Origin of the sequence: Enterococcus sp. C53, from assembly GCF_040887425.1 — a bacterium.
GTDB lineage: Bacteria > Bacillota > Bacilli > Lactobacillales > Enterococcaceae > Enterococcus_B > Enterococcus_B hirae.
Genome location: NZ_JBFOFT010000007.1, coordinates 115,344 through 163,266, shown reverse-complemented (window position 1 = coordinate 163,266; position 47,923 = coordinate 115,344). Strand labels below are relative to the sequence as shown.

Sequence of the window (47,923 nt, the reverse complement as noted above, 5' to 3'; positions counted from 1 at the left end):
ATTTAGACACGATAGAATTTCTATCGTGTTTTTTTGTCTTTATATATTTTGGGCACAGTATAGGACTAGTTAATTTATCAGTGCGATTGAACAATAGGTTTTTCTTACTGGATGCGATTAGTCTGGTATTTCAAAAGATAACTTTTAACAAAAGGAATAGTTTAGGCGGGAACTGAGCAGATGGTTCGCTTCATAGAAAGAAACGTGCTAGCATCGTAAGGTAATGAGAGTTGGAGGTGGAAGGTAATATGTATTTAAAAATCTCTGAAAAAGCGCAGGAAAGATTAGAAAAGTATATCCAAGAAGGTGCCACCATCATTCTTGACCTAGATGATGGTGTGGGTAAGTATTCTAAGATGGGTGTGTGTTCGTTAGATACGAGCTTCCGTCTATTGTTATTAGCTAGCAAACAAGAGAAAACAGACTATCCAATGAAGATTGACAGTGATATGGGAGCCATTTATATCAAAGACTATTCAAAAATGTACATGGATGAAACGATGACGTTAACTTTAGACCCCCGTTTAAATAGTTTTAAACTTGAATCCCCTAGTGGAACTTTGGATAACCAAGTCCCTCTAGTTGATTTACGCCCTTAAAGACATGCAGTTGTGACAGCAGTGTTTAGCACTGAGAAATAAGCTGGAGAATCCAAAAATAGTTCTTCTTATTTTTTGGATTCTCCAGCTTATTTTCGATACTACTTGGAACATCGTAGATCAGAGGATGCGAAAAGAGCGTTTTGATCTGAGCGCTCACTAAGTAGAAACTGCGATGAGTAATTGCAGGGCCAATAAGGATGGGGATCTTGAAACAGCTTCTCATATTATGAAAAATTCAGGCTTATTGCAAGGAGTGGTTGATTGAACACTGTTTACTCGTTATTAGAGTAAACGTAAGATTTATATCTAAGGCTCTAGTCCTTTACGTTTATTTACAACTATCTATTCATTACAGCTTAGTTTTATTAGCTATAAAATCATATAGTATTTAAAAAAATGAAGATAAAAAAACAACGTAACCTTATTGTTAAAACAACAGGTTACGTTATCTAAGTAAGCCACTTGCCGGGCTTGAACCGGCGACCTCTTCCTTACCATGGAAACGCTCTACCAACTGAGCTAAAGCGGCATGATTTCTTAATACAAGTAATAGAATAACGAAAATAATCAATTTTGTCAATATCTAAAACAAAAAAAATTTGGTTTCATAGGATGATCATTCTAAATTGTATAAATAACAAATTTTGTGCAGTGATTTTTGTGAAAAAACAAAAAAATATGTAAAAAAAGTATTGCGTTATTTAAGATAAATTGATATTATATACATGTACTTGATTCCGGCATAGCTCAGTTGGTAGTAGCGCATGACTGTTAATCATGATGTCGTAGGTTCGAGTCCTACTGCCGGAGTACTTCAACCACAGCCTCTAAGCTGTGGTTTTTTTGTTATTCTCAAAAACTTTTGAGAATAACAAAAAAGGGTTGTCGTGAGGGGGATTCAGTCGATTTGTTGTAACGATTAAAAGTGAGTCGTTGTATTTCAAACCACTTAAGGGTAGAATTAAAGATATATTTTTGATTGGAAGGATGATTGGATGAAAGCTATTACACCTGAAATAACGAAAAAATTTGCAAAAGGTTTTGAAGAAAACAACAAGCAACAAGCTCTACAAAGAGCGGTAGTAAAAAATGGGATCACCGCTTCTGCTGAAAATGTGGCTGCCCATGTGTCTAATACACCGGTTTTTTCAATTGATTTATCAACGGGAAAGGTTTCAAATCAGAAACAATCTGGTCGTTGCTGGATGTTTGCAGCATTAAATACTTTCCGACATAAATTGCTCAATCAATTCCATTTGAAAGAATTTGAATTATCACAAAACTATACGTTTTTCTGGGACAAATATGAAAAAGCTAATTATTTTTATGAAAATATTATCGCAACAGGGAATGATGCCTTAGATAGCCGAAAAGTAGCCTTTTTATTAACAACCCCACAACAAGATGGCGGACAATGGGATATGATCGTTTCCCTCTTCCAGAAATATGGTGTAGTTCCTAAATCTGTTATGCCAGAAAGTGCAAATAGTTCAAATTCACGAGATTTAAATAATTACTTGAATAAATTGTTGCGTAAAGATGCGACGGTCTTACGTGAAATGATTGCCGGTGGTGAAACTGCTGAAGCGATTCAAGCAAAAAAAGAGGAAATGCTAGAAGGAATCTATCAATTTTTAGCCATCTCCTTAGGAACACCACCAAAAGAATTTGATTTTGAATACCGTGACGAAGAAAACAATTATCATATTGACCAACAGCTTACACCTCAACTCTTTTATGATAAATATATTGGTGTAAAACTAGATGATTACGTTAGCATCATCAATGCACCGACAAAAGACAAACCTTTTGATCGTTCTTACACTGTAGAAATGTTAGGGAATGTGGTTGGCGGGAAAGAAGTTCGTTATTTGAACGTAGATATGTCAACGTTTAAACAGTTGGCTATTGCCCAACTGGAACAAGGAGAGTCTGTTTGGTTTGGTTGTGATGTCGGACAATCTTCAACTAGAGATAGTGGGGTCATGGCACTGGATGTTTACGATATGGATGACTTATTCGATGTAGATTTTACGATGACTAAAGCACAACGTTTAGATTATGGTGAAAGCTTAATGACCCACGCGATGGTATTGACGGGAGTCGATCTTGTTGATGGGAAATCAACGAAATGGAAAGTCGAAAATAGCTGGGGAGAAAAAGTTGGCAATAAAGGATTTTTTGTAATGAGTGACGATTGGATGAACGAATACACGTATCAAATCGTTGTTCGCAAAGATTTGTTGTCGAAAGAGCAACTCCAAGCCTTCAATGAAGAACCAATCGTTTTAGCTCCTTGGGATCCAATGGGCGCATTGGCTTAAAAAAACTGATTCTACTCAAAGTATGAAGAAAATAGACGAATTGGTGTTTCAGATTACTGAAAAAGAAAGTAAATGAGGGATTGAAAGAAAGAGAGGTTAGTCTTCGAAATTAGTAGGATTGCTAATTTTGAAAGAAGCCTCTCTTTTTTTGTCTATAAATATGAGCAATGGACTTTTACTGTTGAACAAAGAGTTACTAGACTCATTTTCTTTGTTTTAGATTCTCTGTGATATAATGATAGCTAACAAATAGGTTGGAAAAGCATGTAAGGAGGAGTAGAGATGAATATTCAGTCGGTGTTAGCAGAAATCCAATTAGAAGGCAAAGTGATACCTATCACTGGTGGGGACGTTAATCAAACGTATCGAATTGAAGAGCAAAATAAATCATATTTCTTAAAGCTTCATCCTAATATTGGAAAGTCTTTTTTTGAAGCGGAAGTGGATGGGTTAAAAGAACTAGCTCCCTACGTTCGAGTACCTGAAACTTACATGCTGGGTGAACAAAAAGATGGTGCCTATCTTTTGATGGAATGGATCGAACCTGGCAAAGGAGATCAAAAAGATCTAGCCGTTTCTTTGGCGAAATTGCACAAGGTAACCGCTCCTCAATTTGGGTATCGAAAGGATAACTATTTAGGGACCGTTCCGCAATTCAATCATGTGGAAGAAGATTGGTGGCTTTTCTTCTTTAAAAATCGTCTAGAAAGTCAAATTGCTTTGGCACAAAAAAACAACCATTGGAATCAAAACCGCCAAGAAACATTTATTTCTTTTAAGCAATACGTGTTAGAAAACTTTAGTGATAAAAAGATTGTCCCTAGCCTCTTGCATGGCGACTTGTGGAGTGGTAATGTGTTCTTTGATCAGCAAGGAGAACCAGTCTTCGTTGATCCAGCCGTTTCTTACGGTGATCGTGAGCAGGACATAGCTATGAGCCAGCTGTTTGGTGGGTTTCGTCCAGAGTTTTTACAAAGTTATCAAATGGTCTATCCTTTGGAAAAAAATTGGGAAAAGCGATTGCCGATTTACCAGTTATATTATTTGTTAGCCCATCTAAATATGTTTGGGGAAAGTTATGGTTCACAAGTGGATCAATTATTAGCGAAAAGATAAGAGGAGGGTGTTTTTTTGGCAAAGAGATATACAAAAAAACATGAAGTTTCATATTATGAATGTGACATTAATCAGACCATGACATTTCCATCAATGTTAGGAATCGTGATCAAGACATCGGAAGATCAAAGTGATGCGCTTGATTGTGGTAGTAAATTTGTCAATAGTTTTGGACTGACTTGGGTCATTACCAATTATTCAATGACAATCACTCGTTTGCCAAAAGTAGGAGAGACGATTTCTATAACAACACAAGCCATGGAGTACAATAAATTCTTTTGTTATCGTAATTTTTGGATTCATGATGAAGAAGGCACAGAACTGGTGAAAATAGAATCAGTTTTTGTATTAATGGATTTTGTGAATCGGAAAATGAGTAGTGTCAATGAGGAAATTATTGCGCCGTTTGAAAGCGAAAAAATCAAAAAAATCAAACGGCAAGAAAAAATAGAAAAGATCGAATCGGGCATGATGTTACCTTATCGCGTGCGTTTCTATGATATCGATAGTAACCAACATGTGAACAATGCCATGTATTTCAACTGGATTATTGATGTCTTAGGCTATGATTTCTTGACGACACATGTACCAGAAAAAGTTTTGATCCGTTTTGACAAAGAAGTGGAATATGGCAATGAAATTGAAAGTCATTATGAACAAGTAGAGATGGAACATGGTATGAAAAGAAGACATGAAATCAGAATGCAAGAACAACTCTATTGTGAAGCAAATATCACTTGGAAAAATAAATAAACAGCTAATAGCAAACGATGTTCCAATCGGAAAGAAGTTGTCGCAGAAGTGTCTAGCTCTGGGAAATAAGCAGGAACAACAAGCGGAAAAAGCTCAAAACAAAACTGTTTTGAGCTTTTTTGATTGATTGCCGAAGTGCTGAATAATAAAGAATTCTTTAGGTGTTCATACTTTTGGACATTCTAACATGGAAATAAGACTTTTGGATATCCAGTAATAGGTAAGGATCGATAACCTTCCATGATTGAAAAAAGAATGCGCAAAATTGGTTCAATTGCTAAACGAACTCTGGATTTTTTTAGAACGGAATTTTAATGTCAGGAATTTTCGTATGTGATTTAGCTATAACTTATTGAGTAATAAACGAAATCAATGATTGATCTTTTAACCCGTGATTCAAGGCAATCAGTAGTTTGATGCGAGCTTTTTGGCTATTGATGCTATTACAAAAAATAATCCCCATGTTTGCTAATTCTTTTCCGCCACCCTCGTAGTCATAAACAGGTTCTGCTATCCCATTAAAACACCGGGAAACTAAGACCACTGGGATTTTTTGTACTAATAATTTTTTCAAAGCTGTTACAGCTTGTGGTGGTAAATTGCCAGCTCCTAAAGCTTCGATCACTAGGCCATCTACTTTGGTATGGGCGATAGCTTCTAATAGATCACCTTGCATCCCCGCATAAGCCTTAACGATTGGGATCGTACCATTGACTGAAGTGATATCTAAGCGTGTAGTTTCTAGTAATTCTTGCATAAATAAGATCCGATGTTTTGTTACTAGACCAATTGGACCTAATGTGGGTGTACGAAAAGTGGCAACATTTGTCGTGTGGGTTTTGGTCACGTAACGTGCGGAGTGGATCTCATCGTTCATTACGACCAATACACCTTTTCCATTTGCTTCCTTACAACTAGCGACTCGAATAGCACTCTCGAAATTGTACAGCCCATCGCTCCCTAATTCGTTGCTGGATCGCATAGCGCCAGTTAGTACGATCGGCAGTTTATCTCCAATCGTCGTGTCTAAGAAAAAGGCGGTTTCTTCTAACGTATCTGTTCCATGAGTGATTACAACACCGTCAAACCCCAAATGATAGGCTTCATTAATCCGATTTTTTAAAATTAACATATGTTTAGGCATGATATGAGGTGAAGGAAGATTAAAGATATCTTCTATTACTAAATCAACATCTTCTGGAATTTCAATTTCAGCATCTAGCAAAGGATTCACAACATCAGGACTCACTCCACCAGTTAAAAGATTTTCTCTCATGGCAATCGTTCCGCCAGTGTGTAAAATTAGAATTTTTTTCATTTTTTTTCGGACTTCCTTACATATATTTTTGCATAGGCTTTAACGCTTATTGTATACTATATGAAAGAGTTTTGCTATCCGTGGCATTGAGCAATGAGTAGTAAATCTCACTATACATAGTTGATTTTTGGATGGAAAAGCAAAGGTGGCTTGAAATGATACGAATCGGATTAACCTCATTTAAAGAACATGATAAATTGACTGGAAAAAAGAATAACACACTTTATGAGTATGCTAGATATTTGCCATTAGTGGAGCTTGATACAGCTTACTATGGAATCCCAAGACGAACTTCGGTAGAAAAATGGGTGCAAGAGGTTCCAAATGATTTTCGTTTTGTTGTTAAGGCGTATCAAGGGATTAGTGGTCAAAGAGACTGGGAAAAATATTATCAAACAGAAGAAGAAATGATTGCTAAATTTCTGGAAGTAATGAAACCAATGAGTGATGCGAACAAGCTTTTTTGTTTTTTAGTCCAATTTCCAGCTTCCTTTAAATGCACCAAGGAAAGTGTACAATACCTACGTAAGCTTCGAAAATGGTTTGCTGGCTATCCGGTAGCAATCGAACTTCGGGACTTTTCGTGGTACAGCGAGGAATTCGTTGAGCGCACGAGAAGCTTCATGACTCGAGCAGAATTTTCTTTGGCAGTAATTGATGAACCACAGTTGTTAAACACAACAGTTCCTTTTGACCCATTCATCACGAATCCAGACTTTGCTCTTTTCAGGTTTCACGGAAGAAATGCTCAAGGTTGGCAGGCCAATGATAAAGATTGGCGTAAAAAAAGAACTCTTTATCGCTATTCTGAGCAGGAACTGAGAGAACTAGCAACTGCTATTGAATCTGTTAGCTCAAAAACGAAAGAAATCGGAATTATCTTTAACAACAATTCTGGTGGAGATGCTGCAGAAAATGCGTTAGCTTTACAAAAAATATTAAAAATAAAACCGGAAGGCTTAAACCCACAACAAATGGATTTATTTTAGAGAGGGAGCGTTGAATGATCAAAGCAATTTTTTTTGATATTGATGGCACATTAGTCAACGACCGTTCAAAAGCACTTGCTTCGACTAAACGTGCGATTAGCTATGCTAGAAAAAATGGGATATTGTGTGGTGTAGCAACTGGGCGGAGTCCAGTTAAAATCAAAGAAGTGATTGATGAATTGGAATTAGATATGTATGTTGTCTATAATGGACAATTGGTATTTACTGCCGAACGAACGATTGTAGATCAACCATTTGATCAAGTCGTTTTAAGTAAGATCGTGGAATATGCTGATAAGAACCATCGCCAGATCATTTTTGGTGGAAGAGATCAACTAGCTGGTTCGACCACGATGCTATTAGGACAGTCGATTTTAATCAAACGTTTAGTTAGTTTATTACCAAAAAAATTTCCCGTTCGATTGATGAAAAAAGGACTGCAAATGTTTAGCCCACATCGACAGAAAAAGCGATATGAGGCACTGGAGATTCTTGATGAGCCAATTTACCAATGTATTTTATTGAGTCAGGAATCAGAACAAGAAAAATTAGAAGAGCGGTTTCCGGAGTGCAGCTTTCAACGGTCCAATGCGTATACCGTTGATATCATTCCAAAAGGTGGCTCAAAGCTTTCAGGAATTGCAGCCTTTGCCAAAGACATGGGGATCGAAATGACCGAGATCATGGCATTTGGTGATCATTATAACGACATTGAGATGCTGGAAGGTGTCGGAATCGGGGTTGCTATGGGGAATGCTCAAAAAGAAGTTAAGCAAGCTGCTGATTATGTGACGGATACCAATGAAAAAGACGGAATTTATCAAGGACTGAAGCATTATGGTTTGATTTACTAAAACAGTTGATAGACTAGACTTCAGTAAAAATGTTAAGAGAAGTAAGAAAAGAAGGTAGAAAAAGATGTCTGAGAAAACACCCTTTCAACAAGTAGAAGAGTTTCATAAAATTTTTGATCCTCGTTCACCTGATGTACCGACTGCATTTTCGAAACAAGCAGCCATTTATCGTGCAGAATTTAAAATCGAAGAATTAGTCGAATTGATTGCGGCCAATTGTCAGGGAGATCAGGAACAATTACACGAAGGAGTAACAGCTCTTCACGAAGCATTAGAGAAAGCAGAACAAAAAATGTTGACTAAAAAAGAATGGGGACAAGCACCTTTGATCGAGCAAGTCGATGCTTTAACCGATCTTTTATATTTTACTTATGGTTCTTTTTCATTATTGGGTGTTGATCCTACGAAGATATTTGAGATCGTTCACCAAGCAAACATGGGGAAATTATTCCCAGATGGTAAACCACATTATCATCCGGTCACGAGTAAGGTATTAAAACCTGATAACTGGGAAGAGCAGTGTGCCCCTGAACCTAAGATCGCCAAAGAAATTCAACGGCAAATCGCTCAAGCGACTCGAAAGAAACAGTCTTGAATAGACGAAACAAACCAAAATAAACCGGCGTTTCATACTGGTTATGCTATTTTCTAGGTAGGAATAAAAGATTTTCGATGAAGTTAGTGAATGCTTAAAAATTGTGTGTTATAATTTACAATAGATGTCTTTTGCACGGAAGACGTATTTATTGTTTTATGCACACAAATTATTTAACTAAGCATAAAAAATAGATGCATATTGAAAACGGAGGTACCTTAAATGGGAAATAATGTTATCATCGGAATCGTCATAGCAATCATTATAGTCGCCCTAGTCGTCTTTTTGGTTAGTTACTATATGAAGAAAAAAAACCAAGATCGATTGGACGCCTTGGAAAAGCGCAAGGAAGAATTATTCGACTTGCCTGTGATTGAAGAAGTCGATGATGTTAAAAAAATGCATCTGGTGGGGCAAAGCCAAAATACCTTTCGTGAATGGAGTCAAAAATGGAATGACATATCCACTTCCTCGTTTGCTGAGTTAGAAAGTCAAATTTTTGAAGTAGAAAATCTTAATGAGAGTTTCCGATTTTTAAAAGGTAAAAAAGCTGTGATCGAAGCAGAAAAAACCATGGACCAAATGGAAAAGAAAGTTTCTGAGATTCGTGATGGACTAAAAGAGTTACGTGAAACAGAAGAACGTAATTCACTAGCGGTTCAGCAAGCTTTGGATGTCTATGAAGAACTGAAAGAAACAATCAGAGAAGATGAGCAAGAATACGGTCCTGCGTTTCCTGAATTACAAAAGCAAGTCAAGATGATCGAAAATGAATTCACGCAATTTGTTGCATTGAATACTTCAGGTGATCCTGTTGAAGCTCGAGAAGTTTTGGATAAAGCAGAAAAACATACGTATGAAGTTGAAGCTTTGATGAAAAAAGTTCCGCCGCTATTTGAAGATTTGAACACTACTTTCCCAGAACAACTGGAAGAAATCCAGCAAACTTATGAAAAATTGATGCAGGAACAATATGTTTTCCCAGAAGAAGATCTTGTTGGTGAGATTGAAAAAGTAAGCCATCGTATTGAAAGTTCATTAGCAAATCTTGAAAAAACAGAAGTTGAAACGGTTGAATTCGAGAATCGTGAAACTGCTAGTATGATTGATTCGCTCTACGACATTCTAGAGCGGGAAATGGAAGCCCAAAATTATGTCACAACCAATCAAGCAACCATTGAACAATACATCAAACATGCCACAAAAAACAATCGTCAATTATTGATTGAGTTAGATCATACTGCTCAAAGTTATGCGTTGAATCATAATGAAATTGGTCGAGTACGCGGATTCCAAACAGAAGTGGAAGAAATCGAACGTCAAAACGAACAGATGAAACCACAAATCCAGCAACACTTGCTACCATATTCTGAAGTACGGACTTTCTATAAAAAAGTATTCAAAGTTTTAGAAGATATCGAAAACCAACAAGTTGAAATCGATGACTCACTACACGAGTTAAGAAAAGGTGAAAAAGAAGCGCAAGAAAAAATCGATACTTTCGAATTTAAATTGCGTAATTTAAAACGTTTTGTGGAACAACAACGTTTGCCTGGTCTACCAAATGATTATTTAGAATTTTTCTTTGTGGCAACTGATCGGATTGAAGAGCTAAGTATCGTGCTAAATAAAATCAGAGTCAATATGGAAGAAGTCAATCGCTTAGTTACGTTATGTGAAGAAGATTTAGACTTACTTGATAAGAAAACGCATGATTTAGTGGATGCTGCAGCACTGACAGAACAAATGCTACAGTATGCAAATCGTTATCGCCACACACATGAAGAAATCAGAGAAGCAATTGATAAAAGTTATTACTTATTCAATAAGGAACATCATTATCAAGAAGCTTTGGACGAGATCGGTACAGCACTCGAACGTGTTGAACCTGGTGCTTTCAAGAGAATTGAAGATTTTTATTTTAAGAATCCTGATTTAGTTTAATAAAACTAACTAAAAAGGCAACACTGGTTAATCCACCAAGTGTTGTCTTTTTTCGTGTTCAATTACACGAAACTTTCTGAAAAAACAACCTCCTCTTGAAAGCAATTGGGACAACCGTTATAATAGTAAAGAATTTCAAAAAAGAGGGGTTTCTTATGATATATTTTGATAATAGTGCGACAACCCCAATCTTTCCGCAAAGTTTAGATGCCTATATAAAGACAAGTCAGCGGATTATTGGGAATCCGTCAAGTTTGCATGATTTAGGCAATCAAGCAAACCGTTTGTTACAACAAGCTAGAAAACAAATTGCTGAGCTGATCACTGTTACTCCAGATGAAATTTATTTTACTTCTGGTGGGACAGAAGGCGATAATTGGGTACTTAAAGGGACGATGATTGAAAAACGTGAATATGGAAACCACATGATCATCTCTGGGATAGAACATCCTGCTGTAAGTGAAACAGCTGAACAACTTAAATCTCTAGGGGTAGAAGTTAGTATAGCGCCAGTAAATAATCAAGGATTTGTCATTGTTGATGAATTGAAGAAACTAATTCGTAAAGACACGGTGTTGGTTTCAATCATGGCAGTCAATAACGAAATTGGATCAATCCAACCAATTTTAGAAATCAGTGAGTTGCTAAAAGAATACCCTAAAATCCATTTTCATGTGGATGCTGTGCAAGCAATCGGAAAAGTTTCTTTATCTGAATGGCTGACCGAAAGAGTTGATTTTGCGACGTTTTCAGCTCATAAATTTCATGGACCACGGGGTATAGGTTTTATTTATTGGAAGAAGGGACGACGTTTAGCACCGCTTCTTAATGGCGGTGGCCAAGAAAAAAATCAGCGAAGTGGAACAGAAAATGTTCCTGCGATTGTCGCAATGGCGAAAGCCTTACGAATTGTACTGGATCGAAAACTTCAAAAGCCAGATCACACCAAACATTTAAAAGAGGCATTGATCAACGCTTTGAAAGCCTATGAAAAAGTGACTATTTTTTCAGAGGGAGAAGATTATGCACCACATATCTTATGTTTTTCACTCAAAGGGATTCGAGGAGAAGTCCTTGTTCATGCGTTAGAAGAAAAACAAATATTTATTTCTACAACTAGTGCTTGTTCTTCTCGTAAACACCTTGCAAGTAGCACGTTGCATGCCATGCATGTGCCTGATGATTTAGCTACGTCAGCTGTTCGCATTAGTTTAGATGAAAGTAATTCTATGGCAGAAGTAGAACAATTTATGATCATTTTTAAACAATTATATAAGAAATTTTCAACCATCAATTAATCAATAAGGAGTGTTTTTGTGAAATATAGTGAAATCATGGTCCGCTATGGTGAACTGTCAACAAAAGGAAAAAACCGTAAAAGTTTTATTATGCAACTTGCTCAAAATGTTCGTCAAGCATTGAGTGATTTTCCCGAAATCAAGATCCATGCTGATCGTGACCGGATGCACCTACTATTAAATGGTGCTGATAGTGCGTTAGTTATACCTAAATTGGCTAAAATTTTCGGTATCCAAAATTTCTCACCAAGTATTCGAATCGAAAAAGATGTTCAAAAGTTAAAAGATGCAGTTCAAGCTATCATGAAAGAAGTCTATACAGGAAAAGAAACCTTTAAAATTATTGCGAAACGTAGTGACCACGACTTTGAATTAACAAGTAATGAATTAAATCAAACGTTAGGAAATGCGGTGGTAGATATCTTCCCTGATATAGAAGCACAAATGCGTAAACCAGATATTCCACTACGGGTAGAAATCCGTCGAGATGCTGCTTATCTATCCTATGAAACGATTAAAGGAGCAGGCGGGTTGCCAGTGGGAACAAGCGGTAAAGGCATGTTGATGTTGTCTGGTGGAATCGATTCACCTGTGGCTGGTTATTTTGCCATGAAGCGTGGTGTCGAAATTGAAGCGGTCCACTTTGCTAGTCCACCTTACACGAGTGAGCAAGCATTACAAAAAGCAAAAGATTTAACAGCAAAATTGACTCCTTATGTCGGTAAAATCGAGTTTATCGAGGTACCGTTTACTGAGATCCAAGAAGAAATCAAGAAAAACATTCCACAAGGGTACTGGATGACGATTACTCGACGGATGATGCTGCGATTAACGGATGAGATCCGCCGATTACGCCATGGTTTGATTATCCTTAATGGGGAGTCTTTAGGACAAGTAGCTTCGCAGACCTTACAAAGCATGGTTGCTATCAATGAAGTAACGAATACGCCTATCATTCGTCCAGTTGCTACGATGGATAAATTAGAAATCATTGAAGTAGCTGAACAAATCGATACCTTTGAGCTTTCAGTCCAACCATTTGAAGATTGCTGTACGATTTTTGCCCCACCTCAACCAAAGACTCGACCACGCCTTGATAAAGTTCATCAATACGAAGAACGTTTACCAATCGAAGAAATGATCGAACGAGCTCTTTCTGGTTTAAAAATGGAAACGATCCATACAGCTACCGAAGCTGAACAAGTAGAAGAATTTGCTGATTTGTTATAAGAGTCTTGAAATTATCGTGGAGCTTTGACAAGAATAAGAAAGTAGATTGAACCGTTTTTTTATGTTTAATAAAACATACTTTAAAAACATTACTTTTTATTTGTTCTTACACTTATTTGAGGTTGAGACAAAAGTGTTCAGCATCAAGAAATAAGAAGGAATTTCCGAAAATTGATTCTCAAATTTTTGGTCAATTTCGGCTTATTTCCGAAGATGCTACTTTTGTCTCACCGTTTATTCGTTTTTAGAGATACTAGTAGAGACTGAGACAATTTTTGTCCCAGTCTTGTTGCTCTAAGAGAGGATAAATGATAAACTGACTATGTGAAGAAATTAACAAAGGAGTTTGAAGATGGGAGAAAAAATAGCGGTTTTACCAAAAGCAACAGCTAAAAGACTACCTTTATATTTACGTTATTTAAAAATGCTCAATGATTCAGGTGTGAAGCGGATTAAATCAAATGAATTTAGTCAAATCACCCAAGTACCTTCTGCGTCGATCCGTAGAGATTTTTCATATTTAGGTGAATTGGGGCGCAGTGGCTATGGTTATGAAGTGCCTTATCTGATCGAAGTATTTGATCGGATCTTAAAGACGGAAGAGGAAAAACGAATTGCCTTAGTTGGGTATGGGAATCTAGGGAAAGCTTTAAAGCACAATAATTTTAGAAGAAATGAAAATTTGAATATCGTCTGTGTATTTGACAATGACCCTAAAATCGTCAACCAAGAAATCGATGGTCAATTTATTTATCCAATCGAATAGTTTGGCGAAATCGTCAAAAAAGAAAAAGTAACAGTTGCGATTTCAACGGTTCCAAGTAAACACTCCCAGTCAGCAATCGATGAAATTGTGAAAGGTGGCGTATCAGCGATCTTAAACTTTGCTCCTGACCGAGTGATCGTACCCAAGCATGTGAATATTCAATACATTGATTTGACGACAGAATTGCAAACGCTTATATTTTTTAACGAGAAATATTCAGAAGTTTTTTTATGACAATCCATAGTTTTAGCGCTTAGAGCCAATGTTTCTAAGCGTTTTTTTATAACGCATGTTTATATCTATTTTTGTTTGTTTACAATCATAATACTGATATAATAGCTTTCAGTTCATTGTATCATCGTGTGCAGGGATTATAAAATAACTGGTTTTTTGAAAGGAGAAACCTTTTTTTAGGAGTGAATGACAGTAATAAAGATGAATGCAATGGATAGAATCACTGTTGTAAGAAAAAAGTTAATCTGAAGGAGGCGGTTATGAAACAAGTTGGAGTAAAAAATACTAATGAAGTTTAAGATTTGATTGAATGTACATAAAAGGAACAATCCTTAATTCTTATGATTCAGGCTAGATATGAATGTCTAGCAAAACAGACAAGCCACGGATGCTATAACAAAAAAATGTAAAGGATGGTAAAAATGAATCAAGAGAAGGTAAAAAATACAATTCTTATGGAAATGGAACGGTTTTCGGACAAAACAAGTGAAGGATACCACCAAATGAAAGCAGTGTTGAATAAATTCCCTTACAAAATAACTGCAGACTATCAGCAATTACTGGATACATTAAGAGGGGGGACGGCAATTAACAGATTTGAAACTCTTGATGAGCTGATAATGATGCTGAAACAAGAGAGAGTAATAACGAGAGAGATCGTGGAATCTTGTCTCTATTTTCAACAAAATTCTGATAATGTAATAAATCAGATTCATCTTTTTGATCTTCTAATGGTTCCAACTAGAAATCTGACAGAACAGCTCAACTTATTAACATCTTTAACTAATAGTTTATCTGTGGATGGTGATAAATTTTTTCATGAGAATGTTTTGTTTAGTATTAATAAAATAAAATTATCGACAGATGAAATCGAGAAAAAAATTAAAGAGATATGTATAGAATTACAATATGGCATGGACTCAGCTAAAGTCAAAGAGGATATTTTAGCTCGTACATTTGAACTATTAAACGAGGGCAGTGTAAAATACCAACAATTAGTCAATATGGAGCTAGATTATGAAGAAGGATGTAGAGAAATCGTAATTGATGGATTTTTTGGAATGATGCCTGACCCTGATGATAAGTATAAATGGTTTTTTGACTTTTTGAGAGATGATAAAATAATTTCTAAACTTCTCCAAAGAAAGAATTTATCAGAAGCTGAAAAAAAAACATATATTTCTATAGCTACAAATCATAGTGATTCGCCGTTTATTGGTAATAGCATTCCATATTTTAAAAAAATAAATATAAAAGAAAGTACCATAATCACAAAAAAAAGAATCCTTGATCAAGAGCTCGTTTATTTGATTGCTAAAGAAGTAACCCCAGAGTTGGCTGTAAAGTATGATGAAATATTAAGAGGAGAAGAACAAGGAACAGTTGAGGTGATGACACAAATTTATGTTGAGTCTCAGTCCACATTAGTAAAAGAGTCTGTTAGGCAACATGTCAATACTTCCTTCAAAGAAACGGACCGTTTAGAATTTTATAAAAAAAGTATCATCGAAAAACTAAAAAAAGAAAATCGATTAGATTTAGGGGATCAATTAGAAGATTTATTGAATAGTGGGGCAAAAATAGACCGATTTGATAGATTCTATAGATTATTGAATTCCCCAGAGTCAAAAAAACAGTTATCCTATTTAGGGAGACTTGTTTTTGGTGAAAATCAATGGCACAAATTTGAAACAGTTCAGGCATTTAAAGAAGAATTAAAGGAGACAGAAGCAAAAAAAAATAGTTCCTTATCGGAAATGATGAAAAAAGATCTGAGTGAAATCGAAAATCAGCGATACATGAATGGACTTCTATCAATTGATAATAAACTGGCGAACAATGACTATCTCAAGCAATTAAAACCCGAGCAGATCGCAACGATTATGCTTCAGTTAAAAGTTAATTACCCAAACTGGACGGAAAAAAACTTTGAACAAGTCAATAATCAATTAAGCACTTATTTAAATGAAGAGGATAAGATTCAAACAAAATTTTGAATGAAAAAGAAGTGATCTTAAGAATATCCGCAATAAGCATGGAAATGGGAGAAAAAGCACAAACTATAATACTTGCCCCTACTGATAAAATAAAAGCTCTTGATATAGTGGGCGAAGTAAGAAAAGATTTAAAAAAACAAAAAGTAGATTACCTTTTTCCTATAATACTGGAAACGATTAATCATACACTAAGTGAAGAAGGAATTGATTGTTCGAATCGTTCGGATAGGGAAAAAGTATTAAATCTATTACAAGATTATCAGACAAAAAAAGAAATACTTCCAAAAATCGAAGAAGCACTCCAGCAAAAAAAGGAGGGAGAGACTTTATCAACAGTCATTTATTCTGTAATGAGTAGAGAATGGGGAAATTCAAGTGATGTAACTGATTTAAAAAAAAGGTTTGGGGATGACGGAGAAGGACTATTAAAGGAAACCAAGGACCTTTCACAAGCTGAGTCTCTTCTTCAATCAATTAAAGAAGCACTTCGTTCACAAAATATTAATTTTACTGAATCGGATGTCATCAATTGGACGGAAAAATGTTTATCAATGGATGAAAAAAAGCGGCAAAGTGAATCCCAAGTTGTAATAAATAAGATTAAAAATAGTTTATTGAAGATAAAAAATAAAAAAAATACAAAACAAGTCAGAGTCAATAAAGTAATTGAGACGTTTCAAAAAGATTTAAATAATAAAAAAGAAGAAATTAAAAAACAAATGAAATATAGTGTGATTGAGGTGTACGAATTTAGAGATGATCGACTTAGTATAGAGGAGCAATTTTCAAATATCCTTAATCAAAAAGAAAAGATACAACATTTTATATATACATATCCCAAATTAAAAAGTGTCATTGACGAGTGTAGCAAACAAATTCCTTTAGTTTCTGTTGATCTTAAGAAGGTAACGATTAATGAAGTTGAGGGTAACAATAATAAATATTTTAAGAATCTTAATCAGGTGCTGACTCCATTCGAAAGGGAGTGGTGGCAACAGGAAAGCGATAAGATTAAGCAGTTTATAAATACTTACGTAAGTCCGAATAACCTATTAGTGTCTGATGTGAATCGACAGATTGAAGAATTACTAATCAAGGATGAGCATTGTTGTTCCCAGGTTGTTTTGTCTTTCTTGGTATATTCATCTGGTGTATTTAAAAATATAAATCCTAAATACACGGCAGGGTATCTTAATAAAGACTCAGAACACCAACAGAATCGAGGGAAAATTAAAAGACTAGTTGAGAGTTTCGAGAAATTACACTCACATAGACAGGAAATGAAGCAACTTAAAGAACTGAATATAGATGTTGAACCAACTCCAATGCCTCAGGGAACAAGTAATCAGTCTCTAATAAGTAATTCAGTAAAGGAACCAGAGAGAAAAAAGGAGCAACCTAAAGAAAAGTCTGCAGGTATTGAACCAACATTAACACCTCTCGGAATCAGTAATCACCCTCTAACAGATAAACAAACCAAAACGCCCCTTGTAATAAAAAATCAAACATTCGAGGAGCAAATGAATCAGTCTACAAATGTGGCTGATAGTCTAAATCAGGAGAAGTCCGCTGGTATTCAATCAATACCAATTCCCAAGGAAATCAGGGATCAATCTCTAACAAATAAATCACCTCAAACGCCCAATAGTCACCCTGTAATAAAAATTCAAACACTAGAGGAGCGAATGAATCAGTCTACAAATAAGGCTAATAATCTAAATGAGATGAAGGAAGCAGGAAAAAATCAGTCTTCTGTAAGAGAGTTAAAAAATTAATTTGAACAGTCACGTTCTGAATAAGCAAACATTGTCACTACTGCTTATTGTTTAGTCAATTATTTATAATAGGCGAATCATAAGCCTGAAGAGGTACTATTTAGGGAAATACGATTCTTACCGTCTTTTATTGACTTTAAAATTGAACCATTGTAAAATGAGGCATGACGTTGATCAAGAGGAGTAACTAGTTACAGCCTTTTAGAGAGAGAACGAGATGGTGAGACGTTCTTAGGAGAGACTAGTGAAGGTAGCTTGGGAGTTTTTATCTTGAACCCTTTATCGTGTACAGCAAACCGATAAAACCTAGAGATAAACGAGTCGTGATCGTTAACTCACATGAGAGGTAGTAGGAAACTGCTACAAATTAGGTGGTACCGCGTAAATCAATACGTCCTAAAATACGAAAGTATTTTAGGACTTTTTTTATTTTTAAGGAGGACATCAGTATGACGGAAGAAAAAAATCTATCAACAAAATACAATCCGCAAGAAGTTGAAGCTGGCCGTTATGAAAAATGGTTGGAACAAGATTTGTTCAAACCAAGTGGCGATCAGAAAGCAAAACCCTATTCAATCGTAATCCCCCCACCAAATGTTACAGGAAAACTTCACTTAGGACATGCCTGGGATACGACTTTACAAGACATGCTGATTCGTCAAAAACGGATGCAAGGCTTTGATACCTTGTGGTTACCTGGGATGGACCATGCAGGGATCGCTACACAGGCAAAAGTAGAAGAAAAGCTTCGTCAACAAGGGATTTCGCGTTATGACTTAGGACGTGAAAAATTTGTGGATCAAGTATGGGAATGGAAAGAAGAGTATGCAAGCCATATCCGTGAACAATGGGCAAAAATGGGCTTATCTCTCGATTATAGTCGTGAACGTTTTACACTAGATGATGGCTTGTCAGAAGCTGTTCGTAAAGTATTCGTGACACTTTATGAAAAAGGCTTGATTTACCGTGGTGAATACATTATTAACTGGGACCCACAAGCACGCACTGCTTTATCGGATATCGAAGTGATCCACAAAGAGATTGAAGGTGCTTTCTACCACATGAGCTATGAACTGGCTGATGGTTCGGGTGTAGTGGAAATTGCAACGACTCGTCCAGAAACTATGCTAGGTGACACAGCGATTGCTGTACACCCAGAAGACGAGCGTTATCAAGCGTTGATCGGCAAAAAAGTAATTTTACCATTAGTAAATAAAGAAATTCCGATTATTGCAGATACGTATGTTGATATGGAATTTGGAACAGGCGTAGTGAAAATTACACCTGCGCATGATCCAAATGACTTTGAGGTAGGTAACCGTCATGATCTGCCACGTGTAAATGTGATGAACGAAAATGGAACGATGAATGACTTAGCTGGAAAATATGCAGGTATGGATCGTTTCGAAGCACGTAAAGCGATTGTCTCTGATTTGAAGGAAATCGGACGATTGATCAAAATTGAAAAAATGATCCATAATGTTGGGCATTCAGAACGTACGGGAGTAGTCATTGAACCACGCTTGTCCACACAATGGTTTGTTAAAATGGCTCCATTAGCTGAGAAAGCAATGAAAAATCAAGAGACTGATGATGCAGTTGAATTTTTCCCACCACGTTTTAATCAAACATTTTTACGTTGGATGGAAAATGTTCACGATTGGGTTATCTCTCGTCAATTGTGGTGGGGACACCAAATCCCGGCTTGGTACCATAAAGAAACGGGTGAAATGTATGTAGGGATGGAAGCTCCAGAAAATAGTGAAGAGTGGGTACAAGATCCAGATGTATTAGATACTTGGTTTAGTTCAGCATTATGGCCTTTTTCAACGATGGGATGGCCAGATGAAAATAGTGCTGATTATCAACGCTATTTCCCAACAAGCACATTAGTAACTGGCTACGACATTATCTTCTTCTGGGTTAGTCGAATGATTTTCCAAAGCTTAGAATTTACAGATCGTCGTCCGTTTGAAAATGTTTTGATTCATGGGTTGATTCGGGACGAACAAGGACGTAAGATGAGTAAATCTCTTGGAAACGGCATTGATCCAATGGAAGTGATTGAAAAATATGGCGCTGATGCCTTACGTTGGTTCTTATCAAACGGTTCAGCACCTGGTCAAGATGTCCGTTTCAGCTATGAAAAAATGGATGCAGCTTGGAATTTCATTAATAAAATTTGGAATGCTTCACGTTTTGTTATTATGAACAGTGAAGGCATGACAGTTGAAGATATTACGCTAACTGGCGAGAAAACTGTGGCAGACCGCTGGATCTTGACACGTCTAAATGAAACGATCGCTAAGGTTACTGAACTCTTTGATCATTTTGAATTTGGGGAAGCTGGGCGTCAGTTGTATAACTTTATTTGGGATGATTTTTGTGACTGGTATATCGAGATGAGTAAAGAAGTCTTGTATGGTGATGATGCTGTCTCAAAACAAACAACACAAAGTATTTTGGTGCATACGTTAGATCAAATTTTACGTCTATTGCATCCAATTATGCCATTTGTTACTGAAGAAATTTGGCAACACATCCCACATCAAGGTACTTCTTTAGTAGTTGCTGATTATCCGGTGGTTCATCCGGAATTTAATGATGAAACAGCTTCAAAAGGGATGGAAGTACTCAAAGAACTAATTCGTTCCGTACGTAATATTCGTTCTGAAGTGAATACACCATTATCCAAACCAATTACATTAATGATTAAGATCAATGATCCGAAAATCGGTCAATTCTTAACAGAAAATACCAGCTACATCGAGCGTTTCTGTAATCCAGAAGAGCTAACGATCTCAAGTGAAATCGTTGCGCCTGATCTAGCAATGTCAGCTGTATTGACAGGGGCAGAAATTTTCTTACCATTAGCAGGTTTGATCAATATCGAAGAAGAAATCAAACGGTTAGAAAAAGAACTAGCGAAATGGACAGATGAAGTGAAACGAGTACAAGGAAAATTAGGCAATGAACGCTTTGTTGCCAACGCGCCAGAAGAAGTGGTTGAAGCAGAGCGGGCAAAAGAAAAAGATTATTTGGACAAACAAGCAGCAGTTACAGAAAGAATCCGCAGCTTAAGAACCATCCAGTAATCTGACATTCGAACAATCGTACAAATGCAAAAGAGAGCGGAAAGTAGTTGAAAAACATTTCCGCTCTCTTTTTAAGTAAAAAGCAAGACGTCAGCAAAAATAAGTAGAATCAGAATTGGCTATTCAGTATTTCTTCTTCTTTTACATACACTACGTCTTTTCCTGTGTTTCCGGTTGCTTTTTGCTATAATAAATATGGAATGGGGGAAACGTTGATGAAAATAGAAGAAGCAATCGCCTGGATCCATAGCCGCTTGCCATTTGGCTCTCGTCCGGGACTAGATCGAGTGGAGGCATTATTAGAGATAGTCGGGCATCCTGAAAAACAGGTGAAAACGATCCATATCGCAGGAACCAACGGAAAAGGTTCGACGGTTACGTATCTGAGATGTCTACTAGAAGAAGCAGGTCTGACAGTGGGGACATTTACTTCGCCGTATATTGAATCTTTTAATGAACGAATCTCGATCAATGGACAAGAAATTCCAGATCAAGACTTAATCAAGCTTGTACAAAAATACCGACCACTTGTTGAACATTTGGATCGATTTGAAGCAGTTGCCGGAATCACTGAGTTTGAAACGCTGACAGCAATGGCATTTGATTATTTTTTGTGTCAAAAAGTCGACGTTGCTATTATTGAAGTTGGGTTAGGCGGTTTACTAGACTCAACGAATGTTGCCGTACCATTACTTACAGGAATCACCACGATTGGCTTGGATCATACGGATATTTTAGGAGAAACAATTGAAGAAATTGCTGCCCAAAAAGCAGGAATAATCAAGCAAGGGGTGCCTGTCGTTACGGGAAATATCGAAGAAAGAGCTTTAGAAGTAATCAAAAAACAGGCTAGACTAAGAAATGCCCCCCTTCATATTTTTGGCGAAAACTATCAAGTTACTTATCAACATCCAGCTGAGCAATGGGGAGAAGTATTTTCATTTCATAATGAGCATGGAAAAATGACCTCGCTTACGATTGGCATGATTGGACAACATCAGACAGAAAATGCTGGTATGGCAATTGAACTATACCAAGTTTACTGCAAGATGACAGGAATACCATTTAGTGAAAAAGAAATTCGCAAAGGGCTGAAAAAAGCGCACTGGCCTGGACGAATGGAAAAATTAAGTGAAGAACCTTTTGTTATTTTAGATGGCGCTCATAATACACATGCAGTCAGCCGTTTGGTTCAAAATTTGAAGAAAGAGTTCAAAGATTATCGGATCAATATTTTATTTTCTGCACTAAGTACAAAAGATGTAGAAGCAATGCTAACCCAATTAAAAGCAGTTCCTAATGCGCATTTGTATTTGACGACGTTTGAACACCCGAAAGCATTGGATTTAAGTACCGTGGCTGATCTTGTAGATGAAACAGTTTCAATTGTTTCATTATGGCAATTTGGTTTAGCTGAAATATTAGAAAAAATGACCAATGAAGATGTCTTAGTGGTTACAGGTTCCCTTTACTTTATTTCTGAAGTACGAACACTATTGTTACAGTTAGGAGGAAAAAATGAATTATAAAGCTGTCATTTTTGACATGGATGGGTTACTCTTTGACACAGAAATCGTCTACTATGAAGCCTCGCAAATGGTTGCTGATCAAATGGGCTTTCCTTACGACAAAGAATTGTATTTAAAATATCTAGGTGTATCAGATGAAGAGGTTTGGGCAAATTATCATCAGATCTTTGCAAGTTTTGGGAAAAACAATGTTCAAAAATTCATTAATGATGCTTATGAAGAAACGATCAGACGGTTTTCCTTAGGTGCAGTGCAATTAAAACCAGGAGTAATCGAATTACTGGACTTTTTAGAAGAACACCGAATACCTAAAGTTGTCGCTTCTAGTAACCAACGTCATATTATTGAGCTATTATTGGAAAAGAACCAACTGACAAACTATTTTGAAACGATTGTTTCAGCAGAAAATGTCAAACGTGCTAAACCTGATCCAGAAATCTTTTTGCTTGCCCATGAATATCTAGGAACGAAAAAACAAGAAACATTGGTTCTGGAAGATTCTAAAAACGGGATACTTGCAGCAGCAAGTGCGGAGATCCCAGTGATCATGATCCCAGATTTGTTGGCTCCTTCAGAAGACTTGCAACAAAAAACGTTAGCAGTTTTATCTTCTCTACACGAAGTACCAGGATATCTAAAAAAATAAAAATAGCTCCCCCCTTTTTTCGTATCTTATTAGTGAGAAGAAGAAAGGGGGGATTTTATGGAAAAAAATTTGCTGGATGCTGTGCCAGCAACCTCACTTCCAAGGGAGCGAATGTTGCTTTACGGAGAGAAAGCACTCTCTGATCAAGAATTACTTGCTATTTTATTACGCACGGGACAGCATCCCTATAATGTCTTGGAACTAGCAGGTAATTTGTTGAAAACATTTGGTGGACTTGCACTGTTAAGACAGGCAACGCTGTCTGAGCTGGAAAAAATACGAGGAATTGGTCAGGTTAAGGCTCTTGAAATCAAAGCACTGATCGAGCTAGGAAAAAGAATCCAAACACAGCATGTAGCGGTACAACCCACGATCCATGCCAGCTATGAATTAGCGCATCAATTAATCATAGAATTAAAGGATCACAAACAAGAACATTTGATTTGTATTTATTTGGATACTAAGAATCAAGTATTGTTGAAAAAAACGCTATTTATTGGTTCCCTGGATCAAACGATCGCACATCCAAGAGAAGTGTTCCATTATGCTGTTCGATATTCTGCAGCGAGAATTATTTTAGTTCATAATCATCCATCGGGGAATGTTCTTCCATCTAAACAAGACTTGCTTTTTACTAAAAGAGTTCAAAAATATGGGGAGATGATGGGAATCGATGTCTTAGATCATTTGATCATTGAATGCAAACAGTATTTTAGTCTGAGAGAGGAGGGATTGATGGAAGAGGAATAAATTGAATAAGTGGAAGTAGCTTTCTTGCAAAAAAAAAGAACCAAGTGTACAATTATATTGTAATTTTGTTTGGGAATAGAAGTTGAAACATCTGTTGCACCTCTATCGTACGCGAGCAATGTTACAATCAATTAAGTGCTTAGGCACGAGGAGGGTATTATTAATGGAAAACGGAACAGTTAAATGGTTCAACGCTGAAAAAGGATTTGGTTTTATTTCACGTGAAGACGGAAGCGATGTTTTTGTTCACTTTTCAGCTATCCAAGGTGACGGATTCAAAACTTTAGAAGAAGGTCAAGCAGTGACTTTTGATGTTGAAGAATCAGATCGTGGCCCACAAGCTGCTAATGTTGAAAAAGCTTAAGTAGAGCGAGTAAACTAAATAAGTGTTGTTCACCTATTTAAACATGTTAAGAGCGTAAGTGATTACGCTCTTTTTTGTTACAAAAAAACTTATAATGGACAACTGCGCCGAACTTTACCCATCTATGTAGGTAGTCGGCGCATGCAGCCATCATAAGTTTTTCATTTATTTTTCTTCATCAGGTGTCATCACCATTGGAAGGATCATTGGATGTCTTTCTGTTCGTTCAAATAAGAAAGGTTGTAAAGCGCCTGTCATGGCTTCTTTCAGTTTATGTTCAGAGCAATCAGGAGCATTTAACACTTCACGCAATGCATGAAAAAGGATGCGTTGCGCCTCATTGATCATCTCACCTGATTCACGCATATAAACAAAGCCACGTGATAAAATATCAGGTCCCGCTAAAATTTCTTTCTTTTTGATGTCGACAGTAGCAACTGCCAGAACTAGTCCTTCTTCAGATAACAAATGACGGTCTCTCAAAACAACATTTCCAATGTCACCGATCCCGCTACCGTCGATATAGACGTCACCGGCAATAAAATGTCCGGCTGGACGAGCGGTTTCGCTAGTCAAAGCCAACACATCTCCATTTTCCATAATAAAGCAATTTTCAGCAGGTACACCGGTATCTTGAGCAAGGGAAGCATGGATCTTCAACATTCTGAATTCTCCGTGGACTGGAACAAAGTATTTAGGCTTCATCAAACGAAGCATCAGCTTTTGTTCTTCTTGACCACCGTGTCCAGAAGTATGGATATTGTTGATTTTCCCATGAATGACTTCTGCACCAGCTTCAGATAATAAATTGATCAAATGGTTGACGCTGGTAGTATTCCCAGGAATTGGTGAGCTTGAGAAAATGACGGTATCATCTGGTTGGATCTGGATTTGGCGATGGGTACCATTAGCAATACGACTTAAAGCAGCCATCGGTTCACCTTGAGAACCAGTACATAAGATCATCGTTTCATTCGCAGGTAATCGATTGATTTCATGTGCATCAACGAAGGTTCCTTCTGGGACTTTGATATAGCCTAAACGTTGGCCGTTAACGATCGCATTTTCCATACTGCGTCCAAAAACAGCAATTTTTCTGCCGGTAGCAACCGCTGCATCTGCTGCTTGTTGTAGACGGAAGATGTTTGAAGCGAAGCTGGCAAAAATGATCCGACCTTCGATTTTCTCAAAAATCTTTAGGATCGAAAGACCAATCGTTTTTTCTGATTTTGTAAATGTTGGGATCTCAGCATTTGTACTGTCTGATAGCAAGCAGAGTACGCCTTCTTCACCGATCCGTGCCATTTTGTGCAGGTTAGCAGGTTCACCGACTGGGGTGAAATCAAATTTAAAGTCACCTGTTGCAACGATATTACCAGAAGGTGTTTTTACAACGACACCCAACGCATCAGGGATACTATGGGTTGTTCTAAAAAAACTGACCGATGTTTTTCTGAAACGAATCACGGTATCTTCATTGATTTCATGCAATTGTGCATCTCTAAGCAATCCGTGTTCATCCAACTTATTGGTAATCAGTGCAAGCGCTAATGGCCCAGCATAAATAGGGATATTCGCTTGTTTCAACAAATAAGGAATGCCACCGATATGGTCTTCGTGTCCATGCGTGATCACCAGTGCTTTCACTTTGTGTATATTTTGAACGATATAGTTGTAGTCAGGAATTACGTAGTCAATCCCAAGTAGATCATCTTCTGGAAACTTGATTCCAGCATCAATGATAATAATCTCATCTTGGAATTGTACCCCATACGTGTTTTTCCCGATTTCACCTAATCCACCAATAGCAAAGACGCCTGTCTCATTATTTTTGATGGAAAGTTTCATTTTAAAACTCCACTAATGTGAATTTAGCATTTTCTTTTTCGTATTCTAGATGACTGCCTTCTAGAAGTTGAACGAATTCAATGTTGTATGGGGTATTTTCTTCCACTTGTTGACGTGCGTCAACATCACTATTTGCTTCAATGTAAAGTGATTTTGTTTCTTCCCGTTTAGGATTACGGATTTTTGATTCTTGATAATATACTTTGTAAATCATGTTTATGTCTCCTTTATCTGCATGTCGCAGTAATTTAGCTAGTTGATTTTTTTTAGACAACACAAAACGAGGGGTCAAGCCACCTGTTTTTTGATATGCTTTGATTAAAATGAGCGATTCTAATCAAAGAGACAAGCCTCGTTTTGCTTCTCTGTTCGGAAATTTTTTCAACCGTACCTTCTGTATGAATTCATACAATAGTTAATTGCTATTTTAGCATAAAAAAGTGGATAAGTATAGAAATCAACAAGGTGGAAAGGAAAAATGTTTTTTATCATTTAAATGTAATAAAAAAAATTTTTGATGAGAGAGGTGTTCTATATACTATAGGAGTGTGCTATTATTTTTATTAATAGCTAAATTTATTCTAATTAAAAGGAGATGAGAGTTTGAATTTGATGTGGCACTATACCATGCGCTATAAGAAATATTTGTTATTAAATTTCATCTGCGTATTTGGTTTTATTTTAATTGAGTTAGGCTTACCAACGATTTTAGCTCGTATGATTGATGTGGGGATTCGTAACAACGATTTTGGTTATGTGAAACAACAAGGGATCTTGATGGTTGTAATCACTGTGGTTGGGATCATTATGAATATTCTATTAGGCTATTTTGGTTCACGGATCACGACGAACATCGTTGCGGATATTCGTGACGATCTATTCAAGAAAATCCAGAGTTATTCTCACCAAGAATATGAAACATTAGGGGTTGCTTCGTTGATCACGCGTACGACGAACGACGCTTATCAAATTATGCTGTTCTTACAAAATATCTTACGGATCGGATTTATGACACCGATGATGTTTGTTGTCAGTCTTTATATGGTTATGCGGACCAGTGTTTCATTGAGTTATTATGTGATCGGAGCGCTACCGTTTTTACTACTTTCAGTGGTTGCGATTGCGAAATTTTCTGAACCGTTATCAAAAAAACAACAGAAAAATTTGGATAAGATTAATAGTATTTTACGTGAAAATCTTTCAGGATTACGTGTTATCCGGGCATTCGTTAATGAAAAATTTGAAGAAAAACGATTTGCGAAAGTTAATGATAACTATACAAAAAGCTCGAAAAGCTTGTTTCGTTTAATGGCTGTTGCACAGCCTGGATTCTACTTCCTGTTTAACATTGTAATGGTCTTGATTATTTGGAGCGGAGCGGTTCAAATCGATGCTGGTTCTCTTCAAGTGGGGGATCTGATTGCATTTATTGAATATATTTTCCATGCATTGTTCTCCTTCATGCTGTTTGCAAGTGTCTTTATGATGTATCCACGGGCAGCTGTTTCAGCAGGGCGTATCCAAGAAGCATTAGATGCCTCACCGTCGATCAAAGAAGATCCAAATGGTGTATCTGAAACAAAAACCAAAGGATATATTGAGTTTAAGAATGTGACATTTGCTTACCCTGGACATTCACAAGAACCCGTGATCCGTAATGTGAGTTTTACTGCTTCGCCAGGAGAGACAGTCGCATTCATCGGTAGTACAGGTAGCGGGAAGTCAACGTTGATTCAATTGATTCCTCGATTTTACGATGTAAGTGATGGGGAAATCCTTATTGATGGCGTAGATGTCAGGGACTATCGCTTGAGTAAATTAAGAGATAAAATTGGCTTTATTCCTCAAAAAGCATTGTTATTTACTGGAACGATCGCAGATAATTTAAGATATGGAAAAGAAGATGCTACGCAAGAGGAGATGGAGCGAGCAGCTGAAATCGCACAAGCAACGGACTTCATTTCGAAGAAAACGGATGGGTATGATGAACTTCTTTCCGAAGGTGGAGCTAATTTCTCTGGAGGACAAAAGCAGCGTTTAGCGATTGCCAGAGCTATTATTCGACGTCCGGAAATCTATATTTTTGATGACAGCTTCTCGGCACTTGATTATCAAACGGATGCAAAACTTCGAGCTCGCTTGAAAAAAGAAACGACCGAATCAACGGTGTTAATCGTGGCGCAGCGAGTGGGTACGATCATGCATGCTGATAAAATCATCGTCTTGAATGAGGGAGAAGTCGTAGGTATCGGGACACATCGTGAATTATTAGAAAACTGTCCAATCTATTATGATATCGCAGCTTCGCAATTATCGAAGGAGGAATTAGCATGAAACAAACATTATCTTCCTTAAAACGATTAGCTCGATACATCAAACCTTATCAGTTAGCATTTTTCTTTGTGCTGTTGTTTACTGTTTTGACGGTGATTTTCAACGTTGCTTTACCCTACGTTGTCGGATTGCCAACTACTGAGATCAGTCACAATATTGCAAACAACGAAGCGATTAATTTTTCTTATATTTTCAATTGTTTGATTTGGATCACGATCGTGGGCGTTGGTTATTGTGTTTCGCAATTACTTTCAGGTGTTTTGATGACGAATGTCGTGCAAAGTGCAATGCAAGATTTGCGAAGAGATATTGAAGAAAAAATCAATCGATTGCCTGTTTCTTATTTTGATAAAAATCAACAAGGAAATATCTTATCTCGGGTGACGAATGACGTAGACGCAGTCAGTGGAGCGTTACAGCAAGCGTTTATCGGTGTGGTGAATGCTATTTTAGGGATCACACTGGCAGCAGCGATGATGTTTTATATCCAGCCATTGATGGCGTTGATCTCGATGATCATGATTCCTGCATCTATCTGGATTTCAAAACGTGTGATCAATGCTTCGCAAAAATATTTCCAAGAAATGCAAAATTCGTTAGGGGATTTAAATGGTTATGTCCAAGAAAATATGACTGGTTTTAGTGTGTTAAAAGTTTATGGACGTGAGCAAAAAACGTTTGAAGGATTCAAACAAGTCAATCATCGATTGAAACATTATGGATTTAGAGCAGCCTTTATATCTGGATTGATGATGCCCTTAGTTCAGTTGACCGCATATGCTACTTATATCGGTATGGCTGTATTGGGAAGTTTTTACGTCATTACGGGTGTCATCGTTGTGGGGCAATTACAAGCATTTATCCAATATATTTGGCAAATCAGCCAGCCAATGGGGAATATCACACAGTTATCTTCTGTATTGCAAAGTGCATCTGCGGCTACCAGACGTGTCTTTGAGATTTTAGATGAACCAGAAGAAAAAGAAAATAAAGTGGATGTCACTTTACCAGAAACAGTAGCAGGAAATGTTTCATTTGAACATGTTGATTTTGCTTATGACCCTAAAAAACCGTTGATTCAAGATTTGAACTTTGAAGTAAAAGCTGGTCAAACAGTTGCGGTAGTCGGACCAACCGGTGCAGGGAAAACCACTCTGATTAATTTATTGATGCGTTTTTATGATGTGAGTCATGGGGCAATAAAAATCGATGGTATTGATACTAAAACGATGAGACGTAGTGATGTCCGCTCATTATTTGGGATGGTTCTTCAAGATGCTTGGCTCTATGAAGGGACAATCGCTGATAATATTCGTTTTGGTAAATTAGATGCGACGGATTATGAAGTCGTTGACGCAGCAAAAACAGCTAACGTTGATCATTTTATTCGGACAATGCCTGATGGGTACGAAATGGAAATCAACGCTGAAGGTGACAATGTTTCGTTAGGACAAAAGCAATTATTGACTATTGCCAGAGCCGTGGTTTCTGATCCTAAAATCTTGATACTTGATGAAGCTACTAGTTCTGTCGATACTCGTTTAGAAGCATTGATCCAAAAAGCAATGGATCGTGTAATGGAAGGACGAACAAGTTTTGTTATTGCTCATCGCCTTTCAACGATTCGTGATGCGGATTTGATCTTAGTGATGGATCAAGGACAAATTATCGAAAAAGGAACGCATGAAGGGCTGTTAGCTCAAGGCGGATTCTATGAAAAACTGTACAATAGCCAATTTGCTGAAGATGTTGCTGATGCTTGATACCGATTAAAACACGAGGTTGTGAAAGAAGCGAACAGCTCCGATGACAATAAGAAAGAATTTTTTGAAACAGCTTCTCATGTTTTGAAAAATTCAGGCTTATTTCAAGGAGTTGCTTCTTGAACACCGTTTAAACCAAGAGGTCGTGAAAGAAGCGATCAGCTCCGAGCAAATAAGAAAGAATTTTAGAATAGAGAGACTGAGGAAAAACTTTCCTCAGTTTCTTTTAGTATCTCTAAAAATCGAATAAACAGTGAGACAAAAGTAGCATCAAGAAATAAGAAGCACCAAGTAGGTAACAATCAACAGCAAAAAACGAGTGTTTATGCTTCTTGTCAATTTTCGGAAATCCCTTCTTATTTCTTGATGCGAAACATTTTTGTCTCACCTCTTTTTTTATTTGTTGGACTACTATACAAAATAAAAATAATAAGATCTGAGCGTTACGATAATTTTGTAGTAGAAAAAAGATCAAGGGAGGCGAAATAGCATTCAAAAATGCTTCTACTACTGGATGCTTGCTAGTAAATGAATTTTACGCGTAATTGTTTACTAAAAGAATGAAAAGAGATGGTGAAATGCAGATAGAACGGAAAAGGATAGTGTATAAAAAATAACTATATGAATGGGAGTGTTATTTATTATGAACAAAAAGACCTTTTATAAAAAAGTATGTGCAGGAACTATTGGATTAATTGGGGTAAGTGTTGTTGGATTGTCAGTAAATGCAGAAACTAGTAATGTTTTAGTCAATAAAAATATTGCTATCTCCCAAAATGTGGATCAAAATAATTTTGATTTGAAAGACATCGTCGCATTTAATGGAAATGCCGTCCAACTTGATTCCCATACAGCTCGTCTTACTCAATCGAAACAATTTCAAAAAGGAACAATATCTGGAATCGTCTCCCTTGATATGAACTATGATTTCTTGTTGGATATGGATGTCAATTTAGGTGATAATGTAAATGGTGCTGATGGGGTAGGTGTGGCTTTCTACCAAGGAGCAATTGGCGACATTGGAGCTAATGGTGGAGGTCTAGGTATCAGAGGCCTGAAAAAGGGAATTGGATTTGAATTGGATATCTATTCTAAAGCGCCAGATAGAGATGATGCGGATACTTCTTTCAACCATGCTCAAATGGTTGGTGCTCATGGAGGCTTTGTTTCAACAGATGCCAACAGCGGATTTTTAACCGCTTTAGCTCCTATGCAACAAATTAAATTCACGCCAAATACTTTTAAAAAATTAACGTTAAAATGGAATAGCAAGCAACAACTTATTACTGCAGATTATGATGGGCAACATTGGGAATTGAAAAATCCAAACATCGATAAATCAAAGAAATATACTTTTACGATTGGAGCTGCAACAGGAGAACATTTCAATACGCATACTGTCAGAATCAATCAATTTGCAGCAGTTTTTGAAAAACCAGAGTTACATGCAAATGATATTGAAATTTTGCACGATGAGTTATTTGATCCATTTGACAAACGAATCAATCTAAGTGCTTATGATCGTGTTGACGGAGACATCACAGACAAAATCAAAGTGGTAGAAAACAACGTTGATTCCTCTATTCCTGGAAAATACCAAGTCACTTATGAAGTGAAAAATAGTGTAAATGAAGTGGCTAGAAAAACGATTAATGTAACGGTGAAAATCAATGATACTTGGCCTGACGGACAAACTGCTGGATGGAAAATGTTCTCAGGAGATGACATTGAACTAGTGAAAGACCCTGTGAATGCTTTAGTTGGTGACTATACTTTCTTTGCTGATCAGCATGCTAGTGTATATAAAATCTTTAAAGGTAGTGAAGCTTTAGAAGAAAATGCTACTTATCGAGTAACTGTTTATGTGAAACCAGTGGTCGATATGTTGAGTGACCATTATGTAAAAGTGGCATTGAAGGAAGATACTTCGTCTAAAGATAGTCGTGAACTCCTTAACACCACATTGATGAGAGATGGGGTTTTAGAAGAAAAAGGATACTATCGACTTACAACTACTTTTAAAGTAAATAAAGGAGAAACAAGCCCACTAATCAATGTAGAAAACTATAAAGCTGGCTATATCGGCTCAATCAATATTTCTAAAGTAAATGGATAAAATTTAGCTACCAGTTTAGATAGCATATAGATAAAAGGAAAGAGCTTGGAACACGAAAGATTGTTCTGAGCTCTTTAGTTGTGTAAAAACGAGAGGTTGAGACAAAAGTGTTCAGCATCAAGAAATAAGAAGGAATTTTCGAAAATTGACAAGAAACACAAAAACTCGTTTTTGATGTTGATTGTTACCTACTTGGTGCTTCTCAAATTTTTGGTGAATTTCGGCAAATTTTCCGAAGATGCTACTTTTGTCTCACCGTGAATAAGAGGTCGTGAAAAGAGTGTCTTGACCTGAGCGCTAAGGATGAAAATCTCGAAACAGCTCCTCATGTTTTGAGATTTTTTGACTTATCGCCGAAGGTCAGCTCTTTGAACACCGTTTAGCAAGAGGCTGTGAAAGAAGCGTTCAGCTCCGAACGAATAAGCGATGATTTTTTTAAATAGCTCCTCATATTTTAGAAAATCATCGCTTATTGTTGAGGAGTTGCTTCTTGAACGCCGTTTATTCGTTTTTAGAGATACTAGACTGAGACAACTTTTGTCTCAGTCCCTAGAGAGTAGGCGTGCTTTAAGGGACTATGAAATAATAGCTGCCAGTCTTTTTGAAGGAGAAATCCATCTTCTGCTATAATTGGAAATAAGCCAAAAAAGGAGATGTGTAAAAATGAGTCAAAAATTTATTGCACCGAATGCAACTGTTGTTGGCGATGTAGAGCTCGCAGAATCGGTCACAGTTTGGTATCAAGCGGTGATTCGTGGGGATAGCAATACGGTTAAAGTTGGAGCAAGAACGAATATTCAAGATGGTACTGTTATTCATGTGGACCATGATGCACCAGTTGAAATTGCTGAAAATGTAACGGTAGGACATCAATGTATGCTTCATGGTTGCACCATCGAAAAGGGCGCGTTGATTGGTATGGGATCAACTATTTTGAACCATGCAGTGATCGGTGAAAATAGTTTGATTGGTGCTGGTTCTTTAGTGACCGAAGGCAAGGTCATTCCGCCCAACGTATTAGCGTTTGGTCGGCCAGCTAAAGTCATTCGTCCTTTAACGGAAGAAGAGATTGAAAAGAATCGCCAAAATATTCAACATTACGTTGAACTTGGAGAACAATATAACGAAGGAAAGTTTAAAGAACAGCATTGAAAAACCGTGCTTTCGTTCCAACTGAAAAAAGGACGATGAGCCGCTCAATCGAGCAGTCCCATCGTCCTTTTAGTTTACAAATGATATTAGTTTAATCCAGCACTGTTTTCCATCACTTCATCAATCAAACCGTATGCTTTCGCTTGTTCAGCAGTCATGTAATTATCACGGTCGGTATCTTTTTCGATCACTTCAAGAGGTTGACCAGTACGTTCTGCTAAAATTTTGTTCAAGCGTTCTCGTGTTTGTAAAATGTGACGAGCAGCGATTTCGATTTCTGTCGCTTGACCTTGTGCGCCACCAAGTGGTTGATGGATCATGATTTCAGCATTTGGTAAAGCAAAACGTTTGCCTTTTTTACCTGCTGTCAGTAAGAAACTACCCATAGAAGCAGCCATACCCATCACAATGGTTTGGACATCTGCTTTAACAAAATTCATCGTATCATAAATCGCCATTCCAGCAGTAACAGAACCGCCAGGAGAGTTGATATAAAGATAAATGTCTTTTTCAGAATCTTGTGCATCTAGGAAAAGCAATTGAGCAATGATCGAGTTTGCAAGATCATCAGTCACTTGACCACTTAACATGATAATGCGGTCTTTTAATAAGCGTGAATAAATATCATAAGCTCGTTCGCCACGAGAGGATTGCTCAATAACTGTAGGGATTAAATTCATAATTTGGTTCCTCCTTAAGTTCTTTACAAATAGTGTAACACAAATTCATTTCTTCTACCTAAAAAGTAGTATACATTCTTGGTCAATAAAGGTCAAATAAAAAAATTTTAGAAAATAGTCTGTGCTTGCACGTTTATGTTATGATGAAATAGAAGAATACAGCAAGGAGGAACACTAATTGGTAGTTGGCATCGTAGGCTTAATTGGCGTTTTATTAGGAGCTATTTTAGTATATATCGGGATGGTTGTTCAGATGCGCCATCTTGAAAACAAAGAGCAACGAAGACGGGAGTTAGAATTAAAAGTCAAAGAGATTGAGACTTTGAATCAACTAAATAAAAAAATCAATGAAATCTTGCAAAAAAGAGCAACACTGTTAGATGAATATGTCAGCTTTGATGCATTTGATGATTGTTATATCACTATTGATGATTTTGCTTATTTACAGTCATTTGCTGCACAAAATAATTTTTATCTTCCAAATTACATCTTAGAGGAGTTGTTTAAAAACATTGCGCACCGTAAAGTCGTTCTTTCTCCTGACGAAACGATGAAAATAGGCGGTTATGCTTATAAAGGTGGACGTGTGATCTTAGAAAACTTCACGGATAATCTGACGGAAATGATCAATGAAAAAAAAGCGCAATTAAAAAGTGTCACGCGACAACCCATTGGCTTTTTCTCAAATGATAATGTGTGGAGCTAATTGTTTTTTGAGTTGAGATCGAAGAGGATCAAAAAACTTTTATAATTTGTAAAGGCAAGGTTGTGACAGAATTGTCTAGCTTTTAGAAATAAGCCGAAGAATCCAAAAGTAGTTCCTTATATTTTTGGTTTTTTCGGCTTATTTTCGATAGAGGGAACACTATGAATGAGAGAGGACTTTTTTATAGCTTTTCATATTTTAGAAAATCATCGCTTATTGCTGAGGAGTTCTTTATTGAATACCGTTTACTCATTTTTTAGAATGACAAGTCAACCTCATTCTTAGACATTCGAAGTATTACGACTTTTTCACAGCCTTTTTCCTATGGTACAATCAAAGAGACTGAAAGTGGTGATGAAATGGTTCAGATTTTTGCGCATCGTGGAAGTAGTGGTACCCATCCAGAGAATACATTGCCTGCGTTTGCCGAAGCGGTTCGAATAGGTGCAGATGGGATTGAACTAGATATTCATTTGACGAAAGATGAGCAGATAGTGGTGATTCATGATGAGGAAGTGGATCGGACGACGGATGGCAAAGGATTGGTACGGGAAAAAACATTAGCAGAGATAAAAAAGTTGAATGCAGGAAAGTGGTTCAATACAGAGTTTCAGGCAACAAAAGTGCCAACTTTGAAAGAGGTCCTGCATCTTTTTTGGGAAATGAATTATCGTGGAACGGTAATGATCGAGATTAAAACAGATAAATATGAGTATGCTGGCATCGAAGAAAAAGTAGTTCAACAATTAAAAGCAGTGGAATGGCCTTTTCGACATGCGTACTGCAGTTTTAACTTTCATACATTGGAACGAGTAGTAAAAATTGATCCTCAGGCACAGCTGGATCTTCTTTTAAGTACGTCACAAAAGAAAGTACAGTTAGCTGAAGATACTCCTTGGATAGAAGGGATTCATCCTAGAGGTGACTGGTACTTGGAGCATTTGCCATCCATGGAGACATTCCCCAAATCGATCAGATGCTGGACCATCAACGACGACCAGCAGATGGCACGATGTTTCGATCAACAACTAGATGCAATAATCACAGACTTTCCCCAAAAAGCATTTTGGATAAAACAAACAATGAAAAAGTAGGATGATAATGGAAAAAGTATTAGTAATCGTTGGACCTACAGCGGTAGGGAAAACAGCGCTTAGCGTGGAATTGGCTAAAAAATTTCACGGTGAAATTATTAGTGGGGATTCACTGCAAGTGTACAAAAAATTAGATATCGGGACGGCTAAAATAAAAACGTCAGAAATGGAAGGTATCCCTCATCATTTGATTGATGTCATCGAACCGAATGAAACTTATTCCGTAGCAGATTTTCAAAAAGCTGGACGAAAATTGATCACAGAAATCACAGAACGTGGTCGTTTGCCGATGATCGTTGGCGGAACAGGGTTGTATATTCAATCTTTACTTTATGATTTTCAATTGGGTGCAAAAGAGGAAAGCGTCACAGCAGTACGAAAAAAATATGAAGAATTAGCTGAAACACTCAGTAAAAAAGAACTTTGGGAGTATTTGAAAACAAAAGATCCGCTAGCAGCGGAAAAAATTCATTGGAATAACCAACGAAAAGTGATTCGAGCTTTAGAAGTATTTGAAGTGACTGGCTACAGTATCACAACACCGCAAGAGGAACCCGCACGTCTTTATGATTATTGTATGATTGGTCTTAATACCGAGAGAGCCTTGTTATACCAGCGCATCAATCAACGTGTAGATAGTATGTTAGAGGAAGGCTTATTAGAAGAAGCACGTTTTGTGTATGAACTTGGTGAAGTCCAAGCGAGTCAAGGTATTGGATACAAAGAATTTTATCCGTATTTTAAGGGAGAAGAATCTTTAGAAAACGTTGTGGAGCAGTTGAAGATGAACTCGAGACGGTATGCAAAGCGACAATTAACATGGTTTCGTAATCGTCTTGATGCACATTGGTTTGACTTATTAGCAGAGTCCAGTAGTATGGAGCAAATTGATCAATTGATCAGAACGTGGTTGGAGGAAAAAGATGACAAATAAAAAAGAAAAAGTGATCATCGTAGGCGTTGAGACAGAACAGAATCAACGATACTTCACAGAGTCGATGGCAGAATTAAGCAAGCTGACCAATACAGCTTCTGGGGAAGTTGTATTTACATTGACGCAAAAACGACCGCAAGTCGATCGTCAAACCATTATCGGTAAAGGTAAATTACAAGAATTGATCCAACAAGCGGATGCTCATGAAGCGGATCTGATTATCTTTAACCATGAAATGACCCCTCGGCAGAGTCAGCTAGTCTCAGAAGCAGTAGGAATCCCCATCATTGACCGAGTCCAGTTGATTTTAGATATTTTTGCCATGAGAGCCCGTTCGAAAGAAGGAAAGTTGCAAGTAGAGCTAGCTCAATTAGAATACCTTTTACCACGCTTAGCTGGACAAGGAAAGTCATTGTCTCGATTAGGTGGTGGAATTGGAACGAGAGGACCTGGGGAAACCAAATTGGAAACGGATCGACGTCATATCCGTAATAAAATATTAGGGGTAAAACGTGAGTTGAAGGCTGTAGAAGCGCATCGAGCGAGAAACCGCCAAAAAAGACAGTCTAGTGAAATCTTTCAAATTGGTTTGATTGGGTATACCAATGCGGGGAAGTCAACCATTCTTAATTTGCTTACGCAAGCGGATACGTATTCTAAAGATCAGTTATTTGCTACTTTGGATCCCTTAACAAAGAAATGGCGATTTGCAGAAGGATTTGAGATTACGGTTACTGATACGGTTGGATTTATTCAAGATCTTCCGACACAATTAATTGATGCGTTCCATTCAACATTGGAAGAAAGTCAATCCATGGATCTATTGTTACATGTAGTTGATGCAAGTTCGCCAGATCGTATTTTGCAGGAGCAGACTGTATTACAGTTGATGGCGGAACTAAAGATGGAAGAGATGCCTGTATTAACAGTCTATAACAAAGCGGATCAAATTGAACCAGCTTTATTTACGCCTTCACTCTTTCCCAATGTATTGATATCGGCGCAAAGTGCCGATGGGAAAGAAAAGCTCGTGCAAGCGATCAAACAGCAGTTGTTGGAATTAATGGTGCCATACACGCTCTTTGTACCCAGTCAGGATGGGCAAACGTTAAGTGCTTTACGAAGACAAACCCTCGTTTTGAAAGAGCATTTTGTAGAAGAAAAAAATGGATATGAAGTAAAGGGCTTTGCAAAGTCCACTTCAAAATGGCTGAACAGTTAAACGGTCATTGCCTCTTTCTTATCAGTGACCTTCGCATTTTATCTTTTTAAAAAAGTTAGAAAACTTGAGCAATCAATCGTTGCTCAAGTTTTTTTATAAAAAATTTTCTCTAATGTTAGAAAACCTAACATATGCGGTTGACAGCTGTTTTTTTGATTGGTATACTTTACCCAACTTGTTAAACGAAAGGGGACGTCTGATGGGAGAAAAGGAATTGCGCCGTTCAATGTCTGTATTTCCAATTGGTACAGTAATGAAATTGACAGATTTAACTGCACGACAAATTCGTTATTATGAAGAACAAGATTTTGTTCATCCTGAAAGAAGCGAAGGAAATCGTCGAATGTATTCATTAAACGATATTGACTTGTTGTTAGAGATCAAAGATTATCTTTCTGATGGATTAAATATGGCTGGTATCAAACGAGTTTACGAAATGGCTCAAGCCAAAAAACAGGAAGAAAAGAGCAAAAAACCGCTAACTGATCATGACGTTCGACAAATTTTTCGTGATGAGATATTGGCGCAAGGTGGGCTAAGTAAAACTGGGCATTATCAGTCGCAAGGAATGCAACGACAATTCTTTGACTGAATAATATAAAGAAAAAGAAAGAGGGATACCATGGTAAAGAAACAAATAACTGGTGATGAAATTAAACGAATCATTGAAGAAGAGAACGTTCGATTTTTAAGATTAATGTTCACAGATATCTTAGGAACGATCAAAAATGTCGAAGTACCCGTTAGTCAAATCGATAAAGTACTTGAAAACAAAATGATGTTTGATGGTTCTTCGATCGAAGGTTTTGTTCGTATTGAAGAAAGCGATATGTATTTGTATCCTGATCTTTCAACATGGATGATCTTCCCTTGGGAAAGTGATCATGGCAAAGTAGCTCGTTTGATTTGTGATATCTATAACCCAGATGGCACACCTTTTGCAGGTGATCCACGCGGGAATTTGAAACGTGCATTAAAAGATATGCGCAACCTTGGATTTACCTCTTTCAACTTAGGTCCAGAACCAGAATTCTTCTTATTTAAGTTAGATGAAGATGGTGGAATCACGACCACGTTAAACGATAAAGGTGGATATTTTGATTTTGCACCAACAGATTTAGGTGAGAACTGTCGTCGTGATATTGTTTTAGAATTAGAAAGCCTTGGGTTTGAAGTAGAAGCTTCTCACCACGAAGTAGCTCCTGGGCAACATGAGATTGATTTTAAATATGCAGACGTTGTGGATGCTTGTGACAATATTCAAACATTCAAACTAGTCGTTAAAACAATTGCTCGTAAACATGGGTTACACGCAACGTTCATGCCTAAACCATTATTCGGGATCAATGGTTCGGGGATGCACTGTAATATGTCCTTGTTCAATGATGAAGGAAATGTCTTTTATGACAAAGATGGCGATTTAGAACTTAGCCAAACAGCGTATCATTTCCTAGGTGGGCTATTGAAACATGCTCGTGCCTATACAGCGGTTTGCAATCCGACCGTCAACTCATATAAACGTTTAGTTCCAGGCTATGAAGCACCAGTATATGTGGCATGGAGCGGTCGCAATCGTTCACCATTAGTCCGTGTTCCAGAATCTCGTGGCTTATCCACACGTTTGGAATTGCGTTCAGTTGATCCATCTGCTAATCCATATCTAGCAATGGCTGTTTTATTACAAGCTGGATTGGATGGCGTTCGTAATGAAATCACGCCACCAGCAGCTGTAGATCGAAATATTTATGTGATGAACGAAGAAGAACGAGAAGAAGCACACATTCAAGATCTTCCTTCAACGATCCATAATGCAATCAAAGAATTAAGAAAAGACAAAGTGATGATCGATGCTTTGGGACAACATATCTTTTCAAACTTTGTCGAAGCAAAACGCTTAGAATGGGCGGCGTTTAGACAAACTGTTTCAGAATGGGAAAGAGAACAATATTTGGAATTGTATTGATTATCGCTACCCCATTAGAATATGAATAACTGGAGTTGGAGAGATCAATCTCACTTCATTCTAAAAACGAGTAAATGGGTTTTTAGCATCAGCTCCTTGAAATAAGCCTGAATTTTTCAAAACATGAAAAGCTGTTTCGAGATTTTCATCCTTAATACTCAGGGCAAACCGCTCTTTTCACAACCTTCTTATGCTTGATAAACAGGACAATAAGCCAAAATTTTACGAAAAATGAGTACGACTGAAAAGAAAGACAGTTTGTTTTAACTGATTTCTTAGTCGCTGAAGACTTATTTTAGGAAATTTTGGCTTATTTTGTTCGCGCATTGTTTGGTGAGTAACTTATGTGGTGGGACAACAAAAAACTCCTGAAGAATACTCTTCAGGAGTACGAGAATGAGAAACGGATGATGTTAAGTTATTCTGAATCACAAATAACTGGTTGGATTGTGTAATGAAATCATTCTCTACGAGTAGTATACAGCTATTTCTGATTGAAATTTTTTTTAAAATTTTAATGGAAAGAAAATTATTTGCAAAATATGAATAACACACCTATTCTATAGTATAAAAAAATTTTTTTCATTTTTTTTGTGTAGAATTTTTCTAAGAATATTCTTGTTTTACAGTGATTATTGCACTCCTGGTTGATACGCACAAGTAAAAAATGAGTTCATTGAAGATTGTATATGATGATAAATAATTGAATTTTTTTAATTTGAGCATACCTATTTCTTCTGGGGGGAAAATTAGGTATGCTCAAATTAAAGTTATTGCCTTATTATTATATTATAAAGGAGGCATAAATTTATGAATAAAGTTGAATTAGATCAAATAATCAAAGATATGAATGAAGGATTAGAGGAAGATGAAGAAGAAATATTTTTATTAAACCTACGTACTTATTCTAAAGATGAAATCAATTACGTAGTAGATCGTCTTAATCTGGATGATCATACTCGTGAACAGGTTAGAACATCACAAATTAATTCAATGAAAAAACATCAAGTGCGAAAAAAAAATTTATTAAGAGACGAAAAACTTAGAGCTGTTCATAAAAATTTAAACAAACAAAGTGAGGAAGTCAATTCATTCTCTGATCGCTCAAAGATGATAGATACAGTTGTTGCATCTATCAATCAATTGATTCATGATCCGGAAATTAATGTTATTCAACCAATAGACGATATTGATATAAGTGAGGCATTAGACGTCTTCTTTGAAAAAACCTATTTTACACCAGATGAAATAAATTCTACTATTGATAAGCTAGAACTAGCAAATAAAGAAAATCTTCGTGAAACAATTAGAAAAAGGGAGATTGAAGAAGAACCTCGACGTAAAATCAAGTTTTTAAAAGAAGAACGAATACAAAAAATTAACGAAATGGTGCAACAGTCGATGACATCAAGGACGTTCACAGAGGTTGCAGATAGTCTTAAAAAAATGTATTCAGAGTTACCTTACAAAGTTAATGAGGCTGATTTAAGTGAGGATATAGAATTTGTAATAGAAAATTTTAAGATGAAACCTAATGATATTGGTTCTTTCGTGGACTTGTTTGACCTCAGTCCTGATACTCGTAATAAAATTAAAGAATCACAAAAGAAAAGAATTGAGGAGATGAAGGCAATAAGGGATACTGAACTTTCAATAAAAATAGAAAGGTTGAGAATGCGCCGTCCTTTTACCCTGATACAGGATATCACTTCAGTACTTCGTGAGCAAATGAATGACCCAGTTATTCCACTTGCACAACACGAGGTTGTATCTATATTAGAAGAGAATTTAGATATACCACATAGTACAACAATAGAAGGTACTTCAAGACGTGTTTTGCCTCTTAGGCAGAATGAATATAGGGAAATTATACATAATCTTGGTTTGAGCGTGGAAAACGTAAATGAACGTTGGCAGTTTAACCGCCATGCTGTAGAACTGCTGACTAACTATGCTGAATTCAATATGCTACAGTATCCACAAACAGATCTTGTGCATGGCAATCCACAGGAACTTTCAAACCTTGAATTATATAAAAGAGAATTTAGAGGGTTGGTTAAAGAAAGTGTAGGCAAGGTGGGAACTAAAGCTGAAGATAAATTAGGTTTTCAAGCTGAATTTTCTAATTTGACCTCCGAACAACAGGAACAGGTAATGAAAAAAGTGGAGGATTTGAAGAAAAGAAGACAAGAAAACTGGAAACAATTAGATGTAGAAAAATTGTTACCGTTAAAAAATAGGACAGAAAAATTCAATGCTGCAAGAACGAGAAGTACAAATACATCTGAAAAACAAGGACAAAAATCTTCTAGAGATCATCAAAGATAGTCTAGTGAATGAGTAAAGAAGTCGTATGGCTAATCGTTCTTACTAAAAGAATGAGTGTACTATTTTTCGTGCAGTTTTTTTATTAGAGAGTGAACTACCTGTTTTCATTTATCAATGACGTTGGATTATTCTTATGACTAACGACATCTGCAACGTTAAATTAGAGGCTTGACTTTCTTCAAATTTGCTTGTAGTATACTCATTGGGCACCCTTTTAAAGGGTCAGAAGTTCACAGAAATTTTGCTCCCTATTCTAACTAGAATAGGGAGCTTTGTTCATTTTCTGGGACTTTTCCTGCAGATAAAAGAAGAAGGAGTTTTTGAACTTATGACAAAATACATTTTTGTAACGGGCGGCGTAGTTTCATCGATTGGTAAAGGAATCGTTGCAGCTTCTTTAGGTCGTTTGTTGAAAAATCGTGGCTTAAAAGTAACCATCCAAAAATTTGATCCCTACATCAATGTAGACCCGGGAACAATGAGTCCGTACCAACACGGAGAAGTTTTTGTAACAGACGACGGAGCAGAAACTGATTTGGATCTAGGCCATTATGAACGTTTTATCGATATCAATTTGAACAAATACTCCAATGTTACTACAGGGAAAATTTATTCAGAAGTACTTCGTAAAGAACGAAAAGGGGAATACTTAGGAGCAACTGTTCAAGTCATCCCTCATATCACTAATGAAATCAAAGAGAAAATCATGCGTGCGGCAAAAATGACTGATTCAGACGTGATCATCACTGAAGTTGGCGGAACAGTCGGCGATATCGAATCTTTACCATTTCTAGAAGCACTACGCCAAATGAAGGCGGATGTTGGTGCTGATAACGTGATGTATATCCACACCACATTGATTCCTTACCTAAAAGCTGCTGGAGAAATGAAAACTAAACCAACTCAACATAGCGTGAAAGAATTACGTGGTTTAGGCATCCAACCTAATATCTTGGTGGTTCGAACAGAGCAACCTGTTTCACAAAATGTGAAAAATAAATTAGCACAATTTTGTGACGTAGAACCCGAAGCAGTGATTGAGTCACCAGATGTGGATACACTTTACTCTATTCCGTTACTTTTACAAAAACAAGGAATGGATCGCATCGTTTGTGAACATTTGAAACTAGAAACGCCAGAAGCTGATATGGAAGAATGGAAACAATTAGAAGAAAAAGTATTGAATCTGAAGAAAAAAGTCCGAATTGCTTTAGTAGGTAAATATGTAGAATTACCAGATGCTTATATCTCAGTTGTTGAAGCGTTGAAGCATTCAGGCTTTGCTTTTGATGCGGACATCGAACTTGACTGGATCAAGGCTCAAGATCTAACCAAAGAAAATGTTGCAGAATATTTGAAAGATGCAGATGGTATCTTAGTACCTGGTGGCTTTGGCGATCGTGGGGTCGAAGGAAAAATTGAAGCGATCCGTTACGCTCGTGAAAATGATGTGCCTTTCTTAGGGATTTGTTTAGGCATGCAAATGGCGTGTGTTGAGTTTGCTCGTAATGTGGTTGGTTTGGAAGATGCTGCTTCAGCAGAAACTACACCAGAAACAACGAACAATATCATTGATTTGATGGCAGACCAAGAAAATATCGAAAACTTAGGTGGAACGTTACGTCTAGGTCTTTACCCATGTAAAATTAAAAAAGGAACGAAAACAGCGGAAGCTTATGACGGAGCCGATGTAGTACAAGAACGTCACCGTCATCGTTATGAATTCAACAATAAATACCGTCAATTATTTGAAGAAAAAGGATTAGTATTCTCAGGTGTTTCTCCTGATAATCGTTTAGTGGAAATCGTGGAATTAACAGAGAAAAAATTCTTTGTTGGTTGTCAATTCCATCCAGAATTGATCTCAAGACCAAATCGCCCACAAAAATTGATCAAAGGATTTGTCGGAGCTGCTTTGTCTGAACGTGAAGGAAAATAAGCGGGACAAATACGCTTTTAATGTTTCAGATGAATTTAGAGAAAACAGTTATAAATAAATTGTTATTGTTTGAACAATAAAAAACGATAAACTAGCCATTTTTGACTAAATCAGCCAACTGAAAACCTTATTTTTTGCAAAAAAGTTCTTGAAAATTTTCATTTTCATTGATTTTAGTAGAAAACTCTGAAAATGTTTGGTAAAATAGGTTCGTTGGTTAAGGATAGTCTTAACAAATTTAGTTTTACAAAACTTAGGAGGAATTTATTATGCCAGTAGTATCAGGAGCTGAATTTTTAAAAGCTGCTCGTAAAGGCGGTTACGCTGTCGGCGGATTCAATACAAATAACTTAGAATGGACTCAAGCAATCCTTGAAGCAGCTGAAGCAAAACAAGCACCAGTACTTATCCAAACTTCAATGGGTGCGGCTAAATACATGGGCGGCTACAAAGTTGCTAAAGATATTATTTGTGACTTAGTTGAATCAATGAACATCACTGTTCCTGTTGCCATCCACTTAGACCATGGTGACTATGATGCAGCTATGGAATGTATCGAAGTAGGCTATACTTCAGTTATGTTTGACGGTTCTCACTTACCATTTGAAGAAAACTTGAAATTAGCGAAAGAAGTTGTAGAAAAAGCTCACGCTAAAGGAATTTCTGTTGAATGTGAAGTTGGTTCAATCGGCGGAGAAGAAGATGGAATCATCGGTAACGGTGAATTAGCAGATATCGAAGAATGTAAACAAATGGTTGCTACAGGAATCGACTACCTAGCATGTGGTATCGGTAACATCCATGGTCAATATCCAGAAAACTGGAATGGTTTAGCATTTGATCATTTACAAGCAATCGCTGATGCTGTAGGTTCAGATATGCCTTTAGTATTACATGGTGGATCAGGTATTCCTCAAGAACAAATCCAAAAAGCAATTTCAATGGGTGTTTCTAAAGTAAACGTAAATACTGAATTCCAATTATCATTTGCTAAAGCTACTCGTGAATATATCGAAGCTGGCAAAGATAAAGAAGGAAAAGGTTTTGACCCTCGTAAATTGTTAGCACCAGGTAAAGCTGCAATCATTAAAGATGCAGAAGAACACATTGATTGGTTCGGTTCAGCTAACAAAGCTTAATTAATCGATTAAGAATGCCGTGAAACAGGTTCAACCTGTTTTGCGGTTTTTTTTTCGTAAATTGATAATCGTTCACTTTAATAAACATTCGTCCATCTTTTTTCAGAATAGACCTTTGATTTTTGAGGAAATAAAAAAGAATGGGAACTCGTTTCTTTATTTCATCTATGATAAAATACAAGCATGTGTAATAAAATTGAACAATAACAAGGTGGAAATCAATGAAAAAAATCATAATTGAAGGAAATCGTCCGTTAACTGGTGAAGTAACGATCAGTGGGGCTAAAAATAGTGCAGTGGCTTTGATTCCTGCAGCGATTTTAGCAGATTCTCCGGTTATTTTAGAAGGCGTACCTGATATTCAGGATGTTCATTCACTAATCGAAATTTTAGAAATCATGGGAGCAAAAATCCATTTTTCACAAAATATTTTAGAAATTGATCCCCGCGGTATCGTCTCTGTGCCCATGCCAAGTGGTAAGATCAATAGTCTACGTGCTTCCTATTATTTTATGGGGGCACTGCTTGGAAAATTTGGTGAGGCAGTGGTTGGTTTGCCAGGTGGGTGCTATCTAGGACCACGACCAATTGATTTACATGTCAAGGGTTTCGAAGCATTAGGTGCTTCAGTCAATAATGAACATGGTGCGATGTATTTACGGACCGACCAACAGGGATTACAGGGAAATCGGATTTTCATGGATGTCGTTTCAGTCGGTGCAACGATCAATGTGATGCTGGCTGCTATTAAAGCGAAAGGTCAGACAGTAATCGAAAATGCCGCTCGTGAACCAGAGATCATCGATGTTGCTACTTTGTTGAATAATATGGGTGCTAAAGTGCGAGGAGCAGGGACAGATGTGATCCGAATCGAAGGTGTAGACAAACTCCATGGTTGTCGCCATTTCATGATCCCTGATCGAATCGAAGCAGGGACTTATCTAGCGCTTGCTGCAGCAGCAGGAAATGGTGTTAAGATCAAAAATGTGATTTACGAACATTTAGAAAGTTTTATTGCTAAACTTCAAGAAATGGGCGTAAACATGACGATTAGAGAAGATGAGATTGAAGTGTTTCCGTCTAAAGTGTTAAAAGCGGTGAATGTGATGACTTATCCATATCCTGGGTTTGCAACAGACTTACAACAACCATTGACTCCCCTCTTATTAATGACCAAAGGAACAGCTGAAATCACAGATACGATTTATGCTAAACGTGTGAATCATGTGCCTGAATTAGCACGTATGGGTGCTGATATATCAGTTGAAGGGAATTTGATCATTACAAATGGACCAAATAAACTTCATGGAACAGAGGTAGTCGCTTCTGACCTTCGAGCAGGTGCTTGCTTAGTTATTGCAGGTCTCATGGCTGAAGGAACAACTACTATTTATAACGTAGAATATATTTTACGTGGTTATGATCATATTATTGAAAAATTGACGGCATTAGGTGCTGAAATCCAAATGGTGGAGGAAGTGGAAGCTGAATGAGTGATTATTTAACGATGGCGGAACTGGAAAATAAGACATTAAAAGAGGTCTACAGTTACGCAAAAGAATTTAAGATTCCTTATTATAGCAAAATGAATAAAAAAGAATTATCTTTAGCTGTGATTCGGGCGCAAGCAGAAAAACAAGGGTTTTATTATATGGAAGGAATCTTAGATATCGTTGGACAAGATGGGTATGGTTTTTTACGACCAATCAATTATGGGCCAAGTGTAGAAGATATCTATATCTCTGCTTCACAAATAAGACGGTTTAGTTTGCGAAATGGAGATAAAGTAGCAGGAAAGGCTCGCCCACCTAAAGAGTCAGAACGTTATTATGGATTGATGCACGTGGAAAGTGTAAATGGAAAAGACCCAGAAGAAGCCAAAGAACGTCCGCATTTTCCAGCATTGACACCTCTGTATCCTCAAGAACAGCTTAGGTTAGAAACAACCTCTCAAAGACTAGCAACAAGAATGATCGATATCTTCTCACCAGTAGGTTTTGGTCAACGTGGCTTGATTGTAGCACCTCCTAAAGCCGGAAAAACTTCTGTGTTAAAGGAAATCGCCAATGGAATCACTGAAAATCATCCAGAAGTAGAACTGATCGTTCTTCTGATCGATGAACGCCCAGAAGAAGTCACAGATTTGGAACGCAGCGTCAAAGGAGATGTCGTTTCATCTACTTTCGATTTACAACCACAAAATCATACAAGGGTATCTGAGTTGGTCCTGGAAAGAGCGATGCGTTTAGTCGAAGATAAACGAGATGTCGTGATCTTGATGGATAGTATTACCCGATTAGCTAGAGCTTACAATTTAGTCGTACCGCCAAGTGGTCGTACATTGAGCGGAGGAATCGATCCAGCCGCACTATATAAACCAAAAAAATTCTTCGGAGCAGCTAGAAATATCGAAGAAGGTGGAAGCTTGACGATCTTAGCAACTGCCTTAGTCGATACGGGTAGCCGAATGGATGATGTGATCTATGAAGAGTTTAAAGGAACAGGGAATTTAGAACTTCAACTGTC

The 47,923-nt window shown here is 37.1% G+C and carries 36 protein-coding genes, 2 tRNA genes, 1 pseudogene and 1 other annotated feature (1 of these 40 running past the window's edge); of the genes and pseudogenes, 34 read left to right on the top strand and 5 right to left on the bottom strand.

Going from position 1 to position 47,923, the window contains the following annotated elements; genetic code table 11:
* Positions 1-248: 248 nt before the first annotated feature.
* The gene (locus AB3I42_RS10300; protein WP_010718741.1) at positions 249-599 is read left to right on the top strand and encodes an iron-sulfur cluster biosynthesis family protein; all 351 of its coding nucleotides are present in this window, start codon (positions 249-251) and stop codon (positions 597-599) included.
* A gap of 459 nt (positions 600-1,058) precedes the next feature.
* Here the strand turns inward: AB3I42_RS10300 and AB3I42_RS10295 are convergent.
* Positions 1,059-1,131, bottom strand: a tRNA-Thr gene (locus AB3I42_RS10295).
* Between the two features lie 207 nt (positions 1,132-1,338).
* Between AB3I42_RS10295 and AB3I42_RS10290 the strand changes: the two genes are divergently transcribed.
* The 4 genes from AB3I42_RS10290 to AB3I42_RS10275 all read left to right on the top strand — a co-directional run bounded on the left by AB3I42_RS10290 (position 1,339) and on the right by AB3I42_RS10275 (position 4,795).
* Positions 1,339-1,412: transfer RNA gene (locus AB3I42_RS10290), tRNA-Asn, on the top strand.
* Between the two features lie 185 nt (positions 1,413-1,597).
* On the top strand, positions 1,598-2,926 hold the full coding sequence (locus AB3I42_RS10285) for an aminopeptidase C (RefSeq protein WP_181914339.1): 1,329 nt from the start codon (positions 1,598-1,600) through the stop codon (positions 2,924-2,926).
* A 282-nt stretch (positions 2,927-3,208) separates the two neighbouring features.
* On the top strand, positions 3,209-4,042 hold the full coding sequence (locus AB3I42_RS10280; protein ID WP_010718739.1) for a fructosamine kinase family protein: 834 nt from the start codon (positions 3,209-3,211) through the stop codon (positions 4,040-4,042).
* Positions 4,043-4,057: 15 nt separating this feature from the next.
* A complete protein-coding gene (locus AB3I42_RS10275; protein WP_368022479.1) occupies positions 4,058-4,795 on the top strand; it encodes an acyl-ACP thioesterase domain-containing protein in 738 nt (245 codons plus the stop codon).
* 349 nt (positions 4,796-5,144) lie between these two features.
* Here the strand turns inward: AB3I42_RS10275 and AB3I42_RS10270 are convergent, their stop codons facing one another.
* A complete protein-coding gene (locus AB3I42_RS10270) occupies positions 5,145-6,113 on the bottom strand; it encodes an asparaginase (RefSeq protein WP_010718737.1) in 969 nt (322 codons plus the stop codon).
* A 155-nt stretch (positions 6,114-6,268) separates the two neighbouring features.
* Between AB3I42_RS10270 and AB3I42_RS10265 the strand changes: the two genes are divergently transcribed.
* From AB3I42_RS10265 to AB3I42_RS10200, 14 genes and pseudogenes are all read left to right on the top strand, one after another.
* Positions 6,269-7,102, top strand: a complete 834-nt coding sequence (locus AB3I42_RS10265; RefSeq protein ID WP_081123247.1) for a DUF72 domain-containing protein — start codon at positions 6,269-6,271, stop codon at positions 7,100-7,102.
* Between the two features lie 14 nt (positions 7,103-7,116).
* Positions 7,117-7,956: a Cof-type HAD-IIB family hydrolase gene (locus tag AB3I42_RS10260; RefSeq protein WP_010738072.1), complete on the top strand. Its 840-nt coding sequence runs from the start codon at positions 7,117-7,119 to the stop codon at positions 7,954-7,956.
* A gap of 64 nt (positions 7,957-8,020) precedes the next feature.
* Complete coding sequence (locus tag AB3I42_RS10255; protein WP_010738071.1) at positions 8,021-8,551, top strand: haloacid dehalogenase; 531 nt, start codon at positions 8,021-8,023, stop codon at positions 8,549-8,551.
* A gap of 222 nt (positions 8,552-8,773) precedes the next feature.
* Complete coding sequence (locus tag AB3I42_RS10250) at positions 8,774-10,495, top strand: septation ring formation regulator EzrA (protein WP_010718733.1); 1,722 nt, start codon at positions 8,774-8,776, stop codon at positions 10,493-10,495.
* A gap of 155 nt (positions 10,496-10,650) precedes the next feature.
* Positions 10,651-11,793, top strand: a complete 1,143-nt coding sequence (locus tag AB3I42_RS10245) for a cysteine desulfurase family protein (RefSeq protein WP_368022478.1) — start codon at positions 10,651-10,653, stop codon at positions 11,791-11,793.
* An 18-nt stretch (positions 11,794-11,811) separates the two neighbouring features.
* The gene (gene thiI, locus AB3I42_RS10240) at positions 11,812-13,023 is read left to right on the top strand and encodes a tRNA uracil 4-sulfurtransferase ThiI (protein ID WP_010718731.1); all 1,212 of its coding nucleotides are present in this window, start codon (positions 11,812-11,814) and stop codon (positions 13,021-13,023) included.
* Between the two features lie 352 nt (positions 13,024-13,375).
* Positions 13,376-14,023 (top strand): annotated as a pseudogene (locus AB3I42_RS10235) (redox-sensing transcriptional repressor Rex).
* Between the two features lie 422 nt (positions 14,024-14,445).
* Positions 14,446-16,020: a hypothetical protein gene (locus AB3I42_RS10230; RefSeq protein ID WP_181914340.1), complete on the top strand. Its 1,575-nt coding sequence runs from the start codon at positions 14,446-14,448 to the stop codon at positions 16,018-16,020.
* Complete coding sequence (locus AB3I42_RS10225) at positions 16,017-17,795, top strand: hypothetical protein (protein ID WP_368022477.1); 1,779 nt, start codon at positions 16,017-16,019, stop codon at positions 17,793-17,795. The genes AB3I42_RS10230 and AB3I42_RS10225 overlap by 4 nt, the downstream gene beginning before the upstream one ends.
* A gap of 161 nt (positions 17,796-17,956) precedes the next feature.
* Positions 17,957-18,197, top strand: a binding site (T-box leader).
* Between the two features lie 47 nt (positions 18,198-18,244).
* Positions 18,245-20,890, top strand: a complete 2,646-nt coding sequence (locus AB3I42_RS10220) for a valine--tRNA ligase (protein ID WP_010738067.1) — start codon at positions 18,245-18,247, stop codon at positions 20,888-20,890.
* Between the two features lie 215 nt (positions 20,891-21,105).
* On the top strand, positions 21,106-22,419 hold the full coding sequence (locus tag AB3I42_RS10215) for a folylpolyglutamate synthase/dihydrofolate synthase family protein (RefSeq protein WP_181914342.1): 1,314 nt from the start codon (positions 21,106-21,108) through the stop codon (positions 22,417-22,419).
* The gene (locus AB3I42_RS10210; RefSeq protein WP_010718726.1) at positions 22,409-23,065 is read left to right on the top strand and encodes an HAD family phosphatase; all 657 of its coding nucleotides are present in this window, start codon (positions 22,409-22,411) and stop codon (positions 23,063-23,065) included. The genes AB3I42_RS10215 and AB3I42_RS10210 overlap by 11 nt, the downstream gene beginning before the upstream one ends.
* A gap of 57 nt (positions 23,066-23,122) precedes the next feature.
* Positions 23,123-23,815, top strand: a complete 693-nt coding sequence (gene radC, locus AB3I42_RS10205) for a DNA repair protein RadC (RefSeq protein ID WP_128479331.1) — start codon at positions 23,123-23,125, stop codon at positions 23,813-23,815.
* A 163-nt stretch (positions 23,816-23,978) separates the two neighbouring features.
* Positions 23,979-24,179 carry a cold-shock protein gene (locus AB3I42_RS10200; RefSeq protein ID WP_010718724.1) on the top strand — a complete coding sequence of 67 codons (201 nt, stop codon included), beginning with the start codon at positions 23,979-23,981 and terminating at the stop codon, positions 24,177-24,179.
* A gap of 165 nt (positions 24,180-24,344) precedes the next feature.
* Here AB3I42_RS10200 and AB3I42_RS10195 read toward each other — a convergent pair whose 3' ends face one another.
* A complete protein-coding gene (locus tag AB3I42_RS10195) occupies positions 24,345-26,027 on the bottom strand; it encodes a ribonuclease J (RefSeq protein WP_010718723.1) in 1,683 nt (560 codons plus the stop codon).
* Between the two features lies 1 nt (position 26,028).
* On the bottom strand, positions 26,029-26,241 hold the full coding sequence (locus tag AB3I42_RS10190) for a DNA-directed RNA polymerase subunit epsilon (protein WP_010738064.1): 213 nt from the start codon (positions 26,239-26,241) through the stop codon (positions 26,029-26,031).
* Positions 26,242-26,630: 389 nt separating this feature from the next.
* Between AB3I42_RS10190 and efrA the strand changes: the two genes are divergently transcribed.
* From efrA to AB3I42_RS10170, 4 genes are all read left to right on the top strand, one after another.
* The gene (efrA, locus tag AB3I42_RS10185) at positions 26,631-28,361 is read left to right on the top strand and encodes a multidrug efflux ABC transporter subunit EfrA (RefSeq protein ID WP_368022476.1); all 1,731 of its coding nucleotides are present in this window, start codon (positions 26,631-26,633) and stop codon (positions 28,359-28,361) included.
* Positions 28,358-30,124, top strand: a complete 1,767-nt coding sequence (gene efrB, locus AB3I42_RS10180; RefSeq protein WP_368022475.1) for a multidrug efflux ABC transporter subunit EfrB — start codon at positions 28,358-28,360, stop codon at positions 30,122-30,124. The genes efrA and efrB overlap by 4 nt, the downstream gene beginning before the upstream one ends.
* A 643-nt stretch (positions 30,125-30,767) precedes the next feature.
* Positions 30,768-32,240, top strand: coding sequence for an immunoglobulin-like domain-containing protein (locus AB3I42_RS10175; RefSeq protein WP_368022474.1), 1,473 nt, complete (start codon positions 30,768-30,770; stop codon positions 32,238-32,240).
* A gap of 663 nt (positions 32,241-32,903) precedes the next feature.
* Positions 32,904-33,392 (top strand): gamma carbonic anhydrase family protein, encoded by a 489-nt coding sequence (locus tag AB3I42_RS10170; protein ID WP_010718718.1) that lies wholly within the window; start codon positions 32,904-32,906, stop codon positions 33,390-33,392.
* 86 nt (positions 33,393-33,478) lie between these two features.
* Here the strand turns inward: AB3I42_RS10170 and clpP are convergent, their stop codons facing one another.
* Entirely contained in the window at positions 33,479-34,072 is a 594-nt protein-coding gene (gene clpP / locus AB3I42_RS10165) for an ATP-dependent Clp endopeptidase proteolytic subunit ClpP (protein WP_010718717.1), read from the bottom strand.
* Between the two features lie 178 nt (positions 34,073-34,250).
* Here clpP and AB3I42_RS10160 point away from each other — a divergent pair, with 178 nt between their 5' ends.
* The 11 genes from AB3I42_RS10160 to rho form a co-directional block, all read left to right on the top strand.
* Positions 34,251-34,778 carry a hypothetical protein gene (locus tag AB3I42_RS10160; RefSeq protein ID WP_010718716.1) on the top strand — a complete coding sequence of 176 codons (528 nt, stop codon included), beginning with the start codon at positions 34,251-34,253 and terminating at the stop codon, positions 34,776-34,778.
* Between the two features lie 359 nt (positions 34,779-35,137).
* Complete coding sequence (locus tag AB3I42_RS10155; protein WP_010738061.1) at positions 35,138-35,872, top strand: glycerophosphodiester phosphodiesterase; 735 nt, start codon at positions 35,138-35,140, stop codon at positions 35,870-35,872.
* 7 nt (positions 35,873-35,879) lie between these two features.
* Positions 35,880-36,806, top strand: coding sequence for a tRNA (adenosine(37)-N6)-dimethylallyltransferase MiaA (gene miaA / locus AB3I42_RS10150; RefSeq protein ID WP_034867320.1), 927 nt, complete (start codon positions 35,880-35,882; stop codon positions 36,804-36,806).
* Positions 36,796-38,028, top strand: coding sequence for a GTPase HflX (gene hflX / locus AB3I42_RS10145; protein ID WP_034867322.1), 1,233 nt, complete (start codon positions 36,796-36,798; stop codon positions 38,026-38,028). Before miaA ends, hflX begins: the two co-directional genes overlap by 11 nt.
* Positions 38,029-38,227: 199 nt before the next feature.
* Positions 38,228-38,620: a MerR family transcriptional regulator gene (locus AB3I42_RS10140; RefSeq protein ID WP_010738058.1), complete on the top strand. Its 393-nt coding sequence runs from the start codon at positions 38,228-38,230 to the stop codon at positions 38,618-38,620.
* A 30-nt stretch (positions 38,621-38,650) separates the two neighbouring features.
* A complete protein-coding gene (gene glnA / locus AB3I42_RS10135; protein WP_010718711.1) occupies positions 38,651-39,991 on the top strand; it encodes a type I glutamate--ammonia ligase in 1,341 nt (446 codons plus the stop codon).
* A gap of 810 nt (positions 39,992-40,801) precedes the next feature.
* Positions 40,802-42,319, top strand: coding sequence for a hypothetical protein (locus AB3I42_RS10130; RefSeq protein WP_228022588.1), 1,518 nt, complete (start codon positions 40,802-40,804; stop codon positions 42,317-42,319).
* A 328-nt stretch (positions 42,320-42,647) separates the two neighbouring features.
* On the top strand, positions 42,648-44,258 hold the full coding sequence (locus tag AB3I42_RS10125; protein WP_010718709.1) for a CTP synthase: 1,611 nt from the start codon (positions 42,648-42,650) through the stop codon (positions 44,256-44,258).
* A 269-nt stretch (positions 44,259-44,527) separates the two neighbouring features.
* Positions 44,528-45,397 (top strand): class II fructose-bisphosphate aldolase, encoded by an 870-nt coding sequence (locus AB3I42_RS10120; protein WP_010738054.1) that lies wholly within the window; start codon positions 44,528-44,530, stop codon positions 45,395-45,397.
* Between the two features lie 221 nt (positions 45,398-45,618).
* Entirely contained in the window at positions 45,619-46,890 is a 1,272-nt protein-coding gene (locus AB3I42_RS10115; RefSeq protein WP_010738053.1) for a UDP-N-acetylglucosamine 1-carboxyvinyltransferase, read from the top strand.
* Positions 46,887-47,923 carry the 5' portion of a transcription termination factor Rho gene (rho, locus tag AB3I42_RS10110; RefSeq protein ID WP_010718706.1) on the top strand. Its footprint extends 259 nt past the window's final position, so only the first 1,037 of its 1,296 coding nucleotides appear in the window; it begins with the start codon at positions 46,887-46,889; the stop codon falls past the right edge of the window. Before AB3I42_RS10115 ends, rho begins: the two co-directional genes overlap by 4 nt.

Excerpts from the sequence above, each read along its gene's own strand:
- AB3I42_RS10215 (WP_181914342.1), top strand. The coding sequence starts at position 21,106 with ATGAAAATAGAAGAAGCAATCGCCTGGATCCATAGCCGCTTGCCATTT.
- miaA (WP_034867320.1), top strand. The coding sequence starts at position 35,880 with ATGGAAAAAGTATTAGTAATCGTTGGACCTACAGCGGTAGGGAAAACA.
- AB3I42_RS10140 (WP_010738058.1), top strand. The coding sequence starts at position 38,228 with ATGGGAGAAAAGGAATTGCGCCGTTCAATGTCTGTATTTCCAATTGGT.
- AB3I42_RS10260 (WP_010738072.1), top strand. The coding sequence starts at position 7,117 with ATGATCAAAGCAATTTTTTTTGATATTGATGGCACATTAGTCAACGAC.
- AB3I42_RS10255 (WP_010738071.1), top strand. The coding sequence starts at position 8,021 with ATGTCTGAGAAAACACCCTTTCAACAAGTAGAAGAGTTTCATAAAATT.
- AB3I42_RS10120 (WP_010738054.1), top strand. The coding sequence starts at position 44,528 with ATGCCAGTAGTATCAGGAGCTGAATTTTTAAAAGCTGCTCGTAAAGGC.
- AB3I42_RS10190 (WP_010738064.1), bottom strand. The coding sequence starts at position 26,241 with ATGATTTACAAAGTATATTATCAAGAATCAAAAATCCGTAATCCTAAA.
- AB3I42_RS10220 (WP_010738067.1), top strand. The coding sequence starts at position 18,245 with ATGACGGAAGAAAAAAATCTATCAACAAAATACAATCCGCAAGAAGTT.
- AB3I42_RS10200 (WP_010718724.1), top strand. The coding sequence starts at position 23,979 with ATGGAAAACGGAACAGTTAAATGGTTCAACGCTGAAAAAGGATTTGGT.
- clpP (WP_010718717.1), bottom strand. The coding sequence starts at position 34,072 with ATGAATTTAATCCCTACAGTTATTGAGCAATCCTCTCGTGGCGAACGA.
- AB3I42_RS10125 (WP_010718709.1), top strand. The coding sequence starts at position 42,648 with ATGACAAAATACATTTTTGTAACGGGCGGCGTAGTTTCATCGATTGGT.
- AB3I42_RS10265 (WP_081123247.1), top strand. The coding sequence starts at position 6,269 with ATGATACGAATCGGATTAACCTCATTTAAAGAACATGATAAATTGACT.
- AB3I42_RS10155 (WP_010738061.1), top strand. The coding sequence starts at position 35,138 with ATGGTTCAGATTTTTGCGCATCGTGGAAGTAGTGGTACCCATCCAGAG.
- AB3I42_RS10250 (WP_010718733.1), top strand. The coding sequence starts at position 8,774 with ATGGGAAATAATGTTATCATCGGAATCGTCATAGCAATCATTATAGTC.
- AB3I42_RS10245 (WP_368022478.1), top strand. The coding sequence starts at position 10,651 with ATGATATATTTTGATAATAGTGCGACAACCCCAATCTTTCCGCAAAGT.
- radC (WP_128479331.1), top strand. The coding sequence starts at position 23,123 with ATGGAAAAAAATTTGCTGGATGCTGTGCCAGCAACCTCACTTCCAAGG.
- AB3I42_RS10210 (WP_010718726.1), top strand. The coding sequence starts at position 22,409 with ATGAATTATAAAGCTGTCATTTTTGACATGGATGGGTTACTCTTTGAC.
- AB3I42_RS10230 (WP_181914340.1), top strand. The coding sequence starts at position 14,446 with ATGAATCAAGAGAAGGTAAAAAATACAATTCTTATGGAAATGGAACGG.
- AB3I42_RS10130 (WP_228022588.1), top strand. The coding sequence starts at position 40,802 with ATGAATAAAGTTGAATTAGATCAAATAATCAAAGATATGAATGAAGGA.
- AB3I42_RS10170 (WP_010718718.1), top strand. The coding sequence starts at position 32,904 with ATGAGTCAAAAATTTATTGCACCGAATGCAACTGTTGTTGGCGATGTA.
- hflX (WP_034867322.1), top strand. The coding sequence starts at position 36,796 with ATGACAAATAAAAAAGAAAAAGTGATCATCGTAGGCGTTGAGACAGAA.
- AB3I42_RS10285 (WP_181914339.1), top strand. The coding sequence starts at position 1,598 with ATGAAAGCTATTACACCTGAAATAACGAAAAAATTTGCAAAAGGTTTT.
- efrB (WP_368022475.1), top strand. The coding sequence starts at position 28,358 with ATGAAACAAACATTATCTTCCTTAAAACGATTAGCTCGATACATCAAA.
- AB3I42_RS10115 (WP_010738053.1), top strand. The coding sequence starts at position 45,619 with ATGAAAAAAATCATAATTGAAGGAAATCGTCCGTTAACTGGTGAAGTA.
- glnA (WP_010718711.1), top strand. The coding sequence starts at position 38,651 with ATGGTAAAGAAACAAATAACTGGTGATGAAATTAAACGAATCATTGAA.
- AB3I42_RS10300 (WP_010718741.1), top strand. The coding sequence starts at position 249 with ATGTATTTAAAAATCTCTGAAAAAGCGCAGGAAAGATTAGAAAAGTAT.
- AB3I42_RS10195 (WP_010718723.1), bottom strand. The coding sequence starts at position 26,027 with ATGAAACTTTCCATCAAAAATAATGAGACAGGCGTCTTTGCTATTGGT.
- AB3I42_RS10175 (WP_368022474.1), top strand. The coding sequence starts at position 30,768 with ATGAACAAAAAGACCTTTTATAAAAAAGTATGTGCAGGAACTATTGGA.
- AB3I42_RS10270 (WP_010718737.1), bottom strand. The coding sequence starts at position 6,113 with ATGAAAAAAATTCTAATTTTACACACTGGCGGAACGATTGCCATGAGA.
- AB3I42_RS10280 (WP_010718739.1), top strand. The coding sequence starts at position 3,209 with ATGAATATTCAGTCGGTGTTAGCAGAAATCCAATTAGAAGGCAAAGTG.